Source organism: Antarctobacter sp., from assembly GCF_965277915.1.
In the GTDB taxonomy this organism is placed as follows: domain Bacteria; phylum Pseudomonadota; class Alphaproteobacteria; order Rhodobacterales; family Rhodobacteraceae; genus Antarctobacter.
This window is the reverse complement of the sequence record NZ_OZ255849.1, coordinates 1,314,565-1,369,282: the sequence shown is the minus strand read 5'-3', so window position 1 is coordinate 1,369,282 and position 54,718 is coordinate 1,314,565. Positions and strand designations below refer to the sequence as shown.

The 54,718-nt window shown below is 65.5% G+C and carries 56 protein-coding genes and 2 tRNA genes (1 of these 58 cut by a window edge); 27 read left to right on the top strand and 31 right to left on the bottom strand.

Annotated features, from left to right (window positions below; all coding sequences use genetic code 11):
• Positions 1–140 precede the first annotated feature (140 nt).
• Positions 141–584, top strand: a complete 444-nt coding sequence (locus ACQY5B_RS07485) for a DUF4174 domain-containing protein (protein WP_305971488.1) — start codon at positions 141–143, stop codon at positions 582–584.
• A gap of 13 nt (positions 585–597) precedes the next feature.
• Here ACQY5B_RS07485 and ACQY5B_RS07480 read toward each other — a convergent pair whose 3' ends face one another.
• From ACQY5B_RS07480 to ACQY5B_RS07430, 11 genes are all read right to left on the bottom strand, one after another.
• Positions 598–1,116: a protein kinase family protein gene (locus ACQY5B_RS07480; RefSeq protein WP_420325744.1), complete on the bottom strand. Its 519-nt coding sequence runs from the start codon at positions 1,114–1,116 to the stop codon at positions 598–600.
• An 81-nt stretch (positions 1,117–1,197) separates the two neighbouring features.
• Positions 1,198–1,620 (bottom strand): hypothetical protein, encoded by a 423-nt coding sequence (locus ACQY5B_RS07475; protein ID WP_420325745.1) that lies wholly within the window; start codon positions 1,618–1,620, stop codon positions 1,198–1,200.
• Between the two features lie 3 nt (positions 1,621–1,623).
• Positions 1,624–3,624, bottom strand: coding sequence for an acetyl-CoA carboxylase biotin carboxylase subunit (locus tag ACQY5B_RS07470; RefSeq protein WP_420325746.1), 2,001 nt, complete (start codon positions 3,622–3,624; stop codon positions 1,624–1,626).
• A 126-nt stretch (positions 3,625–3,750) separates the two neighbouring features.
• Positions 3,751–3,963 (bottom strand): hypothetical protein, encoded by a 213-nt coding sequence (locus tag ACQY5B_RS07465; protein WP_219514082.1) that lies wholly within the window; start codon positions 3,961–3,963, stop codon positions 3,751–3,753.
• 138 nt (positions 3,964–4,101) lie between these two features.
• A complete protein-coding gene (locus ACQY5B_RS07460; RefSeq protein ID WP_420325747.1) occupies positions 4,102–4,296 on the bottom strand; it encodes a hypothetical protein in 195 nt (64 codons plus the stop codon).
• A gap of 358 nt (positions 4,297–4,654) precedes the next feature.
• The gene (locus tag ACQY5B_RS07455) at positions 4,655–5,017 is read right to left on the bottom strand and encodes a hypothetical protein (RefSeq protein WP_305971493.1); all 363 of its coding nucleotides are present in this window, start codon (positions 5,015–5,017) and stop codon (positions 4,655–4,657) included.
• Between the two features lie 150 nt (positions 5,018–5,167).
• Positions 5,168–5,311, bottom strand: coding sequence for a hypothetical protein (locus ACQY5B_RS07450; RefSeq protein WP_162846276.1), 144 nt, complete (start codon positions 5,309–5,311; stop codon positions 5,168–5,170).
• A gap of 214 nt (positions 5,312–5,525) precedes the next feature.
• Entirely contained in the window at positions 5,526–5,894 is a 369-nt protein-coding gene (locus ACQY5B_RS07445) for a DUF6497 family protein (protein ID WP_420325748.1), read from the bottom strand.
• A 122-nt stretch (positions 5,895–6,016) separates the two neighbouring features.
• On the bottom strand, positions 6,017–6,361 hold the full coding sequence (locus tag ACQY5B_RS07440) for a hypothetical protein (protein ID WP_420325749.1): 345 nt from the start codon (positions 6,359–6,361) through the stop codon (positions 6,017–6,019).
• Positions 6,358–6,813: a hypothetical protein gene (locus tag ACQY5B_RS07435; protein WP_420325750.1), complete on the bottom strand. Its 456-nt coding sequence runs from the start codon at positions 6,811–6,813 to the stop codon at positions 6,358–6,360. The genes ACQY5B_RS07440 and ACQY5B_RS07435 overlap by 4 nt, the downstream gene beginning before the upstream one ends.
• Before the next feature lie 17 nt (positions 6,814–6,830).
• Entirely contained in the window at positions 6,831–8,363 is a 1,533-nt protein-coding gene (locus ACQY5B_RS07430; RefSeq protein WP_305971497.1) for an acyl-CoA carboxylase subunit beta, read from the bottom strand.
• Between the two features lie 179 nt (positions 8,364–8,542).
• On the opposite strand from ACQY5B_RS07430, the gene ACQY5B_RS07425 reads away from it, so the two are divergent.
• Positions 8,543–9,769: a multidrug effflux MFS transporter gene (locus ACQY5B_RS07425; protein WP_420325751.1), complete on the top strand. Its 1,227-nt coding sequence runs from the start codon at positions 8,543–8,545 to the stop codon at positions 9,767–9,769.
• A 43-nt stretch (positions 9,770–9,812) separates the two neighbouring features.
• Positions 9,813–11,213, top strand: coding sequence for a helix-turn-helix domain-containing protein (locus ACQY5B_RS07420; RefSeq protein ID WP_420325752.1), 1,401 nt, complete (start codon positions 9,813–9,815; stop codon positions 11,211–11,213).
• 130 nt (positions 11,214–11,343) lie between these two features.
• Here the strand turns inward: ACQY5B_RS07420 and ACQY5B_RS07415 are convergent, their stop codons facing one another.
• From ACQY5B_RS07415 to ACQY5B_RS07395, 5 genes are read right to left on the bottom strand one after another with little or no spacing between them, the layout of a single operon-like run.
• On the bottom strand, positions 11,344–12,075 hold the full coding sequence (locus ACQY5B_RS07415) for an N-acetylmuramoyl-L-alanine amidase (RefSeq protein WP_500862039.1): 732 nt from the start codon (positions 12,073–12,075) through the stop codon (positions 11,344–11,346).
• Positions 12,036–12,740, bottom strand: a complete 705-nt coding sequence (locus ACQY5B_RS07410) for a hypothetical protein (RefSeq protein WP_420325753.1) — start codon at positions 12,738–12,740, stop codon at positions 12,036–12,038. Before ACQY5B_RS07410 ends, ACQY5B_RS07415 begins: the two co-directional genes overlap by 40 nt.
• 32 nt (positions 12,741–12,772) lie before the next feature.
• On the bottom strand, positions 12,773–14,260 hold the full coding sequence (gene gatA, locus ACQY5B_RS07405; protein WP_420325754.1) for an Asp-tRNA(Asn)/Glu-tRNA(Gln) amidotransferase subunit GatA: 1,488 nt from the start codon (positions 14,258–14,260) through the stop codon (positions 12,773–12,775).
• A complete protein-coding gene (gene gatC, locus ACQY5B_RS07400; RefSeq protein ID WP_420325755.1) occupies positions 14,260–14,547 on the bottom strand; it encodes an Asp-tRNA(Asn)/Glu-tRNA(Gln) amidotransferase subunit GatC in 288 nt (95 codons plus the stop codon). The genes gatA and gatC overlap by 1 nt, the downstream gene beginning before the upstream one ends.
• Before the next feature lie 34 nt (positions 14,548–14,581).
• Positions 14,582–15,253 (bottom strand): ceramidase domain-containing protein, encoded by a 672-nt coding sequence (locus tag ACQY5B_RS07395; RefSeq protein ID WP_305971503.1) that lies wholly within the window; start codon positions 15,251–15,253, stop codon positions 14,582–14,584.
• 104 nt (positions 15,254–15,357) lie between these two features.
• On the opposite strand from ACQY5B_RS07395, the gene ACQY5B_RS07390 reads away from it, so the two are divergent.
• The gene (locus tag ACQY5B_RS07390; protein WP_305971504.1) at positions 15,358–16,050 is read left to right on the top strand and encodes a metal-dependent hydrolase; all 693 of its coding nucleotides are present in this window, start codon (positions 15,358–15,360) and stop codon (positions 16,048–16,050) included.
• A 117-nt stretch (positions 16,051–16,167) separates the two neighbouring features.
• Here the strand turns inward: ACQY5B_RS07390 and ACQY5B_RS07385 are convergent, their stop codons facing one another.
• Positions 16,168–16,755, bottom strand: coding sequence for a hypothetical protein (locus ACQY5B_RS07385; protein WP_305971505.1), 588 nt, complete (start codon positions 16,753–16,755; stop codon positions 16,168–16,170).
• 98 nt (positions 16,756–16,853) lie between these two features.
• On the opposite strand from ACQY5B_RS07385, the gene ACQY5B_RS07380 reads away from it, so the two are divergent.
• Together ACQY5B_RS07380 and ACQY5B_RS07375 are read left to right on the top strand one after the other, a co-directional pair.
• The gene (locus ACQY5B_RS07380) at positions 16,854–17,855 is read left to right on the top strand and encodes a GT-B fold glycosyltransferase domain-containing protein (RefSeq protein ID WP_420325756.1); all 1,002 of its coding nucleotides are present in this window, start codon (positions 16,854–16,856) and stop codon (positions 17,853–17,855) included.
• A 67-nt stretch (positions 17,856–17,922) separates the two neighbouring features.
• A complete protein-coding gene (locus ACQY5B_RS07375) occupies positions 17,923–19,083 on the top strand; it encodes a WD40/YVTN/BNR-like repeat-containing protein (protein ID WP_420325757.1) in 1,161 nt (386 codons plus the stop codon).
• Positions 19,084–19,227: 144 nt separating this feature from the next.
• Here ACQY5B_RS07375 and ACQY5B_RS07370 read toward each other — a convergent pair whose 3' ends face one another.
• A complete protein-coding gene (locus ACQY5B_RS07370; RefSeq protein ID WP_420325758.1) occupies positions 19,228–19,644 on the bottom strand; it encodes a nuclear transport factor 2 family protein in 417 nt (138 codons plus the stop codon).
• Positions 19,645–19,715: 71 nt separating this feature from the next.
• Here ACQY5B_RS07370 and ACQY5B_RS07365 point away from each other — a divergent pair, with 71 nt between their 5' ends.
• Complete coding sequence (locus ACQY5B_RS07365; protein ID WP_420325759.1) at positions 19,716–20,282, top strand: TetR/AcrR family transcriptional regulator; 567 nt, start codon at positions 19,716–19,718, stop codon at positions 20,280–20,282.
• Between the two features lie 79 nt (positions 20,283–20,361).
• Here ACQY5B_RS07365 and ACQY5B_RS07360 read toward each other — a convergent pair whose 3' ends face one another.
• Positions 20,362–21,984: a thiamine pyrophosphate-binding protein gene (locus ACQY5B_RS07360; RefSeq protein WP_420325760.1), complete on the bottom strand. Its 1,623-nt coding sequence runs from the start codon at positions 21,982–21,984 to the stop codon at positions 20,362–20,364.
• A gap of 250 nt (positions 21,985–22,234) precedes the next feature.
• On the opposite strand from ACQY5B_RS07360, the gene ACQY5B_RS07355 reads away from it, so the two are divergent.
• Positions 22,235–23,530 (top strand): O-acetylhomoserine aminocarboxypropyltransferase/cysteine synthase family protein, encoded by a 1,296-nt coding sequence (locus tag ACQY5B_RS07355; protein WP_420325761.1) that lies wholly within the window; start codon positions 22,235–22,237, stop codon positions 23,528–23,530.
• Positions 23,531–23,608: 78 nt separating this feature from the next.
• On the opposite strand, the gene ACQY5B_RS07350 is transcribed toward ACQY5B_RS07355, so the two are convergent.
• Positions 23,609–24,298 (bottom strand): SIMPL domain-containing protein, encoded by a 690-nt coding sequence (locus tag ACQY5B_RS07350; RefSeq protein ID WP_305971511.1) that lies wholly within the window; start codon positions 24,296–24,298, stop codon positions 23,609–23,611.
• 185 nt (positions 24,299–24,483) lie between these two features.
• On the opposite strand from ACQY5B_RS07350, the gene ACQY5B_RS07345 reads away from it, so the two are divergent.
• From ACQY5B_RS07345 to ACQY5B_RS07335, 3 genes are all read left to right on the top strand, one after another.
• Positions 24,484–27,723, top strand: coding sequence for a hypothetical protein (locus ACQY5B_RS07345; protein ID WP_420325762.1), 3,240 nt, complete (start codon positions 24,484–24,486; stop codon positions 27,721–27,723).
• Positions 27,724–27,815: 92 nt separating this feature from the next.
• Complete coding sequence (locus ACQY5B_RS07340; RefSeq protein WP_420325763.1) at positions 27,816–28,292, top strand: Lrp/AsnC family transcriptional regulator; 477 nt, start codon at positions 27,816–27,818, stop codon at positions 28,290–28,292.
• A gap of 21 nt (positions 28,293–28,313) precedes the next feature.
• On the top strand, positions 28,314–29,405 hold the full coding sequence (locus ACQY5B_RS07335) for an N-acetylglucosamine-6-phosphate deacetylase (RefSeq protein WP_420325764.1): 1,092 nt from the start codon (positions 28,314–28,316) through the stop codon (positions 29,403–29,405).
• 12 nt (positions 29,406–29,417) lie between these two features.
• On the opposite strand, the gene ACQY5B_RS07330 is transcribed toward ACQY5B_RS07335, so the two are convergent.
• Both ACQY5B_RS07330 and ACQY5B_RS07325 read right to left on the bottom strand, forming a co-directional pair.
• Positions 29,418–31,823, bottom strand: a complete 2,406-nt coding sequence (locus tag ACQY5B_RS07330) for an ATP-dependent helicase (RefSeq protein WP_420325765.1) — start codon at positions 31,821–31,823, stop codon at positions 29,418–29,420.
• Positions 31,824–31,927: 104 nt separating this feature from the next.
• The gene (locus tag ACQY5B_RS07325) at positions 31,928–32,416 is read right to left on the bottom strand and encodes a hypothetical protein (protein WP_420325766.1); all 489 of its coding nucleotides are present in this window, start codon (positions 32,414–32,416) and stop codon (positions 31,928–31,930) included.
• Positions 32,417–32,539: 123 nt separating this feature from the next.
• Here ACQY5B_RS07325 and ACQY5B_RS07320 point away from each other — a divergent pair, with 123 nt between their 5' ends.
• The 9 genes from ACQY5B_RS07320 to hisH all read left to right on the top strand — a co-directional run bounded on the left by ACQY5B_RS07320 (position 32,540) and on the right by hisH (position 41,773).
• A complete protein-coding gene (locus ACQY5B_RS07320) occupies positions 32,540–33,697 on the top strand; it encodes an alpha-hydroxy acid oxidase (protein WP_420328690.1) in 1,158 nt (385 codons plus the stop codon).
• Positions 33,698–33,792: 95 nt separating this feature from the next.
• Positions 33,793–37,236, top strand: a complete 3,444-nt coding sequence (gene pyc / locus ACQY5B_RS07315) for a pyruvate carboxylase (protein ID WP_420325767.1) — start codon at positions 33,793–33,795, stop codon at positions 37,234–37,236.
• Positions 37,237–37,436: 200 nt separating this feature from the next.
• The gene (locus ACQY5B_RS07310; RefSeq protein WP_420325768.1) at positions 37,437–38,021 is read left to right on the top strand and encodes a DUF2314 domain-containing protein; all 585 of its coding nucleotides are present in this window, start codon (positions 37,437–37,439) and stop codon (positions 38,019–38,021) included.
• Between the two features lie 550 nt (positions 38,022–38,571).
• A tRNA-Gly gene (locus tag ACQY5B_RS07305) sits at positions 38,572–38,646 on the top strand.
• A gap of 68 nt (positions 38,647–38,714) precedes the next feature.
• Positions 38,715–38,789, top strand: a tRNA-Gly gene (locus ACQY5B_RS07300).
• Between the two features lie 280 nt (positions 38,790–39,069).
• Positions 39,070–40,119, top strand: a complete 1,050-nt coding sequence (locus ACQY5B_RS07295) for a COG3904 family protein (RefSeq protein ID WP_420325769.1) — start codon at positions 39,070–39,072, stop codon at positions 40,117–40,119.
• 105 nt (positions 40,120–40,224) lie between these two features.
• Positions 40,225–40,446, top strand: a complete 222-nt coding sequence (locus ACQY5B_RS07290; protein WP_420325770.1) for a hypothetical protein — start codon at positions 40,225–40,227, stop codon at positions 40,444–40,446.
• A gap of 65 nt (positions 40,447–40,511) precedes the next feature.
• Complete coding sequence (hisB, locus tag ACQY5B_RS07285) at positions 40,512–41,099, top strand: imidazoleglycerol-phosphate dehydratase HisB (protein WP_420328692.1); 588 nt, start codon at positions 40,512–40,514, stop codon at positions 41,097–41,099.
• A gap of 38 nt (positions 41,100–41,137) precedes the next feature.
• Complete coding sequence (hisH, locus tag ACQY5B_RS07280; RefSeq protein WP_420325771.1) at positions 41,138–41,773, top strand: imidazole glycerol phosphate synthase subunit HisH; 636 nt, start codon at positions 41,138–41,140, stop codon at positions 41,771–41,773.
• A 106-nt stretch (positions 41,774–41,879) separates the two neighbouring features.
• On the opposite strand, the gene ACQY5B_RS07275 is transcribed toward hisH, so the two are convergent.
• Positions 41,880–42,272 carry a DUF2147 domain-containing protein gene (locus tag ACQY5B_RS07275; RefSeq protein ID WP_305971206.1) on the bottom strand — a complete coding sequence of 131 codons (393 nt, stop codon included), beginning with the start codon at positions 42,270–42,272 and terminating at the stop codon, positions 41,880–41,882.
• Positions 42,273–42,400: 128 nt separating this feature from the next.
• A complete protein-coding gene (locus ACQY5B_RS07270; RefSeq protein ID WP_420325772.1) occupies positions 42,401–42,784 on the bottom strand; it encodes a DUF2147 domain-containing protein in 384 nt (127 codons plus the stop codon).
• 135 nt (positions 42,785–42,919) lie between these two features.
• Between ACQY5B_RS07270 and hisA the strand changes: the two genes are divergently transcribed.
• From hisA to ACQY5B_RS07245, 5 genes are all read left to right on the top strand, one after another.
• Positions 42,920–43,642, top strand: a complete 723-nt coding sequence (hisA, locus tag ACQY5B_RS07265; protein ID WP_420325773.1) for a 1-(5-phosphoribosyl)-5-[(5-phosphoribosylamino)methylideneamino]imidazole-4-carboxamide isomerase — start codon at positions 42,920–42,922, stop codon at positions 43,640–43,642.
• Positions 43,643–43,739: 97 nt separating this feature from the next.
• Positions 43,740–43,955 carry a hypothetical protein gene (locus ACQY5B_RS07260; protein ID WP_421917685.1) on the top strand — a complete coding sequence of 72 codons (216 nt, stop codon included), beginning with the start codon at positions 43,740–43,742 and terminating at the stop codon, positions 43,953–43,955.
• 83 nt (positions 43,956–44,038) lie between these two features.
• Positions 44,039–44,797: an imidazole glycerol phosphate synthase subunit HisF gene (hisF, locus tag ACQY5B_RS07255; RefSeq protein WP_305971202.1), complete on the top strand. Its 759-nt coding sequence runs from the start codon at positions 44,039–44,041 to the stop codon at positions 44,795–44,797.
• 323 nt (positions 44,798–45,120) lie between these two features.
• The gene (locus tag ACQY5B_RS07250) at positions 45,121–45,426 is read left to right on the top strand and encodes a phosphoribosyl-ATP diphosphatase (protein WP_305971201.1); all 306 of its coding nucleotides are present in this window, start codon (positions 45,121–45,123) and stop codon (positions 45,424–45,426) included.
• 138 nt (positions 45,427–45,564) lie between these two features.
• Positions 45,565–46,536, top strand: a complete 972-nt coding sequence (locus ACQY5B_RS07245) for a zinc-binding metallopeptidase family protein (RefSeq protein ID WP_420325775.1) — start codon at positions 45,565–45,567, stop codon at positions 46,534–46,536.
• A gap of 22 nt (positions 46,537–46,558) precedes the next feature.
• Here the strand turns inward: ACQY5B_RS07245 and ACQY5B_RS07240 are convergent, their stop codons facing one another.
• The 4 genes from ACQY5B_RS07240 to ACQY5B_RS07225 form a co-directional block, all read right to left on the bottom strand.
• Positions 46,559–47,026 (bottom strand): CoA-binding protein, encoded by a 468-nt coding sequence (locus ACQY5B_RS07240; protein ID WP_305971199.1) that lies wholly within the window; start codon positions 47,024–47,026, stop codon positions 46,559–46,561.
• Positions 47,027–47,217: 191 nt separating this feature from the next.
• A complete protein-coding gene (locus tag ACQY5B_RS07235) occupies positions 47,218–48,270 on the bottom strand; it encodes a T6SS phospholipase effector Tle1-like catalytic domain-containing protein (RefSeq protein WP_420325776.1) in 1,053 nt (350 codons plus the stop codon).
• Positions 48,248–50,545: a xanthine dehydrogenase family protein molybdopterin-binding subunit gene (locus tag ACQY5B_RS07230; protein WP_420325777.1), complete on the bottom strand. Its 2,298-nt coding sequence runs from the start codon at positions 50,543–50,545 to the stop codon at positions 48,248–48,250. Before ACQY5B_RS07230 ends, ACQY5B_RS07235 begins: the two co-directional genes overlap by 23 nt.
• Before the next feature lie 106 nt (positions 50,546–50,651).
• The gene (locus tag ACQY5B_RS07225; protein WP_420325778.1) at positions 50,652–51,773 is read right to left on the bottom strand and encodes a type III PLP-dependent enzyme; all 1,122 of its coding nucleotides are present in this window, start codon (positions 51,771–51,773) and stop codon (positions 50,652–50,654) included.
• Between the two features lie 106 nt (positions 51,774–51,879).
• On the opposite strand from ACQY5B_RS07225, the gene ACQY5B_RS07220 reads away from it, so the two are divergent.
• Positions 51,880–52,320 (top strand): Lrp/AsnC family transcriptional regulator, encoded by a 441-nt coding sequence (locus ACQY5B_RS07220; RefSeq protein ID WP_420325779.1) that lies wholly within the window; start codon positions 51,880–51,882, stop codon positions 52,318–52,320.
• Positions 52,321–52,332: 12 nt separating this feature from the next.
• On the opposite strand, the gene ACQY5B_RS07215 is transcribed toward ACQY5B_RS07220, so the two are convergent.
• Both ACQY5B_RS07215 and ACQY5B_RS07210 read right to left on the bottom strand, forming a co-directional pair.
• A complete protein-coding gene (locus tag ACQY5B_RS07215; protein WP_305971194.1) occupies positions 52,333–52,962 on the bottom strand; it encodes an inner membrane-spanning protein YciB in 630 nt (209 codons plus the stop codon).
• Between the two features lie 31 nt (positions 52,963–52,993).
• Positions 52,994–53,896 carry an EamA family transporter gene (locus ACQY5B_RS07210; protein ID WP_420325780.1) on the bottom strand — a complete coding sequence of 301 codons (903 nt, stop codon included), beginning with the start codon at positions 53,894–53,896 and terminating at the stop codon, positions 52,994–52,996.
• A 71-nt stretch (positions 53,897–53,967) separates the two neighbouring features.
• Between ACQY5B_RS07210 and ACQY5B_RS07205 the strand changes: the two genes are divergently transcribed.
• Entirely contained in the window at positions 53,968–54,450 is a 483-nt protein-coding gene (locus ACQY5B_RS07205; RefSeq protein ID WP_305971192.1) for an MgtC/SapB family protein, read from the top strand.
• Between the two features lie 5 nt (positions 54,451–54,455).
• On the opposite strand, the gene ftsY is transcribed toward ACQY5B_RS07205, so the two are convergent.
• Positions 54,456–54,718 carry the end of a signal recognition particle-docking protein FtsY gene (ftsY, locus tag ACQY5B_RS07200; protein ID WP_420325781.1) on the bottom strand. The gene runs 856 nt beyond the window's last position, so 263 of the gene's 1,119 nt are visible here — the last part of the coding sequence; the start codon falls outside the window, past its right edge; the stop codon is at positions 54,456–54,458.

Genomic DNA, 54,718 nt, shown 5'->3' with positions numbered 1-54,718 from the left:
CGGCGCGGGCTGCGCCGGGGTCCTGGAACGGGCCCGAACCTGCGTCGGGGCGGGTGAGGAAGCCGTTAAAGATAAAATTTTTCCGGGCACTGGCGCAGGAAAGCTGTGCAGCCCGCCGGTCCGCGCTTATATCTTGGGACATGCATGGATTGACCCGACTGATCGCCGCTGCCCTGATGGGTGCCTTTGCCAGTACCTCGGCCGCCCAGGGGGCCGAGACCACGGATGACTTCGAGATGATCCGCCCCGCCGCCGAAACCTCGCTGGAGGATTGGCTGTGGATCAAGCGGCCCGTCGTCGTCTTTGCCGACAGCCCTGCCGATCCGCGGTACGTCGAGCAGATGAACCTGATCACCGAACGGCTGGACGCGCTGGAAGAGCGCGACGTGGTTGTGATCACCGATACCGATCCCGGAGCGCGCAGTTCGACCCGGCAAAAGCTGCGCCCGCGCGGCTTCATGCTGGCGATCCTGGCCAAGGACGGCAGCATCGTGACCCGCAAGCCCGGCCCCTGGTCGGTGCGCGAGATCTCACGCTCGATCGACAAGCTGCCCCTGCGACAGCAGGAGGCGCGCGACAGGTAAGCCGCGTCGCGGTTCAGACGTTGCCGCGCAGGAAAAAGGCGATCTGCGACGGACGGTGCAGCAGCACCAGCGCGTTGGTGGCGGGATCGTAGATCATCACCGTCTCGTCCGACATCAGCGCCAGGTAGACATCGGCCTGAAAACTCGGGTCCATGCAGGCGCGGGCCGGGCCGACAAAGCTGGAGATCAGGCCGAGCCCCTCGGAGAGATTGACCGACATCAGCGCCTCGGACACCATGTTGGGGGTCATGCCGGGGATCTCGAAGGCCACCGCGCGGCCCTGTGACAGCAGGTGCTGACCGGCGCGCAGGTCCCCGACCCGCCGCACGGGGCCGGAGGCGCGCAGACCTCCCGAAATCGTGTCGAAGATCGCCGCCGTGCAGGTCCCGCGCGAGGTAAAGACCCGCGTCTGCGCCAGGAAGACCCAGCCGCCCAGCTGCGCGCGCACCGCCTCTTCGGTATCGAGGCGGAAACAGCCCGTCAGCAGTGCCGCGAGGGCCACAAGTCCCACCATCTGCCGAAGAAACCGCACCGGACCGCCCTGCCCCTTTGCCCCCATAAGTTGCGGGCAGGCTAGCGCCAAGGCGTTTAGGATCCGTTGCCGAGCGCCGGGTCATGCGCCGCCCCCCGTTTCCGCCTGCGGCGCGTCGCCTCGCTGGCTCAGGTGCAGGGCAACGCCACCGATCCCGTACATCAGACCATAGCCAAGCAGGCTGCCGGCCCCGGCGGCCAGTATACGGAAATAGACCGCGCAAAAGACGAGCGTCATGATCGCCAGCACAACCAGCGGTCCGCCCAGGTAAAAGCCCCAGCCGGGCAACAGATCCAGGAGCGCCGCAACCAGCGCCAGGTAGACGGCATAGCCGGTCCCCACCGAAACGATGGAGACCGCAAGCGCACTGCCGACAAACAGCGCGTTGCCGCCCTCTGTCGGCACCACGAACCACAGGCCGACCGCCACCACCCCCGACACCACCAGCCCGGCGATGAACGCCAGGCTGTGCATGACCCAGATGCGGAGGGCGCGGCGGAACATGCCTTATTCGAACTCCATGATGACGTCGTCGACGGCCAGGCTGTCGCCCGGGCCGGCGTTGATCCTGGACACCACGCCCTTTTTCTCGGCCCGCAGGATGTTTTCCATCTTCATCGCCTCGACGGTGCAGAGCGCCTGGCCCTCCTGCACTTCCTGCCCTTCCTCGACGTCGACCTTCACGATCAGGCCGGGCATCGGGCAGAGCAGCATCTTGGAGGTGTCGGGCGGCAGTTTCTCGGGCATGAGCCGGGCCAGTTCGGCCTGCCGGGGCGAGCGGATGTGGACGCGCAGATCGGCGCCACGGGTGCGCAGGCGGAAGCCATGCGTGACCTTGTCGACCTTCAGCACCAGCGGCGCGCCGTTCAGCTTCATGCGGGCCAGCGTGTCGCCCGGGGTCCAGTTCCCCTCGACCCGCAGGCTGGACCCATCGGCAAATTTGACTGTCGAGCCATCGGGATCGGCGTCGATGACGACATCGTAATCGACCCCTTGCAGGCTGACGACCCAGTCGCTGCCGACGCGGCGTTCGTGGTTACCCAGGCGCCCGGTGACGCGGGTGCGCCGGATCTCGGCCACGCGGTTCATCGCGGCGGCGGCGGCGGCCACGCGCTTCAGCTCATCTTCACCCAGGGTCACGCCTTCAAAGCCTTCGGGGTACTCCTCGGCGATGAAGGCCGTGGTCATGTCCCCCGAGATGAACTTGGGGTGATCCATCACGGCGGCGACGAAAGGCAGGTTGTGGCCGATGCCTTCGACCTCGAAACTGTCGAGCGCGTTGCGCATGGTCTCGATGGCCGCGTCACGGGTTTCGCCCCAGGTGCAGAGCTTGGCGATCATCGGGTCGTAATACATGCTGATCTCGCCGCCCTCGTAGACGCCGGTATCGTTGCGCACGATGCCCTTGCCCAGCGGGCCTTCCTCGGGCGGGCGGTAACGCGTCAGCCGGCCGATGGAGGGCAGGAAGCCGCGATAGGGATCCTCGGCATACAGGCGGTTCTCGATGGCCCAGCCGTTGATCTGCACGTCGTCCTGGGTGATCGACAACGGCTCGCCATTGGCCACGCGGATCATCTGTTCCACCAGGTCGACGCCGGTGATCAGTTCGGTCACCGGGTGTTCCACCTGCAGGCGGGTGTTCATTTCCAGAAAGTAGAAGTTCTTGTCACCGTCGACGATGAATTCCACCGTGCCGGCGCTGGCATAGCCCACGGCCTTGGCCAGCGCGACCGACTGTTCGCCCATCGCCTTGCGGGTTTCGGGGTCAAGGAAGGGGCTGGGCGCCTCTTCGACGACCTTCTGGTTGCGGCGCTGGATCGAGCATTCTCGTTCGTTCAGGTAGATGCCGTTGCCATGCGCGTCACACAGCACCTGGATCTCGATGTGGCGCGGCTGGGTGACGAATTTCTCGATGAAGATCCGGTCGTCGCCAAAGCTGCTGGCCGCCTCGTTCTTGGACGACTGAAAGCCTTCACGCGCCTCGTCGTCGTTCCAGGCGATCCGCATGCCCTTGCCACCGCCGCCGGCGCTGGCCTTGATCATGACCGGGTAGCCGATCTCGTTCGAGATCTTCACCGCTTCCTCGGCGTCGTCGATCAGACCCATGTAGCCGGGGACCGTGTTGACCTTGGCCTCCTGGGCGATCTTCTTCGAGGTGATCTTGTCCCCCATCGCCTCGATCGCGCCCTTGGGCGGTCCGATGAAGGCGACGCCGGCGGCCTCGAGCGCCTCGGCGAATTTGGGGTTCTCGGACAGGAAACCATACCCCGGGTGGACCGCCTGAGCGCCCGACTGCTTGATGGCGCCCATGATCTTGTCGATCACGATATAGGACTGGTTGGCCGGCGGCGGGCCGATGTGGACGGCTTCGTCAGCCATTTCGACGTGCAGCGCATTCTTGTCGGCGTCCGAGTAGACCGCCACCGTCTTGATGCCCATCTTGCGGGCGGTCTTGATGACCCGGCAGGCGATCTCGCCCCGGTTCGCGATCAGGATCTTGTCGAACATGTCTGTCCCTTCTTCTTGGCCCGCAGGGGGGCTGCGTCTGAACATGCAAACGCCGCCCGGGGCATGGACCCCGGACGGCGTTGAAACGGATCTGTGGCGGCGCCGGTCAGGCGCGCGCGGATCGGATCAGCGGTTGCGGCAAACCTCTGGCGTGACGTCGTCGCAGACGACACCGGCCGCGCCGCCGACGGCGGCACCGGCGGCAACGTTGCCGCCCGTCGCGGCTGCCCCGGCGGCACCGATGCCCGCGCCGATGACGCCGCGTTCGATGTCCGTGCCTTCACAGGCGGCCAGGCCGAGGGTTGCGGCAAGTGCCGCGGAAATCGTGAGAATACGCATGAGGACCACTCCTTCTCCCATGTCAGTGCGTCGGGATCATTGTCCAACAACGCGGCGTGGGAAAGTTGGTTCCTGCACACATGGCGACGGGCGGCAAGAACCGGCGCAAGGCCGGCAACAAGTCGCCGAAAGACCGGGTCAGCAGCGTGAGGGGTAGCGGCTGCAATAGCTGATACTGTTCGCCACTCCGACCTGCGAGCCGGAGAGCACGTTGACGTCAAGCGCCACGGCGTCCTCGCCCTGCTCGCCCAGTTTCTCGCCACAGGCCGCAAGCGCGACCAGCGCGACCAGCGCCAAGGATGTGCGGAGCGAGTTGGCGTCCCTTCCGTGCATGTGAGGTTCTCCTCATCGTTCTGCGACTGCTCGTGGGAAAGGGAACACCATGTCGCAGAGAAAATCCAGCCTCTTGTCCCGACGTCACCCGCAGGGCGCGAATATCCGCCAACCCCTTGACCAAGGATGGTTTTCTTGTGGGAATGAAAGAATTGGGGCGGTCGGGCCGGGGACTGACCTGACCGCCCCGAGGGGGGTTGGGTTTCGCGGGGACGTAGGGACGAAATGAGACCTTCGCCGCGACCCGTGATCACGCTTACAGAAACACCACGATCTGCAAAGCCCGCATTGCGTGCAAAATTTCCATCGGCAATCGCCCGCGCAATCCGGCGGCGGATTGGCAAGAAAGCGCCCAAGGTCATTCCCAGTCCTCCGACGGATCGAAGGCTTCGGGGAAGGCCGCCCTTGCGGCGGTCTCGTCGATGACCAGGAGCGCGTCGTAGCTCTCCGGGTCGAAGGGATCGTCGTAGGGCAGGACCTCGCGGCCAAAGAGCCAGGACAGGCGGCCCGCGTCGAGGTTGCCCCGCTCAAAGGGTTCATCCCCGAAATGCCGCCAGAGCGCGGCCATGAACGCGGTATCGGCGCGACGGTCGGCAGGCCGGCGGTCGCGGTAGCGCTCTCGGCGAGTGATCGGCGTGACGCCCTTGGGGTTGGCGCGGCGGATCGTGAATTGGAAATCGGTGCCGGTCAGACGGCCCGGAAACCCGCGGTGCTTCAGCATGTGCCCGCCTCCCCGAACGAGGAAGACGGCACAGCGGTTGATCGCGCGCCATGATGGCGCGCAACGATGGCATTGCTCGTCCGTTCTCCGCCTGCTGCCCCGAACCGGCGGAAAGGCGGGACGGACGCGCGCGCCCGCCCCGATAGGTTCTTACTTGTACTTGCCCGTGTAGACCGGCTCGACCGAGATGGGCTCGGGATCGACCACGATGTACTCTTCTTCTTCTTGCTGCGCGCAGGCGGAAACGCCGGCGATGACAGCAAACATGGCAAGCAGCTTGATGCTCTTGGACATCTTCTACTCCTGTCTAGTGCAACGAAACATTCAGCGCGCAAGCGCCCTGCCTGTCCCCGTTCAGAGGTTTTGATTGCTTGGGTGCAATCACCCCGGACACTACCCGAGTGCCGGGCAAAAAGATACGCACCCCCGGGCAACGAATCAGGTTGTGACTCAGAAGCCTCATAAAGTTGTCCACATGAGAGTCGTATCGCAAGATATTGTGGAGCCATCAGAAAGCCTCCCAGATGCAGAGGTCGCTTTGGATAAAGAAACTCTCGAAAAACTGCGTTACATCGGGGGTCATGACCCCGAAATCGACCGGCTCGGACATCAGCGTGATCACGATGGTGGCCGGTTCGCCACCTGCCTCTATCACCCGGCGCAGCGCGTCTTGGGTGCACAAGAGCTCGATATCGCCCGCCACTTCCTCGAAGGACAGTTCGGCGCTGTCCAGCGCCGGCACGACGTAGCGGACGCGCCAGAGCGGCGGTTCGGCAACGACGTCGTGATAGGTGAATTCCAGCCCCGAGGTCGGCAGAATGTCCTGAAGGACAGGCACCGTTTCGTCCTGCGCGTGCAGCGGCCCGCCAAGGGCCAACAGCGTCAGGATTTGTGCGAAAAACGGACGGCAGCCCCGGCACCTGCGAGCGATGCTCGCGGCTCCTCCCACCGGGGCCGCCAAAGCCCCGGGCACACCCGGGGCGCTAACTCTGGACCGGATCATCGGCGGCCCTCCCCTGCCCAACGCAGCCAGCGGGCGCGATGCGCCGGGCTCTCGAGCAGGTCACGGATGCGGTTTTCTGTGCCCTGTGGCGCGCGCCCTTGCAGGCGCCCCCCGGCACGTACGGTCAAGCCGTCTTCCGTTGCGTCAACCTGTATCACCGGAGAAAAACCACGCAACCCCTGAAGTGCGCGCCAGAGGTCCTGCCGGATATGGCGCGCCAGCCGCGAGGGGCGTACCGGCGGAAAGTCGCCGACCGCCGAGACATCGAACCGTGGCGGCCAGTGCCGCGCCAGGACGTAGTGCCCCGGTTCGTCCCGGATATGCCATGCGTCGCGTTTCATGCCCTCACCCATTTCCGCAGCCGGGCCATCAGCCCGCGCGATTGCGCCGCAAGCGCGGCGGCCTGCGCCCGTTCCTGTTCCGCCCGCTCGATGAAGATCATCGCGTAGGGGCGCAGCGCCTCTTCGGACCCGCCTTCCAGGCGCTTCATCACCTTGTTGTAAGGCACCGCGCTCAGCCCGCCTTCGCGCAGTATCAACGGCTCTCCCCGCGCACCCGCGACCCAGCCCCCGGCCCCGGCACGGATGATCACCTCGCCGACATAGCAGGCGGCCGCCTGCAACAGCAGCCGGAACCCCGATCCGCCGCCCTCGCCCTGGGCGAGGTCGTCCAGGATCTCCTCGACGAGTTCGAGACTGTCGAGGCTGAAATCCATGTCACGCCCGTAGACGTCGCGCGCCGTCTTGACGAAGGCTAGCGCGACCTGCGGCGCCCGTTCCGGAGCGGGGATCATGCGCGGGTCTCCGGCCGTCAAAGCGGGATGTTGTTGTGCTTTTTCCAGGGCATCTCGCGTTTCTTGTCGCGCAGCATGGCAAAGGCCCGCGCCACGCGCCGCCGGGTCGACCGAGGCTGGATCACCTCGTCGATGAAACCACGTTCGGCGGCGATGAAGGGATTGGCGAAACGGTCTTCGTATTCCGCCGCGTGGCCGGCGATCTTGTCGGCATCGTCGAGATCCGCGCGAAAGATGATCTCCGCCGCGCCCTTGGCCCCCATGACGGCGATCTGCGCCGTGGGCCAGGCATAGTTGATGTCAGCGCGCAGGTGTTTCGACGCCATCACGTCATAAGCGCCGCCATAGGCCTTGCGGGTGATGACCGTGACCATCGGCACCGTCGCCTCGCCATAGGCAAAGAGCAGCTTGGCCCCGTGCTTGATCACGCCGTTGTATTCCTGGCTGGTGCCGGGCAGGAACCCGGGCACGTCCACCAGCGTCAGGATCGGAATTTCGAAACAGTCGCAGAAGCGCACGAACCGCGCCGCCTTTTTCGAGCTGTCGATGTCCAGAACGCCCGCCAGCACCATCGGCTGGTTCGCCACCACGCCCACGGTCTGCCCTTCGAGCCGGATGAAGCCGGTGATGATGTTGCCCGCGTGATCAGCCTGGATCTCGTAGAAATCGCCTTCGTCCGCGACCTTCAGGATCAGCTCCTTCATGTCGTAGGGCATGTTCGGATTGTCGGGGATCAGCGTGTCGAGGCTGGGTTCGATCCGGTCGACGTCGTCGAAGAAGGGACGGACCGGGGGCTTTTCGCGGTTGGACTTGGGCAGGAAGTCGACCAGTCGGCGCACCTCGGCGAGAGCTTCGACGTCGTTTTCAAAGGCGCCGTCGGCGACGGAGGATTTCTTGGTGTGGGTGCTTGCGCCCCCCAGCTCCTCGGCGGTCACCACCTCGTTCGTCACGGTCTTGACCACGTCGGGGCCGGTCACGAACATGTAGGACGTGTCCTTCACCATGAAGATGAAGTCCGTCATGGCCGGGGAATAGACGGCGCCACCGGCACAGGGGCCCATGATGACGCTGATCTGCGGAATGACGCCGGAGGCCTCGATGTTGCGCTGAAAGATCTCGGCATAGCCGGCCAGGCTGTCGACACCTTCCTGGATCCGGGCGCCACCCGAATCGTTCAGGCCGATCACGGGGGCGCCGTTCTGCACCGCCATATCCATGATCTTGCAGATCTTCTGCGCGTGGGTGGCCGAGACCGATCCGCCCAGCACGGTGAAATCCTGGCTGAAGACATAGACCATGCGGCCGTTGATCGTGCCCACGCCGGTCACGACGCCGTCACCGTAGGGGCGGTTCTTTTCCATCCCGAAATCGGTGCAGCGATGGGCCACGAAGGTATCGTATTCCTCGAAGCTGCCCTCATCGACCAAAAGCTCGATCCGTTCGCGCGCGGTCAGTTTGCCCTTGGCGTGCTGCGCGTCGATGCGTTTCTGCCCCCCGCCCAGGCGGGCGTTCTCACGGCGGTCGTGCAGTTCCTGGATAATGTCTTTCATCTGGCGGCCCCTTTCGCTTTGGCGCGAAAATACAGGGGAATCCCGGCGCCTCAAGGATTTCCTCGCAAATTTGCAAAGCCGGAAAATATCGACCGTCGCATAATGCAAATATGAAAATTACATGCTGATGGCATGTAATGTATGGACATTTCTCACGGTGCGCCCTACCCCCTTTCCGCATGAGCCCGAATTCTCCGGCGCGCTTTCTCGACCGAAGCACCCCGCCACATATCGCAACACTTGTCCTGATGGCCGGCATGTCCGCGCTGGCGATGAATATCTTCGTGCCGGCCCTGCAGATCATGGCGGACTGGTACGCGGTGGATTACGCGCTGATGCAGGCCTCGGTCACCGGCTACCTGGCCGGCAACGCGGTGCTGCAACTCTTTATCGGGCCGATCTCGGACAAGCTGGGCCGCCGCCCGGTGATCATGGGCGGCATCGCCCTGTTCATCCTGGCCACAATCGGCTGCCTGATGGCGACGAACATCACGGTCTTCCTGATCTTCCGCATGCTTCAGACCACCATCGTGGTGACGATGGTCCTCAGCCGCGCGGTCGTGCGCGACCTCTACCCGCCGGACGAGGCCGCCTCGATGATCGGCTACGTCACGATGGGCATGTCGCTGGTGCCGATGCTGGCGCCCGTGCTGGGCGGCCTGCTGGCGGAATCCTTCGGCTGGCACTCCAACTTCTGGCTGATGCTGGTTCTGGGCGTGCTGCTCTTCTGGCTCTGCCACAAGGACCTGGGCGAGACCAAGGCCAGCAGCGGGCTGAGCCTGGCGCAGCAGTTCCGGGAATATCCCGAACTGTTCCGCAGCCCGCGTTTCTGGGGTTATGCCCTAGCCTGCGCCTTCTCCTCGGGCGCCTTCTTTTCCTATGTCGGCGGCGCCTCCTTCGTCGGGATAGAGGTCTTTGGCCTCTCGGCCAGCCTCCTGGGCCTGCTCTTTGGCGCCCCGGCGATCGGCTACGCCCTTGGCAACGGCCTGTCCGGGCGTTTCTCCGCCCGGTTCGGAGTGAACACGATGGTGCTCTGGGGCGGGTTGATCGTCGCCAGCGGTGTCGGCCTGTCGCTGATGCTCTTCGCCTTCGGCCTTGGCAATGCCTTCACCTTCTTCGGCTTCATGACGCTGGTCGGACTGGGCAACGGATTGACGATCCCCAACGCCACCGCCGGCGCGCTGTCGGTCCGCCCGCATCTGGCAGGCACCGCCTCGGGCCTGTCGGGCGCCATCATGCTGGGCGGCGGCGCGGCCCTCTCGCAGCTTGCCGGGATCCTGCTGACCGAGGATGCGGGCGTCTGGCCGCTTCTCTGGATCATGTTCGGGTCGGGCGCGGCCTCTGTCGTGGCCGCCATATTGGTGATCCGCCGAGCAAAGAGCGTCGGGGGACTGGACGTGGCCTGACAAAGTTTGCATCTTTGCGCGACTCATTGGCAAAGATGCAAATATGGCCACCCAAAAACTCTATGCCGGCGCCAAGCTGCGCGACATCCGCACACGCCTGAACCTGACGCAAAAGGATTTTGCCGCCAAGCTCGGCATCTCCCTGCCCTACCTGAACCAGATGGAGAACAACAACCGGCCGGTCAGCACCACCGTGGTGCTGGCCCTGGCGCAGGAGTTCGGCTTTGACGTGACCGAGCTGGGCCAGGGCGACGCCGAACGGCTGGTCACCGACATGCGCGAGGCCTTGGCCGATCCGATCTTCGGCGAACACAGCCCCCAGCTGGCCGATCTGCGCCTGACCGCCTCCAATGCGCCGGTGCTGGCGCGGGCCTTCCTAGCCCTGCACCGGGCCTATCGGCAAACCCATGAACGCCTCGCCTCGCTGGACGAGGCGCTGGGACGCGAGGGCGCCCAGCTGCAGCCCAGCCCCTGGGAAGAGGTGCGCGACTTCTTCCACTACTGCGACAACTACATCGACGCGGTGGACCGCGCGGCGGAACATTTCGCCAAGCTGCACGGCAACGAGACGGACATGCGGGCCGCCGCGATCGAGCGGCTGGAATCGCGCGGCATCACGGTGCGGCAGTCGCAGGGCGCGCCGATGCGCGCCTTCGACGAAGAGCGCCAGGAACTGGTCCTGTCCTCGCTGCTGCCGGTGGAAACCCAGACCTTCCAGCTCCTGGTCCAGGTGGCGCTGTTGCGGCAGAACCAGCTGCTGGAGGCAACGCTGGACCTTGCCCGCTTCCAGAGCGACGAGGCCCGCGCCATCGCCAAGCTGGGCCTGGCAAACTATTTCGCCGGCGCCGCGATGATGCCCTACAAGGCCTTCCTCTCGGCGGCACAGGAAACCCGGCACGACCTGGAACTGCTGGCGGCGCGCTTCGGTGCTTCGATCGAGCAGGTCGCGCACCGGCTCTCGACGCTGCAACGGCCCGGCGCCAAGGGCGTGCCCTTCTTCTTTGTCCGGGTCGACCAGGCCGGCACGATCACCAAGCGGCACTCGGCCACTCGGCTGCAATTCGCCCGTTTCGGCGGCGCCTGCCCGCTCTGGAACGTGCACCGCGCCTTTGAAACACCCGGCCGTTTCCTGCGCCAGCTGGCGGAAACCCCGGACGGGGTGCGCTACATCAGCCTTGCGGTGGATGTTTCGAAAACCGGCGGTCACTTCGGCGCGCCGGTCCGCCGCTATGCCATTTCCATCGGCTGCGAGGTGCGCCACGCCGCAGCCCTCGTCTATGCCGACGACATGGATTTCACCCGCCCCAGCGCCTTTGAACCGATCGGGATCAGCTGCCGGATCTGCGAGCGCACCCATTGCCACCAACGCTCTGTTCCGCCGTTGGAAAAGCGCCTAACCACCACGCCCAACCACCGCGACGTGCTACCCTACCGGCTGGACTGACCGCGCCAGTCTTCGTTCTGGTGAATTCTGAAGATCCGGACCGCCGCGCCACAGGCGAACGATCCGGCAATCGCGTCATCAGGCCAAACGCGGAAAAAAGCGCGCGGAAGCGCTCAATTCGGCAACCGGGTCAGGCGTCCCGGCAGGGGAACCGTCGCGCAAGGTCCGCCATGATCGCGCAATCCGCACCGTCGAGTGCGCCCTCCGCCCAGGGGCGAAAACGCATCCGCACCGCAGCCAGCACGGCGTCGCGTGTCTCCGGCGTCACCTCGTAGCCAAAGGTCCGGCAGTCACGCCAGAACCGCGCCTCGTCCCGGTCCGCTTCGCATTTCTGAGGCCAGATCGCCAATCCAATCCGCGCCAGGCGGCGCCAGTCGAACCGCCCGCCGGGGTCGGACTTGCGGCCAAGCGCGGTGTCGGAATGGCCCACGACGCGTTCCGGTGGCACAGACCAGCGGGAACAGATACCACGCAGCACGTCCTCCAGCGCCGCCATCTGCGGATCGGGAAACGGATGAAAGCCGGTGTTCGCCAGTTCGATCCCGATGGAATGCGAGTTCACATCCGCCACGTCCCCCCAGCACCCGCGTCCGGCGTGCCAGGCGCGATCGTCCTCTCGGACCAACTGCCAGCAACACCCGTCCTCGGCGATGACATAGTGACAGGAGACCTCGCTTTCGGGATTGCACAGCCAGTCGCGCGCCGCCTCGGCGGATGTCATGGCGGTGTAGTGCAACACCACCATGTCCGGCACGGAGACAGCGCGACGTTCACCGAAATTCGGCGACGGATACCATTCAGGCCTTAGCGTCACCGTGGGGGTCAGCCGCCGCGCACCGCGCGGAAAGGTGCCGGATTCCATGTGCAGGCAAAGCCGTCGCCATCCGGATCCATGCCCTTGCGGTCCTTCTCCGGTCCGCCCATCCGCAGGAAATCCTCCTGCGCGAGATCGGCCGAGGAATAGGTCGAACAGGCCCGCTGATACCGCGCCTGCGCGTTGAAGCTCGACCGTTTGTACAGCGCCGTGCCGACCGGGTTGGTCGTGCGCAGGGCGTATTCGACGATATTTGGCGCATCCGTACCGGGGCGTTTGGGCAGCGCCTCGGGTTGAACCACGGTGTATTGCGCGCGGTTGCGTTCGATCAGGCGGGCGTCGGCGTCAATATCGCGGGTCCGCGACACGGCGGTAAAGTCGTTCTCCCCCGAGATGCCGCGCGCGTTCGACACGATCTGCGGCGGCGGGTTCGACGGGTCGGCCTCGACCGGATCGACACCGGAATTGGCCTGACGCGCGGCTGCCGCCGCGCGGGCCTCGTCCGCGTCGATGGGGCCGGACTGGACATCCGGCGCCACGGGGATGGGCCCTGCGGCGCCGTTCAGCTGCGCCTCGCGGCGAGCCGCATAGTCATCATAGTTGCCAAAACCGACCCCGGTGCCCGGGTCAGCCGCCCCGGCACCGCTGTCGGGAACACTGGGTTCGCAAGCTGCCACGGCCAAGGCCGCCACAACCAGTAGATAGTTCCGCATCGTCTGTCCTGCCTGTGCTTTTGACGCGGGCCTTACCACCATTTCGCCGGTTTTGCCACAAATCCCGCGGCCTGTTCGAGCGCGTAAGCGGTATTCAGCAAGTCGCCTTCTTCCCAGGGTCGGCCGATCAGTTGCAGGCCCAGCGGCAGGCCCTCCTTGCTAAGACCGGCGGGCACGCTGATGCCCGGCAAACCGGCAAGGTTGACCGTCACGGTGAAGACGTCGTTGAGATACATGGCGACCGGATCGGCCTCCGTCATCTCGCCCAGGCCGAAGGCGGCCGAAGGAGTCGCCGGCGTCAGGATCGCGTCGACGCCCTGCGCAAAGACATCCTCGAAGTCCTTCTTGATCAGCGTCCGCACTTTCCGCGCGCGGTTGTAGTAGGCGTCGTAGAAGCCCGCCGACAGGACGTAGGTGCCGACCATGACACGGCGCTTGACCTCGTCACCAAAGCCTTCGGCGCGGGTCTTTTCGTACATCTCGACGATGCCGTCACCCTGGCTCAGCTTGGCCCGGTGGCCGTAGCGCACGCCGTCATAGCGCGCGAGGTTCGAAGACGCCTCGGCCGGGGCAATCACGTAATAGGCGGGCAGCGCGTATTTCGTATGCGGCAGGCTGATATCGACGATCTTCGCGCCCGCATCTTCCAGCATCTTGCGGCCTTCGGCCCAGAGCGCGTCGATCTCCTCGGGCATGCCGTCCATGCGGTATTCGCGCGGGATGCCGATGGTCTTGCCCTTGATGTCGCCGGTCAGCATGGCTTCGAAATCCGGAACGGCCAGTTCCGCGCTGGTCGAATCCTTGGGGTCGTGTCCGCACATCGCCTGCAGCATGATGGCGCTGTCACGCACGTCCTTGGCCATCGGCCCGGCCTGGTCCAGCGAGGACGCAAAGGCCACGATCCCCCAGCGCGAGCAGCGCCCGTAGGTCGGCTTGATGCCCGTGATACCGGTAAAGGCGGCGGGCTGGCGGATCGAGCCGCCGGTATCGGTCCCGGTCGCGCCAAGGCAGAGATCGGCCGCCACGGCCGAGGCCGAGCCGCCCGAGGACCCGCCCGGGGTCAGCTGCGCATCGTCATTGCCGCGCCGCCAGGGGTTCACCGCGTTGCCATAACACGAGGTCTCGTTCGACGAGCCCATCGCGAATTCGTCCATGTTCAGCTTGCCCAGCATGACCGCGCCCGCATCGAACAGCTGGCTGGTCACGGTGCTTTCGTACTCGGGCTTGAAGCCGCCGAGGATGTTCGAGGCGGCCTGGCTTTCCACGCCCTTGGTGCAGAACAGGTCCTTGATGCCCAGCGGAATACCGCAAAGCGAGGGCGCATCCCCCGCCTTGATCCGCTGATCCGCGGCGGTGGCCTGGTCGTGGGCGATCTCGGGGGTCTTGTGGACAAAGGCGTTCAGCACGCCGGCCCCTTCAATCGCCGCCAGGCAGGCCTCGGTCAGTTCGATGCTCGTCACGTCGCCCTTGCGCAGCGCATCGCGGGCCTCGGCGATCTTCAGCTTGGTCAGTTCGCTCATCACTCAACCACCTTCGGAACCGCAAAGAAGCCTTCGCGCGCATCGGGCGCGTTCGACAGGACCTTGTCGGCCATGCCGCCATCCGTCACCCCGTCCTGACGGCGTTTCAGCCGCATGGGAGTGACCGATACCATCGGCTCCACGCCCTCGACGTCGACCTCGTTCAGCTGCTCGATAAAGCCGAGGATGTCGTTGAAGGCATTGGCCAGCGCCGGCAGTTCTTCTTCTTCCACCTTGATGCGGGCCAGGTGCGCCACGCGTGCCGCGGTCTCGATGTCGATCGACATGGGGGCCTCTTTGACTGTGAATTCAGCGCAGGCTTTACCGCCCCGCCCCGCGCGCCGCAAGCACATGCCGCGTCCAGACCTCGATCATCCATCCCAGCATCACCGCATTCAGCAGGTGCCACAGGAAATGCGTGCCCAGAGGGATCACGTTGCACAGCGGTTCATCGAGCGTGCGCGCCAGCATCGACACCAGCAGGATCGCCACCCCGATTCCAAGTCCCCGCGCCGTTTCGGGCGCCCGGTTGCGCAGGAGAATGGCGTAGATCGCGATCAGCAAGGGGATCGGGCCATAGCTGGCCGTCCCGCCCAGCCAGGGAAGCATCTGGAACAAGGGCACCGTCGCCGCGGCATAGGGAAAGAACAGCGCCGTCACTCCAAGCGACACCCAGACGCCCAGCCCCCAGAAATCCCGGTTCGCAGCATAGATGAACACCAGCGTATAGAGCAGGATGGGCAGGACATCGGCCAGTGCGGCCCAGGGCTGCGCGTAGGTGTGAAACAGAAAAGAGCCGATCCCGATCGCCGCCAGAAGGGCACAAAGCACCCGGCCCAGGCCGAAGGTCCGGCGCCACATCAGAACCGCGGCGATGACGAAGGCGGCATTGGTCACCGCGTTGACCGGCTCGGCCCAGAACCCGGGATCGATCCGCTCGCAGTACCCGTCGATCGCCCGGGTCCAGCCTCCGTGATCGTGTTGTCCAGCCATCTGTCATCCTTTCCTATCCGCCCCGCCCCCTGGCCAGACCAAAGCTAGCGTCACCGGCAGATCCTGCTAGGGTCGGCCCCACAGCATTATCTACGGAGCGTGACATGCAAATCATCTGGCTCGGCCACGGCAGTTTCCGCATCGAGATCGGCACCGAGGTGCTCTTGATCGACCCCTGGATCAACGGCAACCCGATGATGGAAGGCCAGGATGCGGAGGCCGCGCTGAAGGGGGCGACACAGATCCTCGTGACCCACGGCCATTTCGATCACACCAGCGACATCGTCGAGATCAGCCGGAAAACCGGTGCGCCGGTCTCGGCCATCTTCGAACTGGCCGCGCTCCTGACCGGCCAAGGCGCCAACGAAGGTCATGCCTTCAACAAGGGCGGCACCGTCCAATTCGGCGAAGCCTCGGTGACGATGGTGCCCGCCTCGCACAGTTCCTCGATGCAGGTCGCGGGCGCGACCACCTACACCGGCATGGAAACCGGTCTGGTGATCAAGGGGGACGGCCATACGGTCTATTTTTCCGGCGACACCTGCATCATGGCCGACATGGCCTGGATCGCCGAGTATTTCCAGCCGGACATCGGCATCCTCTCCGCCGGCGGCTACTACACGATGGACATGGACCAGGCGGCCTGGGCGGCAAGGAAATACTTCGACTTCAAGACGGTGATCCCCGGCCATTACCGCACCTTCCCGGCGCTGGAGCAATCGGCAAAGGTGCTTGCGGACGGCCTGCCCGGCGTGAATGTCATCGAACCGCAGGTGATGCAGCCGATCACCGTCTGACCCGAACCTGTTCCCTGGTGAGCCTTGAGCGGAAACACGCGCGTCAGCGCATCCATGACGGGTCGGTGGGCGGGCGATGCGGACCCGCAAGGGGCCGCGAGTCCCGCTCCCGACCCGTCAGGGGATCAAGGCCCCCGTCCGGTTGAAGGTCGCCCGGTCGATGCTCAGGTCGTCGTAGATCAGCTCCACCGTCATCTCCTCGACCGAGTTCAGCGGAAAGGCCCGATAGGGCAATGCGTCCGCAGGCATGGCATTGGGTGCGGGACTGTCCTCGTTGCAGTCAGGCAGCGGCCAGGGCTCGGGTTCGGCGCCGTTGATGCCGATGTGGACGGCCACCAGCCCGCAGCGCCAAGACCAGAGGTGCGTGACATAGACCAGGTCCTGGCCATTGAACTCGCGCACCGCGATCCAGTTCGACCGGGTGGCGTTCAGGATCGGCTTGACCTCGACAGCGGTGGTGAACTTGCCCGAGGGCACCTGCTGTTCGGCGGCATAGGGCAGCTCGGGCGGCGGCGCCGGGTCGGCCTCGGCACTGGGCGGCGGCGCCTCCGAGGAGAAGGGCCGCGCCTCGTCGGTTTCGGCCCGGGGGGCCAACGGCGCCTCGGTGATTGCGGCGGCGGGCGGGGCCTCGGCGGTTTCCAGGCGGGCCGTGTCGCCCGGCGCCCCGCTGGCAACGGCAATGACAAGAAGAACAAGATCGAACATCAGGTATTTCCTTCAAAAAACTCCCCGGGGCCTTGCGACTTCCGGCGCCCGTCCGGCACGCCTATAGTTGCGCGCGACAGGCATTGGGCAGGATCATCATGACACGCGAGGGCGCGGCGCCTCAAACCGTAAATGTACTCATCGTGGCCCAGGCCGGGCGGCTCTCCTACGAGGCCGCGCTCTTTGCCGCATCGCTCACGGCACGGGGCGGCCCGGGCTTTCGCCTGATCGTCGCGGAACCCGCCCCCGGCCCGCTCTGGCCCGGCGATCCCGGCATCCACCAACCAGAGATCCGCGCCCTGCTGGAGGATCTGGGCGCCGAGATCCGCCGCTTTGACAGCCGGCATTTCGGCGCCGCCTACCCCCATGGCAACAAGATCGAGGCGCTGGAGGTCCTGCCCGAGGGCACGCCCTTCGTCTTTTTCGACACCGACACGCTGATCCTCGACCGGCTGGATCATGTGCCTTTCGATTTCGACCGCCCCACGGCGTCGCTGCGGCGCGAGGGCACCTGGCCGCAGATCGAACTGTACGGACCCGGCTACACGCAGATCTGGAAATCGCTCTATGACCGGTTCGGGCTGGACTTCGCCAGCAGCCTCGACCTCACGCAACCGGACGAATACTGGCGGCGATATCTCTATTTCAACGCCGGCTTCTTCTTTTACCGCTGCCCCCGTGTCTTCGGGCACAGGTTTCGCGACTACGCGCTGTCGGTGCGGGATGATCCGCCGCCGGAACTCGCCTGCCAGAGCCTCGACCCCTGGTTGGACCAGGTTGTGCTGCCGCTGGTGATCCACGGGCTGGGTGGCGGGCGCGACACGCTGCCGCCGGGGCTTCTGGACGGGGACGTGACCTGTCACTACCGGCTATTGCCCCTGCTCTATGCCCGCGAAAGCGACAAGGTGGTCGAAGTGCTGGAAGAGGTGGCCGCGCCGAATCGCATCAAGAAGGTGCTCAAGGGGCATGAGCCCTTCAAGCGGATGATCTACCAGGGCCGCGGGCAAAAGGTGCGCGCGCTTTTCGACCGCGGCAACCTGCCCCGCAAGGAACAGGCCATCCGCAACCGCATCAAGCGCGAAGGCTTCTGGATGCGCTGAGCGCAGAATTCCGCTCTCCCATGGCGCCGTCCATGTTACCCTGCCCCTGCGTTCAGGAGGGGCTGTCATGTCACAGGCAATCACGGTGCTGGTGGGCACCAGCAAAGGCTTGTTCCTGCTGCAATCGGATGCGGCACGAGCGGATTGGTCGGTCAGGGGACCGCTTTGCGATGGCTGGGCCATCAACCATGCCATCGGCAACGCCGAGACCGGCACGCTCTGGGCCGGGGGCGGCGGCGAATGGTCTGGCGCCGGGGTCTGGCGCTCTGTCGATGGCGGCGCAAGCTGGGATTTGGTCAAGCTGGCCGATGGAACCGTCGACGAATGGATCCGCAACGACCCCGAAACCGCCGCCTTTTTCGGCTCCGAGCCAAAGCCCCCGGCAGAGTTCACCGGCCGGGTCGAGGCGATCTGGTCGCTGGGCCAGGTGGGCGGCAAGCTCTATGCCGGAGCCAAGCCCGCCACGCTGTTCGTCAGCGAGGACGCGGGCGACACCTGGGCCGCGGTCGAGAGCCTGACCAATCATCCCTCTGCCGACAGCTGGCAGCCGGGCGCCGCTGGGCTGACGCTGCACACGATCGTGGGCTGCCCGCAGGACGCGGACAAGATGTGGCTGGGGATCTCCGCCGCCGGGGTCTTTGCGACAGAGGACGCGGGCGGCAGATGGGAACGGCGCAACCGCCTGTCCAACGCCGAGGCCTGTGGGCATGTGCATCACCCGGCAGGCCCCAAGGACGGTGAGACCGGGCATTGCGTGCACAACATGGTCCGCGCACCGGGCGACCCCGACCTTTTGTACCAGCAGAACCACCACGGGGTCTGGCGGTCGTCGGATGGCGGACGCAGCTGGGACGACATCACGGCGGGCCTGCCGTCGACATTCGGATTTCCCATCGCGGTGCATCCCGGTCAGCCGCGGACGCTCTGGACCCTGCCCCTGAACGGCGACAGCGCCGGGCGGTTCCCGCCCGAGGGCAAGGCGGCTGTCTGGCGCTCCCGCGACGGCGGCGACACCTGGGAGGCATGCCGCGAGGGGCTGCCCGCGGAAAACTGCTTTTTCACCGTGCTGCGTCAGGCGATGGCCACCGACCGGGCGGAGGCACCGGGGGTCTATTTCGGCACCAACTCCGGCTCTGTCTTTGCCTCCTTCGATGAAGGGGACAGCTGGTCCGAGATCGCCCGCCACCTGCCCACGGTGCTTTGCGTGGAAACCGTGACGGCGGCCTGACCGGTCAGCCGTCGCGGTCTTCGGCCCAGGCCGCAAGCGCCGCGCGGATTGACTGGGGCCTGATAATTCGCGTCCCGAAGACCCAAGGGCTAGTCAAGCACCAACACCAAAACTCGACCTGCCGGTTGCTCTCACCACAGGTGTTCACGCGGCTTGGATCGGATCGAAACAGTCGTAATTGCGCAAGCGGACGACCTTGCCATCTTCGAACTGGAAGATCGCCACGCACTGCGCCCGCATTCTGGTTCCCTTTGCCAAAGAGGGTAGATCGGATGCGACAACGCCGTGCCAGATCATCTCGAAGACCACCATGTCGCCACTTGCAACCGTGCTGACGATCTCGTAGCGCTGTTGCTCGATTATGCCTTTGGCCTTCTCGATGTCGGACTTCAACGCCGTCAGATCGCGCACAGCGCCCGACGGTTTGTAAATGTTGGGCATTTCAACTTGCTGAACATCAGGCGCGAAATGCTCCTCCATCTCCCGTCCATCCATTTCCTCGACCGCTCGAATGAAACTCATGGCTGCCGCAACGTTTGGACTTTCGATTGTCTGGATCATGATCAAACCCCACTAGAACAATATTCCACAACCCACTAGAACATCGTTCTAAGCCCGTCAAGAGAGGGGTCATGACCGACCGACGTCAACAAATCCTGAATGCTTCGCTGCCCATATTCCTTGCGAAGGGTTACTCGGGCACGACGATTTCAGACATTCGAAAAGCAAGCGGAGCCACCACGGGCAGCATCTATCACTTTTTTGATGGGAAACCCGGCATCGCAATTGCGCTCTGGCGCGACGCAACCCGCGCGTGGGTACAGAAGACCGAAGCGCTAGGGCATTCTCTGACTCCGGAACAACAGGTGAAATTCAGCGTCCGTGGTTTGCTGGAATGGGCGACAAGAAATCGAGCGTTGTTTCTTTTTTTCGAAGAACTTCGCATACGTGCCTACTCGGACACGGAGCTTGCACCGATCACGGCCGACGTTGACCAAATGCACGCGAAAGCATCCGAGATGTATCACGGCTGGATTGAACAGGGAGATGTCATAGACATTCCTTGGGCAGTCGCGTCCGCGCTCATGATGGGCCCGTCCTACGACTACCTTCGAAAACATCAGGAGAATGAGGACATCGACCACGCTGTCGAACTGCTTGTGACCAACGCATGGGACTCGGTCCGGAGAACCGCATAGTCCCCGCGCCCGAGCCCAAACGATGTGAAAGGTTCAACAACACAGTTTGCAGCGCTGTGTCGGTTCTGACTCTGGTATTTCAGATACGCATGCGCGGCACGTCGTTCGGGTCCAGCCGCAGATCGATCAGCACCGGCTTGGTCCGGGTATCGAGCGTCGAAAGCGCCAGTTCCAGATCATCCGCAGAGCGCACCTCGATTCCCTGCCCGCCCAAGGCGGTGGCGACCTCTGCGAAAGAGGGCCAGTCGAACTCGGTCAGGCTGGGGTCCATCTTGCGGTCGAGGAACTGGATGTGCTCGGCGCCATAAGCAGAGTCATTGGCGAGGATCACGATCAGATCCAGCCCCAGTCGCACGGCGGTGTTGAATTCATTGATACCGCCCATCATGAATCCGCCATCGCCGGTGAACATGACGACGGGCCGGTCCGGCGCGGCCAGCCCCGCGCCGATGGCTTCTTGCAGGCCCAGCCCGATGGACCCGAAATTCGCCGTCACCACGAAGCTGCGCGGATCGGGCGCGGAAATCCGGCACCAGACCTCTGTCATGAAGCGGCCACCATCGGTGACCAGCACCCGGTCCTTGGGCAGAGCCTGTTCCAGTCGGTCGAGCGCGTGGACGTAGTTGACGCAGCCCGGCGCCGTCCTGTCGGTGCCCAGCGGATGCGCGGTCAGCGCCTCACCGTCCAGTTCCCTGGTGAAACCACTGCCGGGGATTTCGGCCTCGTCCAGCCAATACAGGATGGTTTCGGCGGTCAAACCCGCGTCGGCCACCAGCGCCGCATCAGGGTGGATGCTGCCGCCGATGGCGGTGGCCTCGATGTCCACCTGCACGATGCGCTTGTCCTTCATCAGCTTGCCGCGATCGGAGGTGAAATCATGCAGGCCGGTGCCGAAACAGACGATGCAATCGGATTTCGCGATCAGGTCATAGGCGGCGGGGGTCGAGAGCGTGCCGAAAATGTCCATGTTGTAGGGGTGATCGTTGAACAGGCCCTTCGCCTTGAGCGTGGTGGCCAGCGGTGCCTCCAGCCGGTCGGCCAGCCGGATCAGGGTGTCGCGGGCATTCACCGCGCCGCCTCCGGCCAGGATGATCGGACGGCGGGCCGAGGCGATCATGCCGATGGCCTGATCCAGCGTGTCACCTTCGGCCACGCCGCCCGGGTTGGTAAAAACGCTGAGCGGGCGGCAGTCATGCGCCACCTCCTGCCACATGAAATCGGCGGGCATGTTGAGCACGATGGGCCGCCGTTCCACCTGCGCGCGGTAAAAGGCGCGGGCCACGTCGGCGCCGGTGGTTTCGGGTGCGCGCAATTGCACGAAACCGGCGCCGGTGGATTTGACCAGCTCGCGCTGGTCGATGCCCTGCAGGTGGCGCGGGTTGGACACCGGCGTATCGCCCGCCAGCAGCACCATCGGGATATGGCCCCGCACCCCCTCTGTCAGCGCGGTGGTGCAATTGGTCAGCGCGGGACCATGGGTGACAGAGGCCACGCCCACCTGTCCCGAGACATGGGCATAGGACAGGGCCATCAGGACCGAGCTGCCCTCGTGGGCCGCGGGCACAAAGCGCCCGCCGCAGTCGCGCACGAAACTGTCGACCATGAAGAGATTGGCGTCCCCCATCAGGCCGAACATCGTGGTAATGCCGTGATCGCCCACGGCGCGGGCAATGGACTGGTGGACATGCATCTGTTCGGTCATCGCGCGGGTCTCCTGTGTCTGTCCCGGATTGGATACCGGAGAGAAGATGCGGGTTTCACGCGAATCCGGCGTCACCGTTACGGATTTTGCACCCGATCCACTTCAGGAAAGGAAACCATGCGCGAATCCCGCATACGCGGCAGTCATGGCATCAAAGATCCGCAGAACGCATCCGGGGCCGCGAAGAAACTGGCCCCCGGCCCGGCAATCGCTTACTCCTGTGCCCGACACATGGAAGGGAGACCATTGAATGACCCAAGACGCGCCCAGCTTCGGCTTTGACACGTTGCAGATTCACGCCGGCGCCCGGCCCGACCCGGCCACCGGCGCGCGGCAGGTGCCGATCTACCAGACCACGGCCTATGTGTTCCGCGATGCCGAACATGCCGCCGCGCTCTTCAACCTGCAGGAAGTGGGCTACATCTACTCGCGCCTGACCAACCCGACGGTTGCCGCGCTGCAGGAACGCGTCGCGGTTCTGGAAGGCGGCGCCGGGGCGGTCTGCTGTTCCTCGGGGCACGCGGCACAGATCATGGCGCTGTTCCCGCTGATGGCGCCGGGGCGCAACGTGGTGGTGTCGACGCGCCTTTACGGCGGCTCGATCACCCAGTTCAGCCAGACCATCAAGCGCTTTGGCTGGTCGGCGAAATTCGTCGATACCGATGACCTTGCCGCCGTCGAGGCCGCCATCGACGACGACACCCGCGCGGTATTCTGCGAGTCGATCGCCAACCCGGGCGGCTACATCACCGACATCGACGCGCTGGCCAAGATCGCCGACAAGGCGGGCCTGCCGCTGATCGTCGACAACACCTCGGCGACGCCCTACCTCTGCCGCCCCATCGAACATGGCGCGACACTGGTGGTGCATTCGATGACCAAGTTCCTGACCGGCAACGGCACCGTCACCGGCGGCGTCGTGGTGGACTCCGGCAACTTCGACTGGTCCGCCAGCGACAAGTTCCCCTCGCTCTCCGCGCCGGAACCGGCCTACCACGGGCTGAAATTCCACGAGACCTTCGGCCCGCTGGCCTTCACCTTTCACGGGATCGCCGTGGGCCTGCGCGACCTTGGCATGACGCTGAACCCGCAAGCGGCACATTACACGCTGATGGGGATCGAGACGCTGAGCCTGCGCATGGCGCGTCATGTCGAGAACGCCGAAAAGATCGCTTCCTGGCTGGAAGGGCACGCCGCCGTCGAGGGCGTGACCTATGCCGGGCTGGAGTCCTCTCCCTACAAGGAGCGCGCCAGCCGGATCTGCCCCAAAGGCGCGGGTGGCCTGTTCACCGTTGCGCTGAAAGGCGGCTATGACGCCTGCGTCAAGTTCGTGGACTCGCTGGAAATCTTCTCGCACGTCGCGAACCTGGGCGATACCCGCAGCCTGGTGATCCACTCGGCCTCGACCACCCACCGCCAGCTGACCGAGGAACAGCAGATCGCCGCGGGCGCGGCGCCGAACGTGGTGCGGATCTCGATCGGGATCGAGGATGCGGACGACCTGATCGCCGACCTCGACCAGGCGCTGAACAAGGCCTCTGCCTGAGCCGGATCGGCATGAACGAAAAAGGCCGCCGCAGGGCAACTGCGGCGACCTCTTGATTTTCAGGGACGGGAAACCGCCTCACTCGCTGACGGAAAAAACCATCGTGACCTCGGCCCGCACCTCGATCTCTCCGGCGGCCACCGGCACGTCGCGGGCGGCCGGCGCCTCTTCCACGACCATCGGTTCCGGTCCGGCGGTGGAGCGCACCAGCGGTTCGGCAGTGTCGCGCAGTTCCAGCACCGGGCCCAGGGTCACGCCAGCGGCATCGGCATAAAGCTCGGCCTTGGCGATGGCATCGGCGACCGCTCGGCGGCGCGCCTCGTCCTCGACTTCGCGCGGTTCCTGAACACCGAAAGTCAGGCTTTGCAACTGGTTGGCACCGTCATCCAGGACCGCCGACAACAGCGCGCCGATCCCGTCCATGTCACGGATGCGCACGCGGACGGTGTTGGTGGCGTAGTAGCCGACAAAGACGTCCTCGTTGCGATCGCGGTCCCATCGGGTCTGCTCGTTGACGCGCAGCTGGGTGGTCTGGATGTCGCGCGCCTCGATCCCGAGCCCCTTGAGGCGGGACAGGATTGCATCCACCGCCGTCGAGGTTGCGTTCATTGCCTCGACAGCTGTCTTGCCGCGCCCCGTGGCGCCCAGCGATATCGTCGCCATGTCGGGCACCGCGGCGATGCGGGCCTCTCCCGACACGGACAGGCGGCCTTCCGCCGATGCCGCATGCGGCACGCCCAAGGGCAGCGCGAGGGCCAGTATCGTCAAGAATGCTGAAATTCGCATAAAATACCTCACAATCAGCCGGAATCTGCGCTGACTGTCTCGCGAGAGGGGGAAATCGGCAAGAGGGCAACAGCCGCTTTCTTTTCTTCGGCAAAGAGTTGCCCTATATATTTTAGGCACTGCCTTAGGACTCCCGCGGGCAGGGATGGCCTGATAAGACACGCTTCATGATACCAAATTTCGCGCTCTCGCTCTCTTTCGAAGGCATCGCCCTGCTCAGGCGCATGGGCCCCCGATGGGCCCGGATCGACGATGTTCCGCTCGATCATCCGGATTTCGATTCCCGCGTGATTGCCTTGCGCGACCGGGCCGAAAGCCTGGATCCGAGCGGCGCACAGGTGGCCCTGATCATCCCGAACGAGCAGATCCGCTACCTCGACCAGCCAGACCTGGGCGGTGACGAGACGGCGCGCGACCTCGCGATCCGCGCCTCGCTGGATGGCGCGACGCCCTATGCCGTGAACGAGCTGAAGTACGACTACGTCGTGACCGACGGGCGCCTGCAGATCGCCGCGGTCGCAATCGAAACACTGGACGAAGCGCAGAGCTTTGCGGTCGAACACGGGTTCGACCCGGTCAGCTTCATGGCACAGGCGCCCGAGGGGGCCTTCGACTCGGCGGTCTTCTTCGGCAAGGCCAAGGGGTGGAGCAAAGCCGCCTCGCGCCCGGCGCGGGCCATCCGAATCGTCGAGGCCGACGAGGCCGCGTTGCAGCCCTTGCCAAAGCCCGACCTCTTTGCCGCTGCCGCGCCGAAACCGCAGGCAGAAACGCCGGAGACGCCCCCGGCCGAAGCTGCACACCCCGAACCCGCGCAATCCGAACCTGCGCAATCCGAACCTGCGCAATCCGAAGCGCACAAACCGGAAGCAGAGCCCGCCTCTCCGCAGTCCGCGGCCCCGACTCCTGCCCCGGCCCCGACACCGGTCGAGAGCGCGCAACCGGCGCCCCCCGAGGCGGCCGCCACAGACACGGCCGCCGAAGCGCCAGCCTCGAAGAGCCCGGCGCCGAGAAACCCGGCCCCAACGCCTGCTCCGGCCCCCGGTGATCAGCCCCGTAAGGCTCCGGCACCCAAAGTGACCGGAGCAGAGCCATCGGTTCCGGCGGCGCCCAAGATCCCCTCGGCGCCGCCGCGTCCCGAGACGGGTGCTCCGGCAACCGCTCCAAAGGCTCCCTCTGTTCCGTCCCCAAACCCCGCCAGCCAGGGCACGCCGAAGGCGCCGGCGGTTCCCAAGCGGACCGAACCCGCCCCCGCTGCCCCCCCAAAAACCGCGCAGCCGACGGCAAAGACGCCAGCGTCCCGTCCGACGGCACCAGTGCAGCCGCCCGCGCCATCCGCTGCCCCGGCCGAGACCGAGGCAGAGCGGCCGTACACGTTTTCCACCATCCGGGCGACGCGCCCCGGCGCCACTGCGCCATCCGGTGATGCGACTGCCCCACACCGGCCCGTCACGGGAGAGCTGAAAGCGCGTTTCACCCCGGTCGCCCCCACCGTGGACAACAAGACAGAGATGCCGGATCAGCCCGCCAAGGCCCCGGCCCCCGAGGCCCGCACCGGGTTCTTTTCGACGCCCGCAGCCTCGGCCCTGCTGGCGCGGGCCTCTGCTGCCGCGGACGAAGCCGAGACCGCAAGCCCCTCTGGCGAGGCCCCCGCCCCGGCCCCCGCACAACAGGCCAAGCGCCCGGCCCTGCCGCCCAAGCTTAAAGGCAAGACCAAGGCTCCGCCGAAACCCGGCGTCAAGCCGATCCCGAAGGTCGCCGCCGCCCGCGCTGCCGGGCTTGCAGCCGCGCCTGCCCGCGAGGCCAAGGACGATGAATTCCTTGCCGCCCCCGCCGCCGCGCGCAAGGGTGTTCCGGCACCGGGAAAGCCCCCCAAGCACGGCAGCGTGTCGCGTCCGAATCCCCTGGCCAAGCTGGCCGCCCTGCGCGGCCCCCAGGCCCCCCAGGGCCAGCACGGCCGGAGCAGCGGACCCGCACTGACCGGGGCGGGCGGCGGTGCTGCCGCGATTCCCGCCGGGATGACATTCAACCAGCCCAGCGAACGCGACCGCATGACCGTCTTCGGTGCGCGCGACCGGGACATGACCGGCGGCAAACCTCGGTACCTGGGGTTGATCCTCACGGCGATCCTGCTGCTGTTCCTCGCCGGGGTGGCGGCCTGGGCGACCGTGTTCCTGGACGACGGGCTGGCGCGGCTGTTCCGCTCGGCCGACGAACCGGCAAGCGCGGTTGCATCGCTGCCAGATGGCGACACCGATGCTGTTCCGCCCCCGGGCGACGATGGTGTAATCCTCGAATCCGCGACACCGCCGGCCAGCGCGGCGCCGGCGATCTCTGCACGTCCCGTGGCCCGGCCCGAGGGCGAGGTCCAGATCGCGGCCTTCGACCCGCCCGCAACGGCGCCCGAGTCCCTGGTCGCGCCGCTGGCCGTCCCCACCGACCCGCGCCAGCTGACACCCGAAGAAGCCGCGGCCAGCTATGCCGCCTCGGGCATCTGGCAGCGTGCCCCTGCCAAGCCGCACCGCCCGCCAGAGGATGGTGTCGACGAGGTCTATGCCGCCTCGATCGACCCGAACATCCAGATCTTCGACGCCGTCGCCCTGCCCCAGGCCAAGGACCTGGCGCGAGAGCCCGACTTCCAGGATCCGGGCCTGCCGCCTCCCGCCGGGCTGACCTTCGATTTCGACGAGCGGGATCTTGTGCGCGCCACGCCAGAGGGCGCGTTGACGCCGGACGGGCTGCGCATCTTTACCGGTCGGCCACCGGTAATCCCGCCGCTGCGCGGCGAAGTGGCCCTTGCCCCGGACGCCGAGCTTGACGCAACGGGCGACATCCGCACCCGGCTGAACGCCATGCCACGCATCCGCCCGCGGACCCGGCCCGACGACCTGATCGAACTGCGCGAGCGCAGCCAACTGGGCGGCATTTCGCGGTCGGAACTGGCGGCGATCCGCCCGGTAATGCGCCCGCCTACCGCACAGGAACAGGCCGAGATCGACGCCCCCGAGGCAACGGATCAGGCAGTGCGCCGCTCCTTGGTGCCCGTCGGCCGGCCGCGCAACATGGCCGCCATCGTCGACAACGTGGACCGCAGCCTAGTGCCCGCGGAACCGGTGCGGACCGCCGCCGCCGTGGCGCCGCGCACCGTTGCACCTCGCGTGCCCTCCAGCGCCAGCGTCGCCCGCGCCGCCACCTCGACCAATGCGATCAACCTGAAAAAGATCAACCTGATCGGCGTCTACGGCACCGCGGACAATCGCCGCGCCCTGGTTCGGCTGGCCAATGGCAAGTACCAGAAGGTCAAGGTTGGCGACCGGCTGGACGGCGGCCGCGTGACCGCCATCGGCGAAGAGGCTCTGCGCTATACCAAGGGCAGCCGCAACCTGACGCTGACCATGCCGCAGACCTGATCCGGTTTGACCTTTACGGCGCGCCAGATGGCGCGCATCATCCCCGCATGACCACCACCTCGCGCAGTATTCGAGCGCAATGAAGGCAGCACATGCGGGAACGACGCACATCCCTGGATGAAACGGACATCGCCCTGCTTGACGCCGTCCAGCGGGATGGTCATGCCACGGCACAGCAACTCGGAGAGCGGCTTCACCTGTCTGCCAGCCAGGCAGGCCGACGCCGGCAACGCCTGGAAGAGGCGCGGGTGATACAGGGGTACAGCGCACGGCTGGATCCCGAGAAGCTAGGTCTCGACGTACAGGCCTTTGTCCAGGTGCAACTGGCCCGCCACGGTGCCGAGGAAGGCTCGGCCTTTTCGCGCCTCCTGCGCCTGCGCCCCGAAATCGTCTCGGCCTGGACCATGACCGGCGAAGCCGACTACCTGCTCCGGGTCTATTGCCCCGACCTGCCATCGCTCAACGCGCTGATCCACGAGGTGCTGCTGGCGCATCCGGTGGTGGCGCGGGTGCATTCGCAGATCGTCATGGACCAGCCGAAACCCGACGCGCCGCTGCCGATCGGTTGAGGCCGGCGAGGAGTACCAAGCATGGCAACACTGCAGGGCAGTATCCTGACAGAGAGCGGCTGGATCGCAGGCGAACTGGGCTATGCGCACCGCGTGGACCGGATCGACGGCCAACCGACCGAGGCACCAGAGCCGCCCTTTGTCCTGCCCGGCTTTGTCGATCTGCATGTGCATGGCGGCGGCGGCGCGGACATGATGGCCGGGGTCGAGGCGATCCGAACCGCCGCCCGCCTGCACGCGCGGCATGGCACGACCGCGATGCTGGCCACCTCCGTCACGGCGCCCTTTGCCGAGATCGAGGGGTTCCTTGGGGCGGTCGATGCCGCGATGTCAGCCCGCTGGCCCGACGCAGCCCGCGTGCTGGGAGCGCATCTTGAGGGCCCTTTCCTGAACCCTGACAAGCTGGGCGCCCAGCCGGCCTTTGCCGTGGCAGCGGATGAGGACGCCCTGCACCGCTGGCTGACCATGGCCCCGGTGCGCGTCATGACCCTTGCCCCGGAAACGGACCCGGGTGACCGGGTGATCGCCGCCGCGCAGGCGGCGGGGGTCAAGGTGCAACTGGGGCATTCGCTCTGCGACTACGCCCGCGCTGCCGCCTGCCTGCAAACAGGCTGCGGCGTGACCCATCTGTTCAACGCGATGAGCCCGGCCGCGCATCGCAGCAACGGGCTGGCCGGCGCTGCGCTGGCCCATGCCGATTTCGCCGAGATCATTCCGGACCTCCTGCATGTGGAACCGGGCGCCATCCTTGCCGCGCGCCGGGCGATCCCCGGGCTTTTTGGCGTGACGGATGCCACGGCTGGCGCCGGGATGGCGGACGGGATGTTCCGGTTGGGCACACAACACGTCCACAAGGCCGAAGGCGCCATGCGGTTGGCGGATGGCACGCTGGCGGGATCTGCCCTGACGATGGACCAAGCGCTGCGCAACCTCGTGAGCATCGGTTTTCCGCTGGCCGAGGCCTCGGCGCGGCTTTCCACTTTGCCCGCCGACTGGATTGGACGCACCGACATTGGCCGCATTCGCGTTGGCGCCGCTGCCGACCTGGTGGTTCTGGACGGGGCGCTTGACCTTGAGGGGGTCCATATCGGCGGGCAGCCGCTGCCCGCCTGAACAATTGCACGCCTAGAACGGCACGTCGTCGGCGGCATGGATGAACCGCGCCACGACCTTTTTCGTGCCAGCCTTCTCAAAGGCAATCTCCAGCTTGTCGCCTTCGATCCCCTGGATCGTGCCGTAGCCGAATTTCTGGTGAAAGACGCGCTCTCCCACCGTGTGGGCAGAAACGGCATCCAGATCGATCACCTGGCTCCGGCTCTCACGCGGCTGGCTGATCGGGCGCTCTCCCTGGCGGGATTGCAGGCGCTTCCAGCCGGGGGAGTTGTAGACATTGGCCTCTGCGGCGCGGCTTTCCAGCCCCGAGGACATGCCCGTCGTGCCGCCCGCTGCGCCATAACCACCGCCATACAGTCCGGGCGGCGTCAGGACCTCGACGTGCTCTTCGGGCAGTTCATCGACAAAGCGCGAAGGCATCTGCGACTGCCACTGGCCAAAGACCCGCCGGTTGCCCGCGAAACTGATCGTGCAGACCTCTTCGGCACGGGTGATGCCGACGTAGGCCAGCCGCCGCTCTTCTTCGAGCCCCTTGACGCCGCTTTCGTCCATGCTGCGCTGCGAGGGGAACAGGCCGTCCTCCCAGCCCGGCAAGAAGACGACCGGAAACTCCAAACCCTTGGCCGCGTGCAATGTCATGATAGAGACCTTGGCGCCCTCGGCCTCTGACTCGTTGTCCATGACAAGGCTGACGTGTTCCAGGAAGCCTTGCAGGTTCTCGAACCCTTCCAGCGCCTTGACCAGTTCCTTGAGGTTTTCCAGGCGGCCTGGCGCCTCGGGCGTCTTGTCGTTCTGCCACATGGTGGTGTAGCCGCTCTCATCGAGGATGATCTCGGCCAGTTCCATGTGGCTGACATCCTTGTCGCCGGTCATGCGGCCCCAGCGGGCCAGGCCGACCACCAGTTCGCCCAATGCCTTGGCGCCCTTGCCCTTGATTGCCCCCTGTTCCACCGCCAGTGCCGCACCGTCCAGCAGGCTGACCCCGTTTTCACGGGCGATGCGCTGGATGGTCTGCTGCGCCTTGTCGCCAAGGCCGCGTTTCGGCGTGTTGACAATGCGTTCAAAGGCAAGGTCATCGGTGGGCGAGACGACGAGCCGGAAATAGGCCATCGCATCGCGGATCTCCATACGCTCGTAAAAGCGGGGGCCGCCGATGACGCGATAGGGCAGACCGATGGTCAGGAAGCGGTCCTCGAAGGCGCGCATCTGGTGCGAGGCGCGGACCAGGATCGCCATGTCATCAAGGCTGTACGGGCGCATCCCGCGGGTGCCGCCCTGCATGGATTCGATTTCCTCGCCAATCCAGCGCGCCTCTTCCTCGCCGTCCCAATGGCCGATCAGGCGCACCTTCTCGCCCTGCTGCGCCTCGGTCCAGAGCTCCTTGCCCAGGCGGCCCTGGTTGCCCCGGATCACGCCGCCGGCGGCGGCAAGGATATGAGGGGTCGAGCGGTAATTCTGTTCCAGCCGCACGACATGGGCGCCGGGAAAATCCTTTTCGAACCGTAGGATGTTGCCCACCTCGGCACCACGCCAGCCATAGATCGACTGGTCGTCGTCACCGACGCAGCAGATGTTCTTGTGTCCGCTCGCCAGCAGGCGCAGCCAGAGGTACTGCGCCACGTTCGTGTCCTGGTATTCGTCCACAAGGATGTAGCGGAACCAACGCTGGTATTTCTCCAGGATGTCCGGATGGCGCTGGAAAATGGTGACCACATGCAAAAGCAGGTCGCCGAAATCGACGGCGTTCAGTTCCAGCAGGCGGCGCTGGTAGGCGGCGTAAAGCTCTGGCCCACGGTGGTTGTAGGCACCCGCGTCCGAGGCGGGGATCTTGTCCGGCGTCAGCGCACGGTTCTTCCAGCCGTCGATGATGTTGGCCAGCTGCCGTGCGGGCCAACGCTTGTCGTCGATGCCCTCGGCCTGGACCAGTTGCTTGAGCAGGCGCAGCTGGTCATCGGTATCGAGGATTGTGAAGTTGGACTTCAGATGCGGGCCGGAGGGCTCCGCCGCGCCCTCGACCACCGAATCGGCATCGTCGGCGATCAGTTCCGCATGGCGGCGCAGCAGTTTCACGCAGATCGAGTGGAAGGTGCCCAACCAGGGCATCCCCTCGACCGTCTGGCCCAGCATGTTGGAAATCCGGGTCTTCATCTCGCGCGCGGCCTTGTTGGTAAAGGTCACGGCGAGCACCTCGTTCGGGCGGGCCCGACCGGTGTTCAGCAGGTGAACAACCCGCGAGGTCAGTGCCTTGGTCTTGCCCGTCCCGGCACCGGCCAGCATCAGGACAGGCCCGTCGAGCGTTTCCACCGCCTCGCGCTGCGCGGGGTTCAGCTCGTCCAGGTAGGGGGCCGGGCGCGCGGCCATTGCGCGCGCCGACAGCGAGGACGCCTCGAATGCGTCGAATTCATCGAAACTGCTCATGACGCCAATCTAGCGTCATTGCGCGCGCAGGGAAAGCCGTGTTCGCCTTGTGTTCCTTACCCCGCCGGGGATTTTCACACCCCGGCGCCGCGATCGGCCAGCGGTCAGGCGTGCATGGCCACCTCGGTCGGCAGGACCGGTTTGCGCCGGGTGGTCGAAAAGACCGGCAGCGGCGCGTCTTGGGCGGGCTGCGGCGCGGAATCGGCGCGCACCGGGGTCATCTTGCAGGCAGCGCGGCCCGCAAGCGAGGCCTGCGCCATGCGTGCCACCATACGCGGAGACACGCGACCGTCGAGCACGCAATGCAGCGAGGTCACGGCGTCGGAATAGAGATCCGTCGCCGCGCCCACGTCACCGGCCAGCATCAGGGTGACAAGCCGCGGATTGCGGCGCTGCGCCAGCGCGGTCAGCGCCGCGATCCGTTCCGGACCGCAGTCATCGTCCAGCACCAGCACGTCCACCACCGCGCGTTTCAGACAGGTTTCGGCCACCGCATGGCTGCCAGAGCCGGTGACGTGAATCCCCGCCTCCAGAAAGGCGATCTGGCTGCGTTCAAGCCGGGTGGCATCGTGGTCGACGATCATCGCGTGCATGGGCTGTCCTTTCCGTGTCGATGCCCACACACTCCGTCACGGCACTTAAAATAAGTTGAAGATTTGAGGCGAATGCAGGTCGACCCGCTTGCGGACCGCGGCTTTCCGACGGCAGATACCGTTATGGACCTGCACAGCCGCTACATGACTGTCGCCGATCTGCGCCGCGCCGCAGAGAGCCGCGTGCCACGATTCGCCTGGGCCTACCTGGACACGGCGACGGGAACAGAGGCCACCGCCCGCCGCAATCGCGCGGCGCTCGATTCGGTCCTCTTCACACCCTCGATCCTCGACGGCGAGGTTGTCCCGGATTTCTCTGCCTCCCTGTTCGGCGAAACCCACCCCCTGCCCTTCGGTGTCGCGCCCGTGGGGCAGTCCGGCCTGCTCTGGCCCGGGGCGGAACGGATGCTGGCGCGGGCGGCGACAGGGGCAGAGTTGCCCTACACCCTGTCGACCGTGGCCAATGCCACGCCCGAAGAGGTCGGCCCGGAAACCGGCGGCAAGGGCTGGTTCCAGCTTTACCCGCCGCGCGACCCAGAGATGCGGCGCGACATGTTGGCGCGCGCGAAGGCCAGCGGTTTTCACGTCCTCGTGGTGACGATGGATGTGCCGGTGGCCTCGCGCCGGGAACGGCAGGTCAAGGGCGGGCTGGTGCAGCCACCCCGGATCACGCCTCGGATCGCGCTGCAATGCGCGATGCGCCCGGCCTGGTCGCTGGCGCGACTGCGCGCCGGGATGCCCCGGATGAAAACGCTCGACCGCTATTCGCAGGACATGGCCAGCCGCGACCCCACCGCGCATATCGGCTATCTCCTGCGCACCGCGCCGGATTGGGACTACCTGCGCTGGCTGCGCGACGCCTGGGACGGGCCGCTCGTGGTCAAGGGCGTGCTCAAACCCGAGGACGCGGAACGGCTTGAGCATGAAGGCGTGGATGCGGTCTGGGTCTCGAACCACGGCGGGCGGCAATTCGACGGGGCGCCCGGCGCGGCGTCCTGCCTGCCCGCGGTGCGCGCCGCGACGCGCCTGCCGGTGATCTTTGACAGCGGGATAGAGGGCGGGCTGGACATCCTGCGGGCCATCGCCCTGGGGGCGGATTTTGTCATGCTGGGCCGGGCCTGGCACTATGCGGTCTGTGCCCTGGGCGCGTCCGGCCCGGCCCATCTGACAGAGATCCTGCGCCGGGACCTGGTGGCCAATCTGGGTCAGCTCGGCGTGCCGCGACCTGTCGACCTGCGCGGGAAAAGCGAGTTTGCAAACGCGACTGTCGCGCAGGAATAATTTGCAAACCCCTCTTGCGCTGCGTCGCGGCATACTCTCAAAGTAATAATATTGCGCAAAATCGCGCAACTGTGCCGGAGAAGGACCCTCGACACATGGCAGATTTTGAAAAGATCCTGGTAGCCAACCGGGGCGAGATCGCGATCCGCATCATGCGTGCGGCGAACGAAATGGGGAAGAAGACGGTGGCCGTCTTCGCGGAGGAAGACAAGCTGGGGCTGCACCGCTTCAAGGCGGATGAGGCCTACCGCATCGGCGAAGGGCTTGGTCCCGTTCAGGCCTATCTGTCGATCGAAGAGATCATCCGCGTGGCCAAGGCCTCGGGTGCCGATGCGATCCACCCGGGCTATGGCCTGCTTTCCGAGAACCCTGATTTCGTGGATGCCTGTACCGCCGCAGGCATCACCTTTATCGGGCCCAAGGCGGAAACCATGCGCGCGCTTGGCGACAAGGCCAGCGCCCGGAAGGTCGCCATCGACGCCGGTGTGCCGGTCATCCCCGCGACCGAAGTGCTGGGCGATGATTTCGACGCGATCACCAAGGAAGCCGAAGAGATCGGCTATCCCCTGATGCTCAAGGCGTCCTGGGGTGGTGGTGGCCGGGGCATGCGCCCGATCGAATCCGCCGATGAGCTCAAGGACAAGGTGCTGGAAGGCCGGCGCGAAGCCGAGGCCGCCTTTGGCAACGGCGAGGGTTATCTGGAAAAGATGATCACCCGCGCCCGCCACGTCGAGGTGCAGATCCTCGGCGACAAGCAGGGCCACATCTATCACCTCTACGAGCGCGACTGTTCCGTGCAGCGCCGCAACCAGAAAGTCGTGGAGCGCGCCCCTGCCCCCTACCTGTCGGAGGCGCAGCGCGAGGAACTGTGCGAGCTGGGCCGCAAGATCTGCGCCCATGTGAACTATGAATGCGCGGGCACCGTCGAATTCCTGATGGATATGGAGACGGGCAAGTTCTACTTCATCGAGGTCAACCCCCGCGTGCAGGTCGAACATACCGTCACCGAGGAAGTGACCGGCATCGACATCGTGCAGGCCCAGATCCTGATCGCCGAGGGCAAGTCGCTGGCCGAAGCCACCGGCAAGGCCAGCCAGTACGATATCCGCCTGACGGGCCACGCGCTGCAGACCCGGATCACCACCGAGGATCCGTCCAACAACTTCATCCCCGACTACGGCCGCATCACCGCGTTCCGCTCGGCCACCGGCATGGGCATCCGCCTGGACGGCGGGACGGCCTACGCGGGCGGGGTCATCACCCGGTTCTACGATTCGCTGCTGGTCAAGGTCACGGCCAAGGCGCCGACACCGGAACAGGCAATCCGCAGGATGGACCGCGCCCTGCGCGAGTTCCGCATCCGGGGCGTGACCACGAACATCGAGTTCGTGATCAACCTGCTGAAGCATCCGACCTTCCTGAACAACCAGTACACGACCAAGTTCATCGACACGACGCCGGAGCTGTTCGACTTCAAGAAACGGCGCGACCGGGGCACGAAGGTGCTGACCTATATCGCGGACATCACCGTGAACGGACACCCCGAGGTGCAGGGCCGCGCCAAGCCGCACCCCGACCTGAAACCGGCCCGTGCGCCGCAGGTGCCCTTGGAAACCCCGCCCGCAGGGACGAAGAACCTGCTGGAAGAAAAGGGCCCGCAGGCCGTGGCCGACTGGCTGGCCGCGCAGAAACAGGTGCTGATCACCGACACCACCATGCGGGACGGGCACCAGTCCTTGCTGGCGACGCGGATGCGCAGCCTCGACATGATCCAGGTGGCGCCGGCCTATGCGCACAAGCTGCCGCAACTCTTCAGCGTCGAATGCTGGGGTGGCGCGACCTTCGACGTGGCCTACCGCTTCCTGCAGGAATGTCCGTGGCAACGCCTGCGCGACCTGCGCGAGCGGATGCCCAACCTGATGACGCAGATGCTGCTGCGCGGCGCCAACGGGGTGGGCTACACCAACTATCCCGACAACGTGGTGCAGTTCTTCGTCAAACAGGCGGCTGAAACGGGCGTCGATGTCTTCCGTGTCTTCGACAGCCTCAACTGGGTCGAAAACATGCGCGTCGCGATGGACGCGGTGCTGGAAACCGGCAAGATCTGCGAAGGCACGATCTGTTACACGGGCGACATCCTTGATCCCGACCGGGCCAAGTACGACCTGAAATACTATGTCGCGATGGGCAATGACCTGCGCGACGCGGGCGCCCATATCCTTGGCCTCAAGGACATGGCGGGGCTGTTGAAACCCAATGCGGCGGCGGCGCTGATCAAGGCGCTGAAGGAAGAGGTCGGCCTGCCGATCCACTTCCACACGCACGACACCTCGGGCGCGGCCATCGCCACCATCATGGAGGCGGCCCGCGCGGGCGTGGACGCGGTGGACGCGGCGATGGATGCGCTCTCGGGCAATACCTCGCAGCCGACGCTTGGCTCCATTGTCGAGGGCCTGCGGTTCACCGAACGGGACACCGGGCTGGACATGGCCGCGATCCGCGAGATCTCTAACTACTGGGAGGCGGTACGCGGACAATACGCGGCCTTTGAATCGGGTATGCAGTCGCCCGCCTCCGAGGTCTACCTGCACGAGATGCCGGGCGGTCAGTTCACCAACCTCAAGGCACAGGCCCGCAGCCTTGGCCTGGAAGAGCGCTGGCACGAGGTGGCGCAGACCTATGCGGACGTGAACAAGATGTTCGGCGATATTGTCAAGGTCACGCCCTCGTCCAAGGTCGTGGGCGACATGGCCCTGATGATGGTCAGCCAGGGCCTGACCCGGGCGGATGTCGAGGATCCCAAGAAGGACCTCAGCTTCCCCGACTCGGTCATCGACATGATGAAGGGCAACCTGGGCCAACCCCCAGGCGGCTGGCCGAAGAAGATCCAGAAGAAGATCCTCAAGGACGACAAGCCCTTTACCGAACGTCCCGGCCTGAAGGCTGCGCCGATCAATATCGACGAGGCCCGAAAGGAACTGGAAGGCAAGCTCGAAGGGGTTGCCTTCGACGACGAGGACCTGAACGGTTACCTGATGTACCCCAAGGTCTTTACCGACTACGCCGCGCGGCATGAGACCTACGGCCCGGTGCGCACCCTGCCCACGCGGACCTTCTTCTACGGAATGGAGCCGGGCGAGGAGATCACCGCCGAGATCGACCCGGGCAAGACGCTGGAAATCCGCCTGCAGGCGGTGGGCGAAACCCATGACGACGGCGAGGTTCGGGTCTTCTTCGAATTGAACGGGCAGCCGCGCACCGTCCGCGTGCCCGACCGCAAGGCACAAGGGTCCAGCGCGGCGCGTCCCAAGGCAGAGCTGGGCAACCCCTGCCACATCGGCGCCCCGATGCCGGGCGTGGTTGCAACGGTCGTCGCCACTGTGGGACAGCAGGTCAAGGAAGGCGACCTGTTGCTGACCATCGAGGCGATGAAGATGGAAACCGGCCTGCACGCCGAACGTGACGGCACCGTCAAGGCGGTCCACGTGACGCCGGGCGGCCAGATCGACGCCAAGGACCTGCTTGTCGAGCTGGAGTGAGGCCGGCCCTCATCGAAGATCTGAAAACAGCCCCGGACGGGGCTGTTTTTCTATCTGTCCTCAGGATATCAACAAACTGGCGAATTGAGCCTCCCCCTGTGGACAATCGGAATTCGCAAGACATGCCAAACCGTTGCCGCATGCGGGTCGGCCAGCTATGATCTCGCTGCCGCCATTCCAGAATCGGGAAGGATTCCCGCATGCTCTTTCACCGAACGACCGCCTTGCTCTGCGCCCTGATGGGCTTTGCGCTCGCGGCCCACGGCGCGACTGAGGGCGAGATCCCCTTCGACACCCCCGGCCCGGTCATAGAAATCCCCGACAAGGCCCTGCCTCCGGGTGTGCTGGATGTCCTGAAAGTCCGCAGCAGCGACCCCGCGATGAACCAGGCCTTCGGGTTGGCCCGTGCCTCGCTGCCTGCCGCGCTTTCGGCCACGGAAAAGAAACACGGGTATTTCTCGCCCTCGCTCGCACTTTACGTCGCGGTGCGCGTCGATGATCCGGACAAGCAGATAGAGTTCGTCTGGGTCGACAATATCCGGCGCAAGGGCAAAGGCTTTACCGGGTCGCTGGCCAGCCATCCGCGTTTCATGCCCGGCAAGCGCCTGCGCGCGCCGATCGACTTCCTGAACCCGCAGATCGCGGATTGGGCCGTGCAGGCCCGGGATGGCCGGTATTATGGCTATTTCACCACCCGCGCGCGGCTGGACAGCATCGCAGAGCCTTTGGCCAGTGAGTTGCGCTCCATGCTGGTGGACACGCCCGTTCCGCAACTCTGGCAGTGACCCGTGCATCTGGCCCTTGCCGCGATTTCTCCGGCAGCCGCCAGAACCTGATCCTCAGTCATGCCGGTGCGTTGGCGCGATAGGTGGTCGCCCCTGTCTTTGTCACCATGTTCCGAAACTCGCGGCGTGCGCGATTCATTCCGGCCAAGAGCGGCTCGCGCGGACTCGACAAGTTGCGCCAGTTGCATGACCTTCCCTGTCAACTGGAGGCGCGCAGAGCGGGACCCGATCCAACATGGCGGCTGCGGCCGACCTGAACGGGATTCGGATGTGCCTTTGCGCCCTGCCTGCGCTGTTGGCGACGGCATGGCAGAAGACCGACGCATTGAGCGTTGCCAGCCTGGCAATGCATGCCGAACCGCTCACCGGCGCCTATCTGCAGGCGCATGTAGATGCCCCGCCCCTGTTCCGGTGGAGCGCCGACAGCAAGCCAGTCGAAGGCTGCAGAATAGCCGCGCGGCCGGTGCCCGGATCAAAAGCGTCAGGCATGTGCATTTTCCTCTTGCACCCCCGCGCCGTAGAGGCTAATTCCGCGCTCACCATTTGGCACGCGGGCGTAGCTCAGGGGTAGAGCATAACCTTGCCAAGGTTAGGGTCGGGCGTTCGAATCGCCTCGCCCGCTCCAAATGGCCGGATTTCCTCGGGCGGCACCCACCGCCACAAAGCGAGGCTCCGGAATGACAGGATGGTTTTGCGGGCGTAGCTCAGGGGTAGAGCATAACCTTGCCAAGGTTAGGGTCGGGCGTTCGAATCGCCTCGCCCGCTCCATCTGTCACTCTTCTCGGGTTCTGGAATTTCTGAGCCGACTGGCCTAAGGTGCATGTGCCGCCGTCGTTCCCAAGAATTTGCCCGTACTCCGATCGTCGCTGTCGCCCGCCGCCCCAGTCATCGCCGGGGTAGGCCAATTGTGGCTCAAGGCACTCCCGAACTGAGCCCACCTCGCCTGCCAAAGGGAAACGCCTCTCCCACGCCCCCCATCATGCCCGCGGAGGTTTACATGACGCGAGACGCTGTCTAGCGTCACGATATCGTTCCAAAGGATTTCGTGATGAAAGCTATTTTTCTGGCCGTCGTTCTGGCTACCGGCGCGCTCTCTGCCAGTGCAGAGCCCATGCGCTTTGAAAGCCGCTGGTCAGGCGGAAACTGCATCGGCTGCGGATGGACTTCGGCAGAAGGAGAAATCACTGACGAGACGCCTGATGCGTTCCGGGCCTACCTTCGGGAAAACGGCGTTGGCTACAGTCTTAGACTCGATTCGCCCGGCGGCAATCTGGGCGCCGCCATCGCCCTGGGACGACTGTTCCGCGAAGAGGGCATCCGCACAACCGTCGGACGCAGCGGCCCCATGCCAGACATGCCGCAATATGACCAGGGTGTCGAAGGCGGAACATGCGAATCCGCCTGTGTCTTTGCCCTGCTTGGCGGAAGCATCCGCGTGGCAGAGGGCGGCGAATTGGGCGTACACCAATTCCACAGCCCCGATGGCCGCAACATACCAACAGCCGCCACACAGCAGATCATGGGCCAGCTTGTCCTGTACCTGATCGAGATGGGAATCAGCGCGGAATTGTTGACTCTGTCCAGCAGGATTCCGGGCGACAAGATGCATTTTCTCACTCAAGAAGAGATTGTGCGCCTTGGCATTAGCACGGATAGCAGGCGCACCGCTGTCCGGCTCGATACCGGGGAGGGGGGACTTGTGGCCCGCTGGGAGACTATTGGCGCTGACGGCGATCTCAACCGGGCATACAGCCTGCGCTGTTCGCGCGGACACTCGGGCTGGCTGCTTTCGATCCTCGATACCGGGATCGGCCCAAACAACGGCGTACCCGACCGGCAAAGGGGGGCACCGGACATGAAGGTCACTCTTGGTGAGACGGCCATCCCGATGTCCTTTGACCACGTTATCGAACTGGGCCCACGTGGTGACGACTATTTTCTCACAGTCCGCCTGCCTGCCGATCTGCACCGCCACGTCGGCAAGGACCTTCGGTTTCAGACCAACCGGATGACGAATTTCTTTTCTGTTTTGTCGGCGCAAGGGACCATCCCGGACAAGACAACGCTGGACGTTCTCACCCGTGCCTGCGGCGCCTGACGCACGCGCCTTCGCGGCTAGGACTATCAGCGGTTCACGAGGGGCGCGACGCAACTTGACGCAGGGGCGACTTTGACCCGGCCAAACTGGGTACCGATCGCCGACATGCGGATTCCCATGTGGCAGGCGCATCATCTCGCCAGCGGTGTCAAGGATGACATACACTGGATCACCCTGGGCCCGCCGATCAACCCAAAGGCCCATGCGGGCATGCGCTTTTTCTTTGAGAGTAATGACCTGCCGCGCGAGCGGGGCGTTCTGTCCGGCGGCGGACGGTTTCCCGACGCGGCGACGCTCGACGCGATGGTGCGCACCTGCGGAGACTGAGCGCCCTCCCCCTTTGACGCCGCCGCAGCCATGCCTATAAGGGGCCGACTTCAGGGGACAAGATGATGCGCACAGCCAAGATCACCCGCCAGACCGCAGAGACCGAGATCAGCGTCGAGATCAATCTCGACGGGACCGGCAGCTATGACAACCAGACCGGCGTCGGTTTCTTCGACCACATGCTGGACCAGCTTTCGCGCCACGCGCTGATCGACATGACAGTGCGGGCCAAGGGCGACCTGCACGTTGACGATCACCACACGGTCGAGGACGTGGGCATCGCCCTGGGCCAGGCGCTCACCCAGGCGATGGGCGACAAGAAGGGCATCGTGCGCTACGGTGCCTGCCTGCTGCCGATGGACGATGCGCTGGTCCGTGCCGCGCTGGACCTGTCCGCGCGCCCCTTCCTGGTCTGGAACCTGGACCTGCCCAGCCAGAAGATCGGCACGTTCGACACGGAACTGGTGCGCGAGTTCTTCCAGGCGCTCAGCACCCATGGCGGCATCACCCTGCATGTCGACTGCCTGCACGGCGTCAACAGCCACCACATCACCGAGGCCGCCTTCAAGGCGGTGGCGCGCGCCCTGCGCGATGCGCTGGAAACCGATCCGCGCAAGGCGGATGCGGTGCCCTCGACCAAGGGCGCGCTCTAGCCTGCCCAAGAAACGATCCGCTGACCAAGGAGGCCGCGATGCTGACGGCAATCATCGACTACGAAAGCGGCAACCTGCATTCCGCCGAAAAGGCGTTTCAGAAGATGGCGCTGGAAACCGGAGCGGGCGAGGTGCGCGTCACCGACGACCCCGACGTGGTGGCCCGGGCGGATCGCATCGTGCTGCCCGGCGACGGCGCTTTTCCGGCCTGCGCCTCGGCGCTGCGCAACTCCGGCTGTTTCGAAGCGATGATCGAGGCGGTGGAAACCCGCGGGCGACCCTTCCTGGGCATCTGCGTGGGCATGCAGCTGATGGCACGCGTCGGCCATGAATACGCCGAGACGCCGGGCCTTGGCTGGATCGACGGCGAGGTCGAGGTGATCGCGCCCGCCGACAAGACGCTGAAGGTCCCGCACATGGGATGGAACGACCTGGTGGTCGACAATCCGCACCCGGTACTGAACGGGATCGCAACCGGTGAACACGCCTATTTCGTGCATTCCTACCAGATGCGGCTGTCCGACCCGGCACAGCGGGTCGCCCATGTCGACTATGGTGGCGATGTCACCGCCATCGTGGCGCGCGGCACCATGATCGGCCTGCAGTTCCACCCGGAGAAAAGCGCCGGGGCCGGGCTGCGCATGATTGCCAATTTCCTGACCTGGCACCCCTGAACGCGCCGATTCGGCTGCCCCACGTCAGGACAGCCGAAGTGACCACTTTGTTCGACTTGCCTTGGGGGCATGGAACAGACGCGGGGTTAGAGCCCCCGCCCCGGCCTCAGTTCGCGCGGACCCACGTCTGGCCGTCGCAGATCAACCCCTTGCACCCCGTCACGTGCAGCTTGTTGCCGGACAGTTCTGCCTTGGCCTTGGCCTCGACGTTCAGCAGCGGCACATGGACCGTCCCGCCACGATAGTTGCCCGACCCGGCGGGCTTGAGATCCCAGAACAGCTGTTTGCCGACGTTGGCGGTCTGCACCTCGCGCCCCTGCGGATCAAAGGCCTTGAGCACCGTGCCGCAGAGCGCGGCGCCGCAGGTGTCGATGCGGATCAGGCTTGTCAGGTTCTTGCGGTCGGGTTCGGTGCGCCAGAGACCGACGGCCGGATCGGCAAGAGCGGGGGCCGCCAGGCTACCGAGCACAAGCGGCAGAAGCAGGCGAAAGCGGGGCATGAGATGCGTCCTTTGTTGCAGAAGTTCAAGAACTTGAACCTACCACGCATATGGTCGGGCCGCCGCCCTTTTCCAGTCCCCGCAAGCCCGTCCGCAAAATATTGCCGGTTCTCTCTCTTGCGCGCGGCCTACTGGACCCGGCGCCAGGTCTGTGCCGAACAGATCAATCCGCCCGCCACGCAGCCGCGCAGTTTCAGGCTGCTGCCGTTCAGTGTCATCTTGCCCAGGTAGATCTTGTCGTTCGACGGGCGCCAGACCTTGCCCTCGTACTTGCCCCCGCCCTGCGGGACCATGTCGATCACCAGCGTCTTGCCCTTGGTCGGAGAGGTGTATTCGCCGCCCGCGTTGAAGGTCCGCGCGATCTTGCCGCAGATCTTGCCACCGCAGGGCGCCATCACGATATGAGCATAGGATCCATCGTCCGGCTGGGTCTTCCAGACGCCTTCGATCGGATCCGCCGCCGCCGCGCCAGCCAAAATTCCGCACAACGCCGCAATCTTGAGTAGTTTCATGCCTGTCTCCTCCCGTTCAGGTCATCCTGACTGTGTCTGCGGCGCCAGACCCCGATCAAGCATGACGCAAGGTCGCGTTGCATCTATCGTGGCGTCATACTAAGGCGCGGCAAAACTCTGAAAGGGCAGCCCGAAATGATCCTTTATCCCGCGATCGACCTGAAGGACGGCAAGGCCGTGCGCCTGCTGCGCGGCGACATGGACAAGGCGACCGTCTTCAACGACGATCCCGCCGCCCAGGCGCTGGAATTCGTGGCGCAGGGCTGCGAGTGGCTGCACCTTGTCGATCTGAACGGCGCCTTTGCTGGCGAACCGGTAAACGCGGCCGCCGTCGAGGCGATCCTCAAACAGACCAAGACGCCGACCCAACTGGGCGGCGGTATCCGCGACATGGCCACCATCGATATGTGGCTGGGCAAGGGCCTGTCGCGGGTCATCCTTGGCACCGTGGCCGTCGAGCGCCCCGAACTGGTGCGCGAGGCCGCGCGCGCCTTCCCCGGGCAGGTGGCCGTCGGCATCGACGCCAAGGACGGCCGCGTGGCCACCAAGGGCTGGGCAGAGGTCACGCAGGTGGATGCCGTCGACCTTGCGCGCAGCTACGAGGACGCGGGCGTGGCCGCGATCATCTACACCGACATCAACCGCGACGGCGCCATGCAGGGCCCGAATGTCGAGGCGACGGCAGCCCTGGCCAACGCAGTGACGATCCCGGTGATCGCCTCGGGCGGCGTGTCCTCGATCAAGGATCTCAAGGCGCTGCGCGACTGCGGCGCCCCCCTGAACGGGGCGATCTCGGGCCGCGCGCTCTATGACGGGGCCATCGACCTCAAGGCCGCGCTCGAGGCGCTCAAGGGCTGAGCCGCATCACAGGACCAGGTCCGGACTTCCTGACTGCGCCGCCTGCGGGCGGCTTGATACACCTCTATCCAAGACAAGTTCCCAAAAGGACCGTTTCATGTTCATGGCCGCGATCTGGATCGTCAACGTGATCTTCTCCGTGCTGGAAAACCCGGAGAAAGGTGGGCCTTTCCGTCCGAACGACCTGTTGTGGAACGCGCGCCTGCCGCTGGGCTATTACCTTTTCCCCGCCACGGCGCTGGGGCGCGTTGCACGCTTCCGGCCCATTGGGTCCCGGCTCAGGGTCTCCCGGCCGGCGCCGACGCTTTCTTGAGCCGCACAGGCGTGCCCGCCGGAGCGGCCCGCCGTGACCTCTCCCCCCTTCCCTCGCCGGTCAATTCGCGCTAACGCAACGCCATGCTCAAGACCCGCATCATCCCCTGCCTCGATGTCGCCGACGGCCGTGTCGTCAAGGGCGTCAATTTCGTCGACCTGCGCGATGCGGGCGATCCCGTGGACGCCGCCCGCGCCTATGACGCCGCCGGCGCGGACGAGATCTGTTTCCTCGACATCCACGCCACCCATGAGAACCGCGGCACCATGTTCGACGTGGTCACGCGCACAGCGGAACAGTGTTTCATCCCGCTGACCGTGGGCGGCGGCGTGCGTACGGTTCAGGATGTCCGCGCCCTTCTGCTCGCGGGCGCCGACAAGGTGTCCTTCAACTCCGCCGCCGTCGCCAATCCGGACGTGGTGGCCGAGGCCGCCGACCAGTTCGGCAGCCAGTGCATCGTTTGCGCCATCGACGCCAAGACGGTGGAACCGGGCCGCTGGGAAATCTTCACCCACGGCGGGCGCAAGCCAACGGGGATCGACGCGGTTGAATTCGCCCGCACCATCGCCGCCAAGGGCGCGGGGGAAATCCTGCTGACCTCGATGGACCGCGACGGCACAAAGGCCGGGTTCAACCTGCCCCTGACCCGGGCCATCGCCGATGCGGTGGATATTCCCGTCATTGCCTCGGGCGGCGTGGGTACGCTGGATCACCTTGTCGAAGGTGTGACCGAAGGCCATGCCAGCGCCGTTCTTGCCGCCTCGATCTTTCACTTCGGCACCTTCACCGTGGCCGAGGCCAAGGCGCACATGGCAGCCGCCGGCATCCCGGTCAGGCTGTAGACGTGTTCAGCGACGGCTCTGACGTCACCCTCCGCGAGGGCGAGAACGAAGAGACCGCCTGCCCCGCGTCTGCCGATGCACCGGAGACTGGACCGAAGGCGCCGGGCCTAACGAACGCCGGGGCCTGCGGATCGGCATTTCGCGTGACGGACCCAGCCTGCTGGACTGGTCCAAGCATGACATGGCCGCGGTCGCCCGCTCTTGATCCCGCTCAACCGCGCACAGGTGCCGGGCACGCCGATGGAGGCACAACTCCGGTCCCTGCTCGGCACTATTCCGACCGCGGACAGCCGTCTCTGACATTCGCCTGAAAAGGAACCGACATGACCCTGGACGACCTAGAACAGATCATCGCCACCCGCGCCGCCGCCTCTCCGGATGACAGCTGGACCGCCAAGCTCTTGGCCAAGGGTCCGGAAAAGGTGGCCGAGAAATTCGGCGAAGAGGCGATCGAAGCGATCATCGAAGCGGTCAAGGACGACCGCGCGCGGCTGGTCTCGGAGTCCGCCGACGTGCTCTTTCACCTGCTGGTCATGCTGAAATCGCGCGACGTGGCGCTGAGCGAGGTCATGGCAGAACTGGCCCGGCGCCAAGGGCAATCCGGCATAGCCGAAAAGGCGGCGCGCTGAGCTACCGCCCTGCGGGACAGGCTGCATTCACCGCCAATTCGCGTGAGAGCCTGCGGCGCCGGAACGCCGCCCACCGCTGACGCAACCCAGAACCGCCATGCCGCGTTGGCCTGCCGGATACCCTCGAAAGGACCCCGGATGCAGGTTTTCACATGCCCCGCCTGCCAGACCCCGCTCTGGTTCGACAATGACCGTTGCACCTGCGGCCAGGAGGTCGGGTTCGACCCACAGGCACAGGTCATGGTGGCCACCACTGCTCGCTGTGCCAATCACGCGGCCATCGGCTGCAACTGGTTGCCCGAACCGGGGGCGGACGAGCTCTGCCGGTCCTGCGCGATGACGGAAACCGTGCCGGACCTGCGCGAGGCGGACAACCTGCCACTCTGGGCGCGGACGGAGGCGGCCAAGCGCTGGATGCTGGCCAACCTTGCGCGCTGGGGCTGGTTCACCGAGAGCGATCCGGGCCCGCGCCCGGTGTTCCGCCTTTTGTCGGAAGAGACCGCGCAGGGCGAACAGCCGGTCACGATGGGCCACGCCATGGGCGTCATCACCATCAACGTGAGCGAGGCCGACGAGGCCACCCGGGCCCAACGCCAGGACGACCTCGGCGAACTGTACCGCACCATGCTGGGCCACATGCGCCATGAATGCGCGCATTTCCTGTTCGAACGCCTGACCGAGCGGCCCGCGTTCCTGCCCGACTTCCGGACCCTATTCGGCGATGAGCGTGCCGACTACGCCGAAGCGCTGGACCGCCACTATGCGGCGCCGCGGGATCCGGGCGAAACGCACATCACCCCCTACGCCACGGCCCACCCGCATGAAGACTGGGCCGAAACCGTCGCCCACCTGCTGCATCTCGTGGATATCGCCGACAGCGCCGCCGCCGCAGGGCTTGCCCTGCCAGCAGGACCACAGCCCGGCTATGACGCCTATGCCGACCCGCAGTCCGACCGCGTGCTGGATCACGCGGTGCGCCTGTCGCTGGCCGTCACCCATGTGAACCATGCACTGGAGCTGCCCGATCTCTATCCGTTCGTGCTGACCCCGACAGTGCGCGAGAAACTGGGCTTTGTGCACGGCCAGCTCCGCGCCGCCTTCAGGACATAGCGCAGGCGGTCCAGACGACCGGTCACAGCTTGGACGAGATGATCCCGGTGTTGAACCCGCCCATGCGCAGTTCGCCGAACAGGCGCTGGTACTCGATCTTGGGGCAGCGATCCATCACCACGTCGACGCCGCGCGCCTCGGCCATCCGGGCCGCCTCTTCGTTGACGACGCCAATCTGCATCCAGACCGTGCGCAGTTTCGGAAAGACCTCCAGCGCCTCTTCGACGATGGGCGGCACATGTTCCGGGCGGCGAAAGATGTCCACCATGTCCACGGTATCCGGGCATTCGGACAGCGAGGCGCGCACCTCTTGCCCGAACAGGCGCTTGCCGGCATGCCCCGGATTGACCGGGATCACCTTGAAACCCTTCAACGAAAGATATCGCGCGACATAGTAGCTGGGCCGTACCGGGTTCATGGACACGCCCACGACCGCGACGACCTTGGTCCGCGTCAGGATCTCTTTCAGCTTGTCATCCGAATAGCTCATGTCCCCTCAAATATACCGGCATTGCGAAAAGAAAAAGCGCCCGGGCAAAAACCCGGGCGCCAGTTACGGAACGAGGGACAGTGAAGGTCTCGCGGGGGTTCCGTCCCCGCGATCCTGACCAAGAGATAGGCAGTAAAGCCACAGTTCCAAGGTCTGTAAAGAAACTGTGAACATTTTTCTTGACTATCCTATCACCCCGCGACCTGCGCGCCGTCGGGTTCCATCAAGCCCACAAGTGTGGGGTGCAGGCTTTCCGAGGGGTCCCGCCCGACCCGGCGCGTCTTGCGCAGGATGAACAGCTTGCTGACGCCCACCCAGGTGCCGACCGAAGGCGCGTTGACGTCGCAGGGAAAGCGCGTCCTCCACCCTTCCGGCAGGGCCACGCCACGCGCTTCCAGCCGGTCCAGCATCCAGACCAGCGGGATGTTGGACAGCGGCCGCGCCGCATCAAAGCCGCCCAGTTGCCCGCCGATATCGCCATGCGTGCCACGGAACCAGACCTGTTCGACCTTGCCCGCCCAGCCCGGCGGGCACTCCCAAAGCACCGGCGCATAGGCGGCGCGCGTCTCGTCATGGGCCAATGCTTGATAGCCATGCCGGATCGCGGGGCCCAGAGAATGGTTGTGGAACTCGTGCTCGGCTTCGGTCAAGCGCCAGAGCAGCGGCAGACGCAGGCCCAGTGCCTTGACCGTATCCCAAACGCCGATCATCTCGACCGGCGACTCGGCATGGCAGGTCTGCTTGGCAAAGGCCCGGGCAGAGGATCCGTCTGGAGCGTATTGGTACAGGCGATAGATCTGGCGGATATTGCGCTCCGTCGCGCATTCGGCGCGGAGCAAACCGACCATGTCGATGATGCCGGCCAGCGACCGCACCGCGTAGGCGCCGCGCGAATAGCCCATCAGGAAAATCCTGTCGCCCGCGCGATAGCGGGAGGCCAGATAACCATAGGCACGGCGGATCTGCCGGTTGATGCCCCGCCCCAGCGCCACGTCGGTGGTGGCGCCCCAGTCCGTCCACTGCACCCCGGCCACGTAGTAGAGCGACGAATGCCCGGCCTCTTTCAGCAGCAAATAGGTCAGCCCGGCGTTGGTTTCCTCGCCGGGCGTGAGCGAAGACATGGTGCCATCCAGAATGAGGACATGATCGACCGGCCCGCGCCGCCGCGCATAAGCGGAATGGTCCGCCGAAGACTTGCGGCGGAGCCAGCCGAAAACAATGTCACTCAGCTGCGATCGCATCACCTTCCAACATGGCCCAGACTCGCGCCGGCGTGAAGGGCATGTCCACCTGTTTGATCCCACGCGCCCAGAGCGCATCCTGAACCGCGTTCGACACGGCGGCCATGGAGCCAACCGTTCCTGCCTCACCACAGCCTTTCATCCCCATCGGGTTGGCGGTAGAGGGGACCGGCTCCGTCTCGAAACCGATCATGGGCATATTGTCGGCCCGCGGCATCGCGTAGTCCATGAAAGAGGCCGTGAGCAGCTGCCCATCCTCATCATAGACCACATGTTCGGTCAGCGCCTGACCCAGGCCCTGCGCCACGCCACCATGCACCTGCCCCTCGGCCAGCATCGGATTGATCAGGTTGCCGAAATCGTCGACCACGCTGTAGCGGTCACAGATCGTCGCGCCGGTCTCCAGGTCGATCTCGACCTCGGCCACATGGCAGCCATTGGGGTAGGAGCGCCCCGGCAGCGTCGAGGTTGCCTGCCAGACAAGCAGGTCCTCGCGCCCGGCCTCGCGCGCCATCTGCGCAGCTTCCAGCATGGTGGGGGTCAGGTTCGATCCGTCCGCGCGAAAGGTCTCATCGTCGAAGGTGATCGCCGAAGCGTCCACGCCCATTTCGCCGGCAAGGAAATCGGAGAAACCTGCAACCATGTCGCTGACCGCCTGCAGGGTCACGTTGGTCTGAACGGTGACGGAACGAGACCCGCCAGTGCCGCCGCCCGAGCCGATCAGGTCACTGTCGCCCTGCACCACCTCGATCTTCTCGGCGGGGATGCCTGTCTGGTCGGCCAGGAACTGGCGGAACACGGTTTCATGCCCCTGCCCGTTCGACTGGGTGCCGACATAGATCTTTGCGCCGCCGTCTTCGGTGAACTCCACCTTCACGTCCTCGTTCGGGGCGCCCAGGATAGACTCGATGTAGTAACAAATTCCCAGGCCGCGCAGCTTGCCAGCCTTTTCCGAGGCCGCCCGCCGGGCCGCGAATCCCGCCATGTCCGCCGTCGTTTCTGCATGGCCCATGACGCGCACGAAATCGCCCACGTCGTAGTTTTCGCCGGTCACCGTCTTGTAGGGAAACTGGTCGGGCTTGATGAAGTTGATCCGGCGCAGTTCCAGCGGATCGACCCCCAGTTCGCGCGCCGCGCGGTCCATCACCCGTTCCAGAACATAGATCGCCTCGGGGCGGCCCGCGCCACGGTAGGCATCCACCTGCACGGTGTTGGTATAGAACCCTTCCGAACGATAGTAGGCATTCTGGATGTCATAAGTGCCGGTCAGCACGCGGGCAAAGAGGTTCGACTGGATGAACTGCCCGAAATGCGAGTTGTAGGCCCCCAGGTTCGACCGCGTGTGCAGCCGGTAGCCGGTGATGCGGTTGTCCGCGTCAAAGGCCAGCTCTGCCGTCGTCACAAGGTCGCGCCCGCCGTTGTCGGAGAGCATCGCCTCTGTCCGGTCGGACATCCAGCGCACCGGGCGGCCGGTCTCGCGCGCCGCGAAGGGCAGCACGAAATATTCCGGATAGGGAAAGCCCTTCATGCCAAAACCGCCGCCGACGTCGGGGTTGGTCGTGTGGATCTGCTCGGGCTCCATGTGATAGGCGCGCGCCAGCTCGGCCTTCATGCCCCAGACGCCCTGGCCGCCAAAACCCAGATGGATGCGCCCGTCGGTCCATTCGGCAAAAGCCCCGCGCGGCTCCATCGAGTTCACGATGATCCGGTTGTCGCCGATCTCCAGCTTGACGGTCCTGGCCGCCGTCTCGAAGGCCGCATTCGTGGCCTCTTCGTCGCCGATACCGAAATCATAGGCCCGGTTGTCGGGTGCCTCCGGGTGGATCGCCGTGTCGCCCGGCGCCAGATCCATGATGACCGGCAGGTCGTCATAGTCCAGCTCGATCAGTTCGGCGGCGTCGCGCGCCTGCTGCAATGTCTCGGCCACGACCATGGCCACCGGCTCGCCGACATAGCGCAGACGCCCCTCGGCCAGCACCGGACGCTTGGGCGCCGCGCCTTTGCTGCCATCGCGGTTGGGAGCCAGCGCGCCCGACATTCCGGTGTCGATGCCGGCCCCCAGCAGGTCCTCCGATGTCACGACCAGATGCACGCCCTCGGCCTCGCGTGCGGCACTCACATCCAACATGGTGATCTCGGCATGCGCCACGGGAGAGCGGAAGACAAAGGCCCGCAATGCGCCCTTGGGGGCGACATCATCCACATACCGCCCGTGCCCGGTCAGGAAGCGCACATCCTCGACCCGTTTCACCGGCTGGCTCTTGCCGAACTTGTCCATGAGTGTCTCCCTCGCAATTGTCCTGTCGCGGCGGAGATTAGTCGTCATGGCGCGGGTGTCCAGAGGGCGCACCACGGCCCGCACCCGGTTTTCCGCGAAGGGCCGATTATCGCGCCAATGTCACGATGCGCCGGGCGCCGTAGCCATTGAACCGGGTGGCCAGTGCCGTGGAATAGGCCCCGCAGGCATGAAACAGCAGGTAATCCCCTTCGGCCAGGTCCTTTGGCAGGTCAACCCGGTCGGACAGCCGGTCGAGGCTGTCGCAGGTCGGCCCGAACACCTCTGTCGCGCACAGGGCGCCAGCCCGGGGTGTCCCATCCGCGGCCAGCGCGCTGATCCGCGTCGCGGGACCAAGATCGCGCCACTCGCTGAGGCCGCCATAGATGCCATCGTTCAGAAAGACCGCGTTCCCGTCCCGCGCCTTGACCTGCAAGGCCAGTTCAAAGGCTTCGGCCACCATCGCCCGGCCCGGCTCGCAGACCAGCGCCGGACGGTCCGGCCCGAAGGCCGCCCCGACGGCCTCGTCGATAGCGCCGAAAAGCGAGGGCAGGTCGGGGGCCGGGTCTTCGCGGTGCGCCGGGAACCCGCCGCCGACATTCAGCCGGTGCAGGCGGATGCCATTGGAACTCGCGATCTCGGCCGCGGCCTGGATGTAGGACACCCAGGCCCCCGCCGCGCGGCATTGCGTGCCCGGATGGAACGTGAGCGAGGGGCGTCCGCCGCGCGAGACAACCGCACGCAGGAGTTCCCCGCAAGCCTCGGGGCCGGCACCGAATTTCGATCCGAAGTCATAGACCGCCCCGGCCACCGGCAGCTTCAGCCGGACCGCCACTTCGGCGCTCTCCAACGGCCCCAGCTTGTCAAGTTCCGCCATGCGGTCGACCGACCAGGAGGTGATGCCATAGCGCCGCGCCGCCGCCACCTCGGACCGGCCCCGGACCGGGTTGTGGTAGTGCAGGCGTGCCCGCGGTGCGATCTCTCGCACCAGTGCCATCTCTTCGGGAGAGGCCACGTCAAAGGCCTCCATCCCCGCCTCTGCCAGCGTCTCGATCACGCCCCGGTCGGGATTGGCCTTGACCGCATAGGTCACTTCACCGGGAAAGCGGTCGAGGAACAACCGCGCCACGTCGCGCAGCCGCTTGGGATCGTGAAAGAAAACCGGGTCTTCGGGACGCTCGCGCGCCAGCCAGAGCGCGGGATCGCGCTGAAATGCCTCGTGCAGCACCATTGCTCGTGCCTCCTGTTCGCCTGTGAGACCAGTGTGGCGCTTGCAAGGGACGGATTCAGCTGCAACTCTGTTCGAAATGTACGGCATTTTCGGGCAAAGTGACGATATGGACCAACAGATCGACGAAACGGATCGCGCCCTGGTAGCGGCTCTCGCCGAGAATGCCCGGACCCCGGTGACCGATCTGGCGCGTCGGCTGGGGCTGGCGCGCACCACGGTGCAGGCCCGGCTGGACCGGCTCGAGGCACGCGGCGCGATCGCCGGCTACACGCTCAAGCGTGGCCCGGGCCTGCGCCCCGCCCTGCGCGCCACGGTGCTTATCTCGGTCGAACCGCGCGCCACACCGGCGGTCCTGTCCCGACTGAAAAGCCTTTCGGCGGTGGAAACGGTGCACACCACGTCGGGAAGGTTCGACCTGATTGCGCAGCTCAGCGCGGAAACGACAGAGGCTCTGGACCGCACGCTGGACACCATTGGCGAAGCAAAAGGCGTCAAGGCCTCGGAAAGCCTGATCCACCTCAGCACGAAGATCGACAGGGGCACATGACCCCGGCCCGCCTTATTCGGCGGGTGTCTCCTCGTCCTGTTCCACCGCATAGCGGGAGAATAACCCGACCTGCCCCATGAAGAAGGCGAAGGTTGCCGCGAGTTGCCCCACCGTGTCCCAGACCACGAAGATCTGTTCCGACAAAAGCTGCCAGATGACGACGTTCAGCACGGCCATGCCCACGAAGAAGAGGGTTGCGCGTTTCGTCAGCAGCATCCAGCCCTCGTCTTGCAAAGGGGTCAGTTCCTCCATGACGTAGCGAAGGTAGGATTGCCCGAACAGGAGTCCGACGCCAAGGATCGCCCCGAAGGCCCCGTAGATCAGCGTCGGCTTTAGCTTGACGAAACGGTCATCGTTGAACCAGACGGTCAGCGCGCCCATGACGATCAGGACAACGGCGGTAAAGACCTGCATCCGGCTGATCCTGCCCGTCAGCCACCAGACCACGCCCATCGACACCAGGAAGACCGGGACAAAGACGGCGGTCACCGCGATGAATGCGCCGTACTCCTGCCCCCCGACGGTAAAGACGTCGTCCTTGAACCAGAAATAGGCCACAAGGAAGCCGATCACCGGCCCGAGTTCCAGGATCGACTTCAGCGTCGGGTTCACTTTGCGCGCATCGGCGGGCGAGTCGGACATGCATCACTCCTTTGCAGGGCACATAGGCCTTTCAGCCGCCAAGCTCAACGATCACCGCCCCCGCCGCGATCAGGATCATCAGCGCGATGCGCCTTGGACCCACTGTCTCGCGCAGGATCAGCCAACCGATGACGGCGGCAAAGACTGTCGAGGTTTCGCGCAGTACCGCCGCCTCTCCCACCTTGTCCAGGCGCGTGGCCATCATGACCGACCCGAAGGAGCCATAGGCCACCAGTGCCCCCGCCAGCCCGCGCAGCATGAGAGGCCGCAGGGGAAAACCTGACACCCGGTGCCGCATGGGGGTGAGGCACAGCAGGATCGGGAAATCCAGTGACGACAGGAAAAAGAACCAGGCGAGGAAGGTAAAGGGATCGGCGGTGGCGCGGATGCCGTAAGCATCATAGGTGGTGTAGAGCGCAACGAAACACCCCGTTGCCAGGGCATAGGCCAAGGCCGGGCCCAGCGTCTCGCGCGCGGTCTCGAGAAAGATGAAGTTGTAGACCGCGAGGCCGAAGATCCCGGCCAGCAGAACGCCGAGGCCCAGCCACTGAACGCCGGTAAAGCTCTCGCCAAAGATCAGCCAGGCACCGATCACCGTGAAAAGCGGGCCCGTGCCGCGCACGACCGGGTAGACAACCGTGTAGGCGCCGCGGGTAAAGGCCATCGCCTGCAACAGCTTGTAGGCAAGATGGATCACCATGACCCCGGCAAAGAGCGGCCACATGTGCGGCTCGGGCCAGGGCACGAGGAACAGCATCGGAAAGCTGAGCAGCACCAGCCATCCGTCGATCGCCGCACGAGACACCCAGGGGTCGTGCCGTCCCTTCTGCAGGGCGCCGAAGACCGCGTGCAAAAGGCCTGCGGTCAGCGCCAGCATCAGCGCCGCCCGGTGGCCGGCCTCCGTGCCCTCCAGCGAGATCAGCCAATCGCTCACCCACGGCCCTCCGCGCGGACACCATCGCCCCTGTTGTGCGTTGGTGTTACGTTGAACCTAAAGAGGACCGCATGTTCGAAAGCCTGACATCCGAATTCTACGGCGACTTTGCCGTTGTTCCCGCCTGGTCCGCCTTTGTGCGGCTCTGCGGCGCCCTGGTGCTTGGCGCCGCCATTGGATTTGAGCGGGAATGGCGCCACAAACCGGCCGGCCTGCGCACGCATATCCTGGTGGCCGTGGCCGCCTGCCTCTTTGTCCTGATCGGGCGCGAGCTGAGCGCGCTGGACTTTGGTGGCGCCGGTGAACAACGCAACGACCCCCTGCGCATGATCGAGGCGGTGACGGCAGGCGTTGCCTTTCTGGCGGCCGGCGTGATCTTTCGCTCGGCGGAAAAGGTTCACAACATCACCACCGGGGCGTCGCTGTGGCTGGCGGGCGCCGTGGGCCTGGGCTGCGGTGCGGGGCGACTGATCCTTGCGGCGATGGCCACGGCGATGGTGGTCATTGTGCTTGCGCTTCTGAAATGGATCGAGGACATCGCCCACGGCCGCTAGGCCGCTCATTCCGTATCGAGGCCGGTCAGCGCTGCGGCAAATTCCTCGGGGTCGAAGGGGGCAAGATCGTCGATCTGCTCGCCCACGCCGATGGCATGGATCGGCAGGCCGAACTTGTCCGCCAGCGCAACCAGAACGCCGCCCTTGGCGGTGCCGTCCAGCTTGGTCATGACCAGGCCGGACACATCGGCGAGCTTTTGGAAGGTCTCGACCTGGCTGAGCGCGTTCTGGCCCGTCGTCGCATCCAGCACCAGCAACGTGTTGTGCG

Bases quoted from the DNA above. Each gene is read 5' to 3' on its own strand.
- ACQY5B_RS07275 (WP_305971206.1), bottom strand. From the start codon at position 42,272: ATGCCCCGCTTTCGCCTGCTTCTGCCGCTTGTGCTCGGTAGCCTGGCG.
- ACQY5B_RS07240 (WP_305971199.1), bottom strand. From the start codon at position 47,026: ATGAGCTATTCGGATGACAAGCTGAAAGAGATCCTGACGCGGACCAAG.
- ACQY5B_RS07290 (WP_420325770.1), top strand. From the start codon at position 40,225: ATGCGGATTCCCATGTGGCAGGCGCATCATCTCGCCAGCGGTGTCAAG.
- pyc (WP_420325767.1), top strand. From the start codon at position 33,793: ATGGCAGATTTTGAAAAGATCCTGGTAGCCAACCGGGGCGAGATCGCG.
- ACQY5B_RS07270 (WP_420325772.1), bottom strand. From the start codon at position 42,784: ATGAAACTACTCAAGATTGCGGCGTTGTGCGGAATTTTGGCTGGCGCG.
- ACQY5B_RS07330 (WP_420325765.1), bottom strand. From the start codon at position 31,823: ATGAGCAGTTTCGATGAATTCGACGCATTCGAGGCGTCCTCGCTGTCG.
- ACQY5B_RS07455 (WP_305971493.1), bottom strand. From the start codon at position 5,017: ATGCTGAAGCACCGCGGGTTTCCGGGCCGTCTGACCGGCACCGATTTC.
- ACQY5B_RS07205 (WP_305971192.1), top strand. From the start codon at position 53,968: ATGTTCGAAAGCCTGACATCCGAATTCTACGGCGACTTTGCCGTTGTT.
- ACQY5B_RS07460 (WP_420325747.1), bottom strand. From the start codon at position 4,296: ATGCACGGAAGGGACGCCAACTCGCTCCGCACATCCTTGGCGCTGGTC.
- ACQY5B_RS07310 (WP_420325768.1), top strand. From the start codon at position 37,437: ATGCTCTTTCACCGAACGACCGCCTTGCTCTGCGCCCTGATGGGCTTT.
- ACQY5B_RS07425 (WP_420325751.1), top strand. From the start codon at position 8,543: ATGAGCCCGAATTCTCCGGCGCGCTTTCTCGACCGAAGCACCCCGCCA.
- ACQY5B_RS07260 (WP_421917685.1), top strand. From the start codon at position 43,740: ATGTTCATGGCCGCGATCTGGATCGTCAACGTGATCTTCTCCGTGCTG.
- ACQY5B_RS07230 (WP_420325777.1), bottom strand. From the start codon at position 50,545: ATGGACAAGTTCGGCAAGAGCCAGCCGGTGAAACGGGTCGAGGATGTG.
- ACQY5B_RS07250 (WP_305971201.1), top strand. From the start codon at position 45,121: ATGACCCTGGACGACCTAGAACAGATCATCGCCACCCGCGCCGCCGCC.
- ACQY5B_RS07215 (WP_305971194.1), bottom strand. From the start codon at position 52,962: ATGTCCGACTCGCCCGCCGATGCGCGCAAAGTGAACCCGACGCTGAAG.
- ACQY5B_RS07385 (WP_305971505.1), bottom strand. From the start codon at position 16,755: ATGTTCGATCTTGTTCTTCTTGTCATTGCCGTTGCCAGCGGGGCGCCG.
- ACQY5B_RS07370 (WP_420325758.1), bottom strand. From the start codon at position 19,644: ATGATCCAGACAATCGAAAGTCCAAACGTTGCGGCAGCCATGAGTTTC.
- hisB (WP_420328692.1), top strand. From the start codon at position 40,512: ATGCGCACAGCCAAGATCACCCGCCAGACCGCAGAGACCGAGATCAGC.
- ACQY5B_RS07395 (WP_305971503.1), bottom strand. From the start codon at position 15,253: ATGGCTGGACAACACGATCACGGAGGCTGGACCCGGGCGATCGACGGG.
- ACQY5B_RS07450 (WP_162846276.1), bottom strand. From the start codon at position 5,311: ATGTCCAAGAGCATCAAGCTGCTTGCCATGTTTGCTGTCATCGCCGGC.
- ACQY5B_RS07415 (WP_500862039.1), bottom strand. From the start codon at position 12,075: ATGGAATCCGGCACCTTTCCGCGCGGTGCGCGGCGGCTGACCCCCACG.
- ACQY5B_RS07485 (WP_305971488.1), top strand. From the start codon at position 141: ATGCATGGATTGACCCGACTGATCGCCGCTGCCCTGATGGGTGCCTTT.
- ACQY5B_RS07325 (WP_420325766.1), bottom strand. From the start codon at position 32,416: ATGCACGCGATGATCGTCGACCACGATGCCACCCGGCTTGAACGCAGC.
- hisF (WP_305971202.1), top strand. From the start codon at position 44,039: ATGCTCAAGACCCGCATCATCCCCTGCCTCGATGTCGCCGACGGCCGT.
- ACQY5B_RS07355 (WP_420325761.1), top strand. From the start codon at position 22,235: ATGACCCAAGACGCGCCCAGCTTCGGCTTTGACACGTTGCAGATTCAC.
- hisA (WP_420325773.1), top strand. From the start codon at position 42,920: ATGATCCTTTATCCCGCGATCGACCTGAAGGACGGCAAGGCCGTGCGC.
- ACQY5B_RS07380 (WP_420325756.1), top strand. From the start codon at position 16,854: ATGACACGCGAGGGCGCGGCGCCTCAAACCGTAAATGTACTCATCGTG.
- ACQY5B_RS07360 (WP_420325760.1), bottom strand. From the start codon at position 21,984: ATGACCGAACAGATGCATGTCCACCAGTCCATTGCCCGCGCCGTGGGC.
- hisH (WP_420325771.1), top strand. From the start codon at position 41,138: ATGCTGACGGCAATCATCGACTACGAAAGCGGCAACCTGCATTCCGCC.
- gatA (WP_420325754.1), bottom strand. From the start codon at position 14,260: ATGAGCGAACTGACCAAGCTGAAGATCGCCGAGGCCCGCGATGCGCTG.
- ACQY5B_RS07475 (WP_420325745.1), bottom strand. From the start codon at position 1,620: ATGTTCCGCCGCGCCCTCCGCATCTGGGTCATGCACAGCCTGGCGTTC.
- ACQY5B_RS07420 (WP_420325752.1), top strand. From the start codon at position 9,813: ATGGCCACCCAAAAACTCTATGCCGGCGCCAAGCTGCGCGACATCCGC.
- ACQY5B_RS07335 (WP_420325764.1), top strand. From the start codon at position 28,314: ATGGCAACACTGCAGGGCAGTATCCTGACAGAGAGCGGCTGGATCGCA.
- ACQY5B_RS07465 (WP_219514082.1), bottom strand. From the start codon at position 3,963: ATGCGTATTCTCACGATTTCCGCGGCACTTGCCGCAACCCTCGGCCTG.
- ACQY5B_RS07430 (WP_305971497.1), bottom strand. From the start codon at position 8,363: ATGAAAGACATTATCCAGGAACTGCACGACCGCCGTGAGAACGCCCGC.
- ACQY5B_RS07365 (WP_420325759.1), top strand. From the start codon at position 19,716: ATGACCGACCGACGTCAACAAATCCTGAATGCTTCGCTGCCCATATTC.
- ACQY5B_RS07345 (WP_420325762.1), top strand. From the start codon at position 24,484: ATGATACCAAATTTCGCGCTCTCGCTCTCTTTCGAAGGCATCGCCCTG.
- ACQY5B_RS07375 (WP_420325757.1), top strand. From the start codon at position 17,923: ATGTCACAGGCAATCACGGTGCTGGTGGGCACCAGCAAAGGCTTGTTC.
- ACQY5B_RS07390 (WP_305971504.1), top strand. From the start codon at position 15,358: ATGCAAATCATCTGGCTCGGCCACGGCAGTTTCCGCATCGAGATCGGC.
- ACQY5B_RS07320 (WP_420328690.1), top strand. From the start codon at position 32,540: ATGGACCTGCACAGCCGCTACATGACTGTCGCCGATCTGCGCCGCGCC.
- ACQY5B_RS07295 (WP_420325769.1), top strand. From the start codon at position 39,070: ATGAAAGCTATTTTTCTGGCCGTCGTTCTGGCTACCGGCGCGCTCTCT.
- ACQY5B_RS07245 (WP_420325775.1), top strand. From the start codon at position 45,565: ATGCAGGTTTTCACATGCCCCGCCTGCCAGACCCCGCTCTGGTTCGAC.
- gatC (WP_420325755.1), bottom strand. From the start codon at position 14,547: ATGTCGATCGACATCGAGACCGCGGCACGCGTGGCGCACCTGGCCCGC.
- ACQY5B_RS07225 (WP_420325778.1), bottom strand. From the start codon at position 51,773: ATGGTGCTGCACGAGGCATTTCAGCGCGATCCCGCGCTCTGGCTGGCG.
- ACQY5B_RS07220 (WP_420325779.1), top strand. From the start codon at position 51,880: ATGGACCAACAGATCGACGAAACGGATCGCGCCCTGGTAGCGGCTCTC.
- ACQY5B_RS07435 (WP_420325750.1), bottom strand. From the start codon at position 6,813: ATGATCCCCGCTCCGGAACGGGCGCCGCAGGTCGCGCTAGCCTTCGTC.
- ACQY5B_RS07470 (WP_420325746.1), bottom strand. From the start codon at position 3,624: ATGTTCGACAAGATCCTGATCGCGAACCGGGGCGAGATCGCCTGCCGG.
- ACQY5B_RS07340 (WP_420325763.1), top strand. From the start codon at position 27,816: ATGCGGGAACGACGCACATCCCTGGATGAAACGGACATCGCCCTGCTT.
- ACQY5B_RS07440 (WP_420325749.1), bottom strand. From the start codon at position 6,361: ATGAAACGCGACGCATGGCATATCCGGGACGAACCGGGGCACTACGTC.
- ACQY5B_RS07410 (WP_420325753.1), bottom strand. From the start codon at position 12,740: ATGCGGAACTATCTACTGGTTGTGGCGGCCTTGGCCGTGGCAGCTTGC.